57 protein-coding genes and 3 pseudogenes (1 of these 60 cut by a window edge) are annotated in these 54,235 nt (G+C 71.0%); 22 read left to right on the forward strand and 38 right to left on the reverse strand.

Annotated features, from left to right (window positions below; genetic code table 11):
• Positions 1-548 precede the first annotated feature (548 nt).
• The 4 genes from ACIQVT_RS04955 to ACIQVT_RS04970 all read right to left on the reverse strand — a co-directional run bounded on the left by ACIQVT_RS04955 (position 549) and on the right by ACIQVT_RS04970 (position 6,077).
• Positions 549-893 (reverse strand): GNAT family N-acetyltransferase, encoded by a 345-nt coding sequence (locus ACIQVT_RS04955; protein ID WP_403747548.1) that lies wholly within the window; start codon positions 891-893, stop codon positions 549-551.
• 48 nt (positions 894-941) lie between these two features.
• On the reverse strand, positions 942-1,361 hold the full coding sequence (gene panD / locus ACIQVT_RS04960) for an aspartate 1-decarboxylase (protein ID WP_403747553.1): 420 nt from the start codon (positions 1,359-1,361) through the stop codon (positions 942-944).
• 391 nt (positions 1,362-1,752) lie between these two features.
• The gene (locus ACIQVT_RS04965) at positions 1,753-2,760 is read right to left on the reverse strand and encodes a hypothetical protein (protein WP_403747556.1); all 1,008 of its coding nucleotides are present in this window, start codon (positions 2,758-2,760) and stop codon (positions 1,753-1,755) included.
• Positions 2,761-3,101: 341 nt separating this feature from the next.
• Complete coding sequence (locus tag ACIQVT_RS04970) at positions 3,102-6,077, reverse strand: hypothetical protein (RefSeq protein WP_403747559.1); 2,976 nt, start codon at positions 6,075-6,077, stop codon at positions 3,102-3,104.
• 243 nt (positions 6,078-6,320) lie between these two features.
• Here ACIQVT_RS04970 and ACIQVT_RS04975 point away from each other — a divergent pair, with 243 nt between their 5' ends.
• Entirely contained in the window at positions 6,321-7,718 is a 1,398-nt protein-coding gene (locus ACIQVT_RS04975; RefSeq protein WP_403747562.1) for an amino acid permease, read from the forward strand.
• Here ACIQVT_RS04975 and ACIQVT_RS04980 read toward each other — a convergent pair.
• Both ACIQVT_RS04980 and ACIQVT_RS04985 read right to left on the reverse strand, forming a co-directional pair.
• Complete coding sequence (locus ACIQVT_RS04980) at positions 7,698-7,949, reverse strand: hypothetical protein (protein ID WP_403747962.1); 252 nt, start codon at positions 7,947-7,949, stop codon at positions 7,698-7,700. The genes ACIQVT_RS04975 and ACIQVT_RS04980 overlap by 21 nt on opposite strands.
• Before the next feature lie 88 nt (positions 7,950-8,037).
• Positions 8,038-8,424, reverse strand: a pseudogene (locus ACIQVT_RS04985) (DUF1254 domain-containing protein); the annotation flags it as partial.
• 430 nt (positions 8,425-8,854) lie between these two features.
• Between ACIQVT_RS04985 and ACIQVT_RS04990 the strand changes: the two are divergent.
• A complete protein-coding gene (locus ACIQVT_RS04990; RefSeq protein WP_403747566.1) occupies positions 8,855-9,469 on the forward strand; it encodes a DUF1326 domain-containing protein in 615 nt (204 codons plus the stop codon).
• Positions 9,466-10,224: a DUF2182 domain-containing protein gene (locus ACIQVT_RS04995; RefSeq protein ID WP_403747569.1), complete on the forward strand. Its 759-nt coding sequence runs from the start codon at positions 9,466-9,468 to the stop codon at positions 10,222-10,224. The genes ACIQVT_RS04990 and ACIQVT_RS04995 overlap by 4 nt, the downstream gene beginning before the upstream one ends.
• A 476-nt stretch (positions 10,225-10,700) precedes the next feature.
• Here ACIQVT_RS04995 and ACIQVT_RS05000 read toward each other — a convergent pair whose 3' ends face one another.
• From ACIQVT_RS05000 to ACIQVT_RS05015, 4 genes are all read right to left on the reverse strand, one after another.
• Positions 10,701-11,921: an APC family permease gene (locus ACIQVT_RS05000; RefSeq protein WP_403747944.1), complete on the reverse strand. Its 1,221-nt coding sequence runs from the start codon at positions 11,919-11,921 to the stop codon at positions 10,701-10,703.
• 228 nt (positions 11,922-12,149) lie between these two features.
• Positions 12,150-13,328, reverse strand: a complete 1,179-nt coding sequence (locus tag ACIQVT_RS05005) for a GDSL-type esterase/lipase family protein (protein ID WP_403747571.1) — start codon at positions 13,326-13,328, stop codon at positions 12,150-12,152.
• 81 nt (positions 13,329-13,409) lie between these two features.
• A complete protein-coding gene (locus ACIQVT_RS05010) occupies positions 13,410-13,979 on the reverse strand; it encodes a TetR/AcrR family transcriptional regulator (protein WP_403747574.1) in 570 nt (189 codons plus the stop codon).
• Positions 13,980-14,538: 559 nt separating this feature from the next.
• Positions 14,539-14,952: a hypothetical protein gene (locus tag ACIQVT_RS05015; RefSeq protein ID WP_403747576.1), complete on the reverse strand. Its 414-nt coding sequence runs from the start codon at positions 14,950-14,952 to the stop codon at positions 14,539-14,541.
• A gap of 208 nt (positions 14,953-15,160) precedes the next feature.
• Here ACIQVT_RS05015 and ACIQVT_RS05020 point away from each other — a divergent pair, with 208 nt between their 5' ends.
• Entirely contained in the window at positions 15,161-15,535 is a 375-nt protein-coding gene (locus tag ACIQVT_RS05020) for a DUF1330 domain-containing protein (RefSeq protein WP_403747579.1), read from the forward strand.
• A 152-nt stretch (positions 15,536-15,687) separates the two neighbouring features.
• Positions 15,688-16,251 carry an HPP family protein gene (locus tag ACIQVT_RS05025; RefSeq protein ID WP_403747582.1) on the forward strand — a complete coding sequence of 188 codons (564 nt, stop codon included), beginning with the start codon at positions 15,688-15,690 and terminating at the stop codon, positions 16,249-16,251.
• Between the two features lie 129 nt (positions 16,252-16,380).
• On the opposite strand, the gene ACIQVT_RS05030 is transcribed toward ACIQVT_RS05025, so the two are convergent.
• The 5 genes from ACIQVT_RS05030 to ACIQVT_RS05050 all read right to left on the reverse strand — a co-directional run bounded on the left by ACIQVT_RS05030 (position 16,381) and on the right by ACIQVT_RS05050 (position 20,756).
• A complete protein-coding gene (locus ACIQVT_RS05030; protein ID WP_403747584.1) occupies positions 16,381-17,058 on the reverse strand; it encodes an HdeD family acid-resistance protein in 678 nt (225 codons plus the stop codon).
• 337 nt (positions 17,059-17,395) lie between these two features.
• Positions 17,396-18,088 (reverse strand): class I SAM-dependent methyltransferase, encoded by a 693-nt coding sequence (locus ACIQVT_RS05035; RefSeq protein WP_403747587.1) that lies wholly within the window; start codon positions 18,086-18,088, stop codon positions 17,396-17,398.
• A complete protein-coding gene (locus tag ACIQVT_RS05040; RefSeq protein WP_403747593.1) occupies positions 18,085-18,576 on the reverse strand; it encodes a hypothetical protein in 492 nt (163 codons plus the stop codon). The genes ACIQVT_RS05035 and ACIQVT_RS05040 overlap by 4 nt, the downstream gene beginning before the upstream one ends.
• 1 nt (position 18,577) lies before the next feature.
• Entirely contained in the window at positions 18,578-20,014 is a 1,437-nt protein-coding gene (locus tag ACIQVT_RS05045) for a molybdopterin-dependent oxidoreductase (protein ID WP_403747596.1), read from the reverse strand.
• 4 nt (positions 20,015-20,018) lie between these two features.
• The gene (locus ACIQVT_RS05050) at positions 20,019-20,756 is read right to left on the reverse strand and encodes a flavodoxin family protein (protein WP_403747598.1); all 738 of its coding nucleotides are present in this window, start codon (positions 20,754-20,756) and stop codon (positions 20,019-20,021) included.
• A 177-nt stretch (positions 20,757-20,933) separates the two neighbouring features.
• Here ACIQVT_RS05050 and ACIQVT_RS05055 point away from each other — a divergent pair, with 177 nt between their 5' ends.
• Positions 20,934-22,625, forward strand: coding sequence for an acetolactate synthase large subunit (locus ACIQVT_RS05055; protein WP_403747601.1), 1,692 nt, complete (start codon positions 20,934-20,936; stop codon positions 22,623-22,625).
• 299 nt (positions 22,626-22,924) lie between these two features.
• Here the strand turns inward: ACIQVT_RS05055 and ACIQVT_RS05060 are convergent.
• The 3 genes and pseudogenes from ACIQVT_RS05060 to ACIQVT_RS05070 form a co-directional block, all read right to left on the reverse strand.
• Positions 22,925-23,275, reverse strand: a pseudogene (locus ACIQVT_RS05060) (ATP-dependent helicase); the annotation flags it as partial.
• 6 nt (positions 23,276-23,281) lie between these two features.
• Positions 23,282-25,423, reverse strand: a complete 2,142-nt coding sequence (locus ACIQVT_RS05065; protein ID WP_403747605.1) for a tetratricopeptide repeat protein — start codon at positions 25,421-25,423, stop codon at positions 23,282-23,284.
• A gap of 8 nt (positions 25,424-25,431) precedes the next feature.
• Positions 25,432-25,842: a hypothetical protein gene (locus tag ACIQVT_RS05070; RefSeq protein ID WP_403747607.1), complete on the reverse strand. Its 411-nt coding sequence runs from the start codon at positions 25,840-25,842 to the stop codon at positions 25,432-25,434.
• A 228-nt stretch (positions 25,843-26,070) separates the two neighbouring features.
• On the opposite strand from ACIQVT_RS05070, the gene ACIQVT_RS05075 reads away from it, so the two are divergent.
• Both ACIQVT_RS05075 and ACIQVT_RS05080 read left to right on the forward strand, forming a co-directional pair.
• Positions 26,071-26,340 (forward strand): hypothetical protein, encoded by a 270-nt coding sequence (locus ACIQVT_RS05075; protein ID WP_403747609.1) that lies wholly within the window; start codon positions 26,071-26,073, stop codon positions 26,338-26,340.
• Positions 26,333-26,977: a DUF6879 family protein gene (locus tag ACIQVT_RS05080; RefSeq protein WP_403747617.1), complete on the forward strand. Its 645-nt coding sequence runs from the start codon at positions 26,333-26,335 to the stop codon at positions 26,975-26,977. Before ACIQVT_RS05075 ends, ACIQVT_RS05080 begins: the two co-directional genes overlap by 8 nt.
• Positions 26,978-26,999: 22 nt before the next feature.
• Here ACIQVT_RS05080 and ACIQVT_RS05085 read toward each other — a convergent pair whose 3' ends face one another.
• The 3 genes from ACIQVT_RS05085 to ACIQVT_RS05095 form a co-directional block, all read right to left on the reverse strand.
• Positions 27,000-27,767 (reverse strand): hypothetical protein, encoded by a 768-nt coding sequence (locus ACIQVT_RS05085; protein WP_403747620.1) that lies wholly within the window; start codon positions 27,765-27,767, stop codon positions 27,000-27,002.
• Between the two features lie 101 nt (positions 27,768-27,868).
• Positions 27,869-28,330: a hypothetical protein gene (locus ACIQVT_RS05090; RefSeq protein WP_403747622.1), complete on the reverse strand. Its 462-nt coding sequence runs from the start codon at positions 28,328-28,330 to the stop codon at positions 27,869-27,871.
• Between the two features lie 121 nt (positions 28,331-28,451).
• Complete coding sequence (locus ACIQVT_RS05095; RefSeq protein WP_403747626.1) at positions 28,452-29,168, reverse strand: hypothetical protein; 717 nt, start codon at positions 29,166-29,168, stop codon at positions 28,452-28,454.
• Positions 29,169-29,187: 19 nt separating this feature from the next.
• On the opposite strand from ACIQVT_RS05095, the gene ACIQVT_RS05100 reads away from it, so the two are divergent.
• On the forward strand, positions 29,188-29,463 hold the full coding sequence (locus ACIQVT_RS05100; RefSeq protein ID WP_403747630.1) for a hypothetical protein: 276 nt from the start codon (positions 29,188-29,190) through the stop codon (positions 29,461-29,463).
• 77 nt (positions 29,464-29,540) lie between these two features.
• On the opposite strand, the gene ACIQVT_RS05105 is transcribed toward ACIQVT_RS05100, so the two are convergent.
• The 3 genes from ACIQVT_RS05105 to ACIQVT_RS05115 all read right to left on the reverse strand — a co-directional run bounded on the left by ACIQVT_RS05105 (position 29,541) and on the right by ACIQVT_RS05115 (position 31,743).
• Positions 29,541-30,416: a hypothetical protein gene (locus tag ACIQVT_RS05105; protein ID WP_403747633.1), complete on the reverse strand. Its 876-nt coding sequence runs from the start codon at positions 30,414-30,416 to the stop codon at positions 29,541-29,543.
• Positions 30,417-30,721: 305 nt separating this feature from the next.
• Positions 30,722-30,916, reverse strand: coding sequence for a DUF397 domain-containing protein (locus tag ACIQVT_RS05110; RefSeq protein WP_403747640.1), 195 nt, complete (start codon positions 30,914-30,916; stop codon positions 30,722-30,724).
• Positions 30,913-31,743: a helix-turn-helix domain-containing protein gene (locus tag ACIQVT_RS05115; RefSeq protein WP_403747644.1), complete on the reverse strand. Its 831-nt coding sequence runs from the start codon at positions 31,741-31,743 to the stop codon at positions 30,913-30,915. Before ACIQVT_RS05115 ends, ACIQVT_RS05110 begins: the two co-directional genes overlap by 4 nt.
• A gap of 191 nt (positions 31,744-31,934) precedes the next feature.
• Here ACIQVT_RS05115 and ACIQVT_RS05120 point away from each other — a divergent pair, with 191 nt between their 5' ends.
• Positions 31,935-32,495: an ATP-binding protein gene (locus ACIQVT_RS05120; protein ID WP_403747647.1), complete on the forward strand. Its 561-nt coding sequence runs from the start codon at positions 31,935-31,937 to the stop codon at positions 32,493-32,495.
• On the opposite strand, the pseudogene ACIQVT_RS05125 reads toward ACIQVT_RS05120, so the two are convergent.
• Positions 32,422-32,711: pseudogene (locus ACIQVT_RS05125) on the reverse strand (DUF7008 domain-containing protein); the annotation flags it as partial. The gene ACIQVT_RS05120 and the pseudogene ACIQVT_RS05125 overlap by 74 nt on opposite strands.
• Before the next feature lie 245 nt (positions 32,712-32,956).
• Between ACIQVT_RS05125 and ACIQVT_RS05130 the strand changes: the two are divergent.
• From ACIQVT_RS05130 to ACIQVT_RS05145, 4 genes are all read left to right on the forward strand, one after another.
• Entirely contained in the window at positions 32,957-33,142 is a 186-nt protein-coding gene (locus tag ACIQVT_RS05130) for a hypothetical protein (protein ID WP_403747650.1), read from the forward strand.
• A gap of 254 nt (positions 33,143-33,396) precedes the next feature.
• On the forward strand, positions 33,397-34,623 hold the full coding sequence (locus ACIQVT_RS05135) for a sensor histidine kinase (protein WP_403747653.1): 1,227 nt from the start codon (positions 33,397-33,399) through the stop codon (positions 34,621-34,623).
• Positions 34,620-35,315, forward strand: coding sequence for a response regulator (locus tag ACIQVT_RS05140; RefSeq protein ID WP_403747655.1), 696 nt, complete (start codon positions 34,620-34,622; stop codon positions 35,313-35,315). Before ACIQVT_RS05135 ends, ACIQVT_RS05140 begins: the two co-directional genes overlap by 4 nt.
• Positions 35,316-36,103: 788 nt before the next feature.
• Positions 36,104-37,324, forward strand: coding sequence for a metallophosphoesterase (locus ACIQVT_RS05145; protein WP_403747658.1), 1,221 nt, complete (start codon positions 36,104-36,106; stop codon positions 37,322-37,324).
• Between the two features lie 120 nt (positions 37,325-37,444).
• Here ACIQVT_RS05145 and ACIQVT_RS05150 read toward each other — a convergent pair whose 3' ends face one another.
• Together ACIQVT_RS05150 and ACIQVT_RS05155 are read right to left on the reverse strand one after the other, a co-directional pair.
• On the reverse strand, positions 37,445-38,002 hold the full coding sequence (locus ACIQVT_RS05150; protein ID WP_403747661.1) for a DoxX family protein: 558 nt from the start codon (positions 38,000-38,002) through the stop codon (positions 37,445-37,447).
• Between the two features lie 148 nt (positions 38,003-38,150).
• Positions 38,151-38,426, reverse strand: a complete 276-nt coding sequence (locus tag ACIQVT_RS05155; protein ID WP_403747664.1) for a hypothetical protein — start codon at positions 38,424-38,426, stop codon at positions 38,151-38,153.
• Between ACIQVT_RS05155 and ACIQVT_RS05160 the strand changes: the two genes are divergently transcribed.
• Positions 38,419-38,847: a hypothetical protein gene (locus ACIQVT_RS05160; RefSeq protein WP_403747666.1), complete on the forward strand. Its 429-nt coding sequence runs from the start codon at positions 38,419-38,421 to the stop codon at positions 38,845-38,847. The two genes, ACIQVT_RS05155 and ACIQVT_RS05160, sit on opposite strands and share 8 nt — an antisense overlap.
• Before the next feature lie 96 nt (positions 38,848-38,943).
• Here the strand turns inward: ACIQVT_RS05160 and ACIQVT_RS05165 are convergent, their stop codons facing one another.
• Positions 38,944-39,351 carry a (2Fe-2S) ferredoxin domain-containing protein gene (locus tag ACIQVT_RS05165; protein ID WP_403747668.1) on the reverse strand — a complete coding sequence of 136 codons (408 nt, stop codon included), beginning with the start codon at positions 39,349-39,351 and terminating at the stop codon, positions 38,944-38,946.
• Positions 39,348-41,339: a heavy metal translocating P-type ATPase gene (locus ACIQVT_RS05170; protein WP_403747671.1), complete on the reverse strand. Its 1,992-nt coding sequence runs from the start codon at positions 41,337-41,339 to the stop codon at positions 39,348-39,350. The genes ACIQVT_RS05165 and ACIQVT_RS05170 overlap by 4 nt, the downstream gene beginning before the upstream one ends.
• Before the next feature lie 94 nt (positions 41,340-41,433).
• Between ACIQVT_RS05170 and ACIQVT_RS05175 the strand changes: the two genes are divergently transcribed.
• Together ACIQVT_RS05175 and ACIQVT_RS05180 are read left to right on the forward strand one after the other, a co-directional pair.
• On the forward strand, positions 41,434-41,823 hold the full coding sequence (locus tag ACIQVT_RS05175) for an ArsR/SmtB family transcription factor (protein ID WP_403747674.1): 390 nt from the start codon (positions 41,434-41,436) through the stop codon (positions 41,821-41,823).
• 196 nt (positions 41,824-42,019) lie between these two features.
• Complete coding sequence (locus tag ACIQVT_RS05180; RefSeq protein ID WP_403747676.1) at positions 42,020-43,249, forward strand: GNAT family N-acetyltransferase; 1,230 nt, start codon at positions 42,020-42,022, stop codon at positions 43,247-43,249.
• 93 nt (positions 43,250-43,342) lie between these two features.
• Here ACIQVT_RS05180 and ACIQVT_RS05185 read toward each other — a convergent pair whose 3' ends face one another.
• Positions 43,343-44,035: a TetR/AcrR family transcriptional regulator gene (locus tag ACIQVT_RS05185; protein ID WP_403747678.1), complete on the reverse strand. Its 693-nt coding sequence runs from the start codon at positions 44,033-44,035 to the stop codon at positions 43,343-43,345.
• A gap of 53 nt (positions 44,036-44,088) precedes the next feature.
• On the opposite strand from ACIQVT_RS05185, the gene ACIQVT_RS05190 reads away from it, so the two are divergent.
• Together ACIQVT_RS05190 and ACIQVT_RS05195 are read left to right on the forward strand one after the other, a co-directional pair.
• The gene (locus ACIQVT_RS05190; RefSeq protein ID WP_403747681.1) at positions 44,089-45,207 is read left to right on the forward strand and encodes an FAD-dependent oxidoreductase; all 1,119 of its coding nucleotides are present in this window, start codon (positions 44,089-44,091) and stop codon (positions 45,205-45,207) included.
• A 120-nt stretch (positions 45,208-45,327) separates the two neighbouring features.
• Complete coding sequence (locus tag ACIQVT_RS05195) at positions 45,328-45,501, forward strand: CsbD family protein (RefSeq protein WP_403747684.1); 174 nt, start codon at positions 45,328-45,330, stop codon at positions 45,499-45,501.
• Between the two features lie 171 nt (positions 45,502-45,672).
• Here the strand turns inward: ACIQVT_RS05195 and ACIQVT_RS05200 are convergent, their stop codons facing one another.
• The 6 genes from ACIQVT_RS05200 to ACIQVT_RS05225 form a co-directional block, all read right to left on the reverse strand.
• Positions 45,673-46,236, reverse strand: a complete 564-nt coding sequence (locus ACIQVT_RS05200) for a protease inhibitor I42 family protein (RefSeq protein WP_403747687.1) — start codon at positions 46,234-46,236, stop codon at positions 45,673-45,675.
• Between the two features lie 282 nt (positions 46,237-46,518).
• Positions 46,519-46,761 (reverse strand): DUF5302 domain-containing protein, encoded by a 243-nt coding sequence (locus tag ACIQVT_RS05205; protein ID WP_403747689.1) that lies wholly within the window; start codon positions 46,759-46,761, stop codon positions 46,519-46,521.
• 115 nt (positions 46,762-46,876) lie between these two features.
• Entirely contained in the window at positions 46,877-48,292 is a 1,416-nt protein-coding gene (locus ACIQVT_RS05210; RefSeq protein WP_403747691.1) for a DEAD/DEAH box helicase, read from the reverse strand.
• Between the two features lie 212 nt (positions 48,293-48,504).
• Entirely contained in the window at positions 48,505-49,212 is a 708-nt protein-coding gene (locus tag ACIQVT_RS05215; protein ID WP_403747693.1) for a glycoprotein, read from the reverse strand.
• A complete protein-coding gene (locus ACIQVT_RS05220) occupies positions 49,212-49,802 on the reverse strand; it encodes a sigma-70 family RNA polymerase sigma factor (RefSeq protein WP_403747696.1) in 591 nt (196 codons plus the stop codon). Before ACIQVT_RS05220 ends, ACIQVT_RS05215 begins: the two co-directional genes overlap by 1 nt.
• The gene (locus ACIQVT_RS05225; protein WP_403747699.1) at positions 49,802-49,999 is read right to left on the reverse strand and encodes a hypothetical protein; all 198 of its coding nucleotides are present in this window, start codon (positions 49,997-49,999) and stop codon (positions 49,802-49,804) included. Before ACIQVT_RS05225 ends, ACIQVT_RS05220 begins: the two co-directional genes overlap by 1 nt.
• Positions 50,000-50,348: 349 nt before the next feature.
• Between ACIQVT_RS05225 and ACIQVT_RS05230 the strand changes: the two genes are divergently transcribed.
• On the forward strand, positions 50,349-51,182 hold the full coding sequence (locus ACIQVT_RS05230; RefSeq protein ID WP_403747701.1) for an SAM-dependent methyltransferase: 834 nt from the start codon (positions 50,349-50,351) through the stop codon (positions 51,180-51,182).
• A gap of 195 nt (positions 51,183-51,377) precedes the next feature.
• Here the strand turns inward: ACIQVT_RS05230 and ACIQVT_RS05235 are convergent, their stop codons facing one another.
• On the reverse strand, positions 51,378-51,584 hold the full coding sequence (locus ACIQVT_RS05235; protein ID WP_403747704.1) for a cold-shock protein: 207 nt from the start codon (positions 51,582-51,584) through the stop codon (positions 51,378-51,380).
• Between the two features lie 285 nt (positions 51,585-51,869).
• Here ACIQVT_RS05235 and ACIQVT_RS05240 point away from each other — a divergent pair, with 285 nt between their 5' ends.
• A complete protein-coding gene (locus ACIQVT_RS05240; protein WP_403747709.1) occupies positions 51,870-52,757 on the forward strand; it encodes a YihY/virulence factor BrkB family protein in 888 nt (295 codons plus the stop codon).
• Between the two features lie 134 nt (positions 52,758-52,891).
• Here ACIQVT_RS05240 and ACIQVT_RS05245 read toward each other — a convergent pair whose 3' ends face one another.
• On the reverse strand, positions 52,892-53,539 hold the full coding sequence (locus ACIQVT_RS05245; protein WP_403747712.1) for a superoxide dismutase: 648 nt from the start codon (positions 53,537-53,539) through the stop codon (positions 52,892-52,894).
• A gap of 408 nt (positions 53,540-53,947) precedes the next feature.
• On the opposite strand from ACIQVT_RS05245, the gene ACIQVT_RS05250 reads away from it, so the two are divergent.
• Positions 53,948-54,235: the beginning of a precorrin-8X methylmutase gene (locus ACIQVT_RS05250; RefSeq protein WP_403747715.1), read on the forward strand. Its footprint extends 384 nt past the window's final position; the window shows 288 of its 672 coding nt (coding positions 1-288); its start codon is at positions 53,948-53,950; its stop codon lies beyond the right edge, outside the window.

A 54,235-nucleotide genomic window follows, 5' to 3' on the forward strand; every position in this document is an offset into this window, starting at 1 on the left:
GGGGGGGGTTGGGGGGGGGGGGGGGGGGGGGGGGGGGGGGGGGGGGGGGGGCCGGCGCCCCCCCCCCCCCCCCCCCCCCCCCCCCCCCCCGCCCGGTGCGCGGTGCCGTCAGCTGAGCGGTGGGCCCGGTTCGGGGTTCGGCACCGGCTCCGGCCCCGGGGGTACCGGTGCGGGGTCCGGCGGTCCGGGTGGCCCGGGATGGGGCGGTGCCGGAGGCGGGGTCGGGTCGGGACCCGGCGCGGGCGGTGCCGGGGCGGGGCCGGGTGGCGTGGGTCCGGGGCCGGGTTCCGGGGACGGCACCGGGCTGGGGTACGGATCCGGCGGGGTCGGGTCCGGGCCCGGTGTCGGGCCGGGCGGAACCGGGTCGGGATACGGGTTCGTCATGGGTCCTGTCCTCCGGCAGTCACGAAGCGTCGCCTCTGGACTCCTCCCCCGCCTACCCGAGGACCGCCCCGGCACTCACCCGACGGCGGCACCGGACGGGTCCGGGTGGGTGGCGGCGGCCACGACCGGATGGGTAGCGGCCGCCACGGGACCCTCCGGCCCGCTCAGAACCGTCCCGGGTACGCGCGCAGCCAGTCCTTCGCCGCCGACAGCAGTTCCGGGTCGGCGGGCGGGGCGACGTCGGGGTGGCGTTCGGCCCACTTGACGACGTACGGGCACAGCGGCGCCACCGGGACGCCCTCCCGCTCGGCGAGGGCGTACAGCTCGCGGGCGAGTGAGCCGGCGATGCCCTTGCCCTCGTGGGCGGTCTCGACGACGGTGTGGACCGGGACCAGGGCGCGCGCGGGCGACTCCAGCACGAAGTACTCGATGCGGCCGACGACTTCTCCGCCGTCGAGGGCCTCCAGACGGCCCGCCGCCCGGTCGTCGCGAATCTCGGTGTCACCCATGGGCACACGCGCTCCTGGTACTGGTCCTGGTCTGGTACTCGCGCCCGGTCAGGCCCGGACGGCCTGGGGGCTGCGCTGCTGCTCGGAACCGGGCACCGGCGCCGAGGGGTCGGCGCCGAGGGAGACGATCCGGTTGCCGGCGTCGACGTGCACGACCCGGGGCCGCAGCACGCGCGCCTCGGCGTCGGTGACCTGAGCGTAGCTGATGATGATCACCAGGTCGCCGGGGTGGACCAGGTGGGCGGCCGCCCCGTTGATCCCGAGGACCCCGGACCCGCGCTCCCCCTCGATGACGTACGTCTCCAGCCGGGCACCGTTGGTGATGTCGACGATGTGCACGAGTTCGCCGGGCAGCAGGTCGGCGGCGTCGAGGAGATCGGCGTCGATGGTCACCGATCCCACGTAGTGCAGGTCGGCCTGGGTGACGGTGGCGCGGTGGATCTTGGACTTGAACATGGTGCGCAGCATGTCGAACTCCCGAAAGACGGCTCCCTGCCTGCCTTTTTGCAGGTCAAGGGCTGTTTCCACACCCTACAACGAGTCGCACGTCCGGGCAGCTGCCCCCAGGTTTCTCAGGACTCATGCTGACCACTTGCCGACTCGCCTGACGCGTCGCCAGTCGGCTGGACGAGGGGTTCGTGCGCCCTTCCCGTGCCTCACCGCCCTGACGGCACGAGCCTACTCAGCACCAGACCAGGGGCATCCGTGATGACCGTCACTCGGAAGGCCCGGACGGCAGTCAGGCGCCGAAGGCGTACGCACTTGCCCACACTGCCGGCCGGGTAACGCCACGAGTGTGTTTGTACCACCCGGCTGCCGACTGAGCCGGCGCGTTCTCCGGGTGGTACATCGGGCTCGGCTAACGCACGCGCACGTACTGGTCGCCCTTGAAGAAATACAGGTCGCCGGCGTTACCGGGTACGCGGCAGGCGTCGTCGACTCCGCCGGAGAAGACGCCGTCGACCCCCCAGACCGCAGCCAGGCTGTCGGGCTCTGAGATCACTTTCTCGTCAGTGACGCGGTAGCACAGGTAGTGGGCGCCCTTGAACAGGTACAGGTCGGTGGGTTGGCCGGGCACACTACAGGCCGCGCTGACGCCCGAGGTGAAAGCGGTGCCCTTCAGACCGGACCAGCCGTCGGCGAGGCTCTGCGGGCCGGAGGTGATCTCCTCGTTTCCGACGTGGTAGCGCAGGTACTGGTCACCCTTGAACAGGTACAGGTCCGTGGAGTTGTCGGGCACGCCGCACGCGGCGTCGATGCCCGAGGTGAAGGCGGTGCCCTTCAGGCCGGACCAGCCCTCGGCGAGGCTCTTGGGCCCGGATGTGATCTTCTCCTCGGTGACGCGGTAGCGCAGGTACTGATTGCCTTTGAACAGGTACAGGTCGGTGCCGCTGTCGGGCACGCCGCACGCGGCGTCGATGCCCGAGGCGAACGTGGTGCCCTTCAGGGCCGGCCAGCCACTCGCCAGGTTCTTGGTCTGGAGCGCCGTGGGTGATGCGGGTGCGCCGGTGGCCGCCGCCGGGCCGTTGACCTCGCGCAGGAGGCGGGATCCCCATGGGCACCAGTGGGAGCCGGGAAGGAAAGCGCCCCCGGCCTCGTCCAAGTGGTCCTCGGTGTAACGCATGCCGGCGTCGCAGACCTCGATGGCCATCGTGAAGAACTGGATGGTGTCCGGGTCCAGGTGGTAGCTCCAGCCCGGGTTGTACGGGGCAGCCTGCTTGCGGATCCTGCCCATCACGTGGGTCTTGTCGGTCTGCTCACCGCGCAGGATCCTGCGCGCTTCCCCGATCCTGGCGTCGTCCGTCAGCTTGAAGACGAACTCCTCGGGTGCGGGCGGGTACACGAACGCAAAGTAGGCCTCGGCCATCGGACGTCCCTCTCGGTCGGTGACGCACACGCGGCCGCACATCGATACGCGCGGCATATCGTCTAACGACGTCGGCCCGCCACAAGCACGACCGAGAAGCCGGGAGAAACGTGGGTCTCGAAGAACGCTCCGCGGAACGGCACGCGCCTCGCCCGGTTCTGCCGCTCCACCGCCGCCGCGATGCGCGGATCCGCCCGACGCGGCGCGGTGACCTCCTGGAGCGAGGCGGCCGCGCGGCGGTGGCACTCGCACGCCGTCCTCCGGTGTTCGCCGGACGGCTCGATGCGCAAGGCGGCCCCGGGACGCGCCACGCGCCCCGGGAGCCCTGATGTCCGGAGGGGTCAGCGGGTGACCATGACCGCGTCCAGACGAACGGTGGAGCGGCCGGCCGCGCTTCCGGAGATCACCTTCAACTGGGCCTTGTGCGTCGCGATCTTCGTACCGAGGGCGTGGGTGAACACCACCTTGCGGTAACTGGTGCCGGCGGAGTAGGTGTTCACGGTACCCACCGTGGTCCCGTCGACGATGACTTGGAAGCGGCCGCCGTTGGGCGCGGTCGTCGCGACGACGCGCAGGGTGGTGCCGTCGGCCGTGAAGGACACGGTGGCGCCCGGGGTTGCGGACACCCGCTCGGTCTTCGCCCAGGCCGAGGTCACCGACTTCGATGTCCAGGTGCCCTTGTAGGCCAGGACCGAGGAGCGGTCGTCGACCGGGATGCCGCTGGCCGCGGCGGCGCTCCAGGCCCCGGTCTGGCCGGCGTCGTCGTGGGCGCGTACGTAGAAGCGGTACGTCAGGCCCGGCTTCGGGGTGACCGGGCTGCCTGAGGAGCCGAAGACCGCCGACTTCGCGGTGGTGCCGGTCTTCCAGGTCTGGAGCGGTCCCAGCGTCCACCCGCCCGTGCTGCTGCGGGTGGCGACCTTCCAGCCCACGTCGTACGACGTCACGCCCGCCGTCTTCCCCGTCCAGCCGACCGGAACGACCGCGCCGGCCGAGGAGTCGGCGGCCAAGGCGGGACCGGTGACGGAGGCGACCGGAACGGTCCTGCGCAGTGCGACCTTTCCGCTGACATCCGCGGCGGTCGCGCCGGTCACCGTGTCCTTCGCCGTAAGGGTCCAGGTGTAGGAGCCCTCGGCCGCCGTCGCGCCCGAGTCCGTCTTGCCGTTCCACGTCGGGGCGACGCTGCCGCCTGAGGCCGTCCCGGTCTGGGTGCGCACCGTGGTGGTGCCGGACTTGAGGGTGAGCGTCCAGGTCACCGGGCGGTTGTACGTCCATTTCGGCGCCCAGGTGTCGGACTTGCCGTCGCCGTTGGGGCTGAACCCGGCCGGGGCCGAGGCGGCGGTGGTGGCGGGGGCGCCGGCCCAGACGATGTGCGTGACGCCGTCGGCGCCCATCCACGCGGCCCAGGGCGCGTCGCGGTCCACCGTCCACCGCTCGGCGGAGGCACTGTCGGCCTTCTCCGGCAGGACGAAGAGCTGCCGAACGGGGGCGCCCGTCACCCCCAGGGCCTGGGCGTTCAGGGCGATGTCCGCCCCTTCGAGCTTGGGGAAGGTGTAGAGCACGTCCGTGCCGAGGACCGGGGCGAGGAGGGAGGAGTCCACCGTCGTACGGGTGGTGCTCCCCGTCTTCAGCAGCAGGCCCTGGGTCCGGGCGGCCCCACAGGTGTTCAGCAGGATCCACGGGCCGCGCACCTGGAGATCGCCGGGCAGGCAGTCGACCGTCGTCACGGTGGTGACGGCTCCGGTGGCCAGGTCGGTGCGGCGGATCGCCCAGGTGGACAGGTCGGTCTTCACCGTGGAGTAGAGGTTGCCGCCATAGAGGGCCGAGCCCTGGGGCACGCGCTCGGTCGCGCCGGTGGCGACGGTGTAGAGCAGCAGGGTGTCGTTGGCGGAGGTGGTCCGGTCCGACAGCAGGAGCCGGTCGCCGTCGAAGTCCACGATCTTGTCGAGCCCCGGCTCCGTCCGCTGGAGGGGGATGCCGGCCCGGGTGCCGTTCGCGTACACCTCATAGGCGTTGCCCTGCTGTACCAGCACCCGGCTCCCGGCTGCCGCCAGTGTCCGGTGGACGATGCCGCCGGAGTAGGCCAGGACCCGCGACGGCGCGGTTGCCGAGGCACCGGAGGCGCTGACCGTCAGACGGGACGAGAGCAGCACGCCGGTACGGCGGGACGAGTCGTCGGCCGTGTAAAGGGTGCCGCCGGACAGGGCCAGAGCGTCGAGCCGGGCCGGACCGGCGGGGATCGCGACGGCGTCACCGGCCGCGGTGGACACTCGGCCCCCGGTCAGGGTCTGGACCGCGGCGTCGACGTCCGGACGGTACAGCGCGGCACGCATCCGGCCGTCGTCGCCCACCGAGAGGTCACCGAACGTGCCCTTGAGGTCGGCGGCGGGGGCGGAGCCGTCGCGGGACATGGCGTACAGCTCGTTGCCGTCCGCGCTCCACTCGTACCAGGCCAGGGTGTCGTCACTGATCCAGCGGGCCCGGTCGGTCGGCAGGGTGACGGTCACCGGGCCGTCCGAGGGCGCCGTCCTCCGCCACTCCGTCAGCTTCGCCCCGTCGACGACACCGACGCGGGTGGGCGTGAACTCCAGGCCCTGCGGCAGCGCGTCGGTGTCGGGTTCCGCCACGGTGACGGTCGCCTCGTCGGCGAAGTCGACGTAGACGATCCGGTGCTCCCAGGACGGTGCGGTCCGGCGGAGCACCAGCGCCCCGTGCGCGTCCGACGCCAGCACCGTGTACTGGGCGTCACCGGACAGCAGGGTGCGGTCGGCGGCGGAGGTGCGCAACACCAGGCGGACCCGGTACTGCGAGTCGTCGTCGTAGTACGCCTGCTGGACGAGGATTCCGTCTCCCGCCTGGCCGCGGTACCGCTCGTCGCCCGCCGCGCCGGAGCTGTCGTAGGCGACGGCCAGCTCTTCCCGGTCACCGCTGTCGGGGTGGCGCAGGGTGACGTGGTCGGCGAGGCCGCCGTTGGAGTTCGCGGAGGTGGCGACGGCCACGACGGAGCCCTGGACGGAGACGGCGTCGACCGGGACGCCTTCGTCGGTGTCGGCCAGCGCACCGAGGTCCTGCGGAGTGCCACCGGACAGCGACAGCCAGCCGTGGGCGCGGGTGCCCGTGGTCGGCCGCTGGCTCCACACGACCGCCTGCCCGGAGCCGGACACCTGGCCGACGGCCGGCACGCTCGTGGTGCGGGCCGGCAGCGAGGTGGTCACCCCGGCGGTGGCCGCGGCAACGGGCGACAGGGCCACCGTGCCTACGACGGTCAGCGCCGCGGCCAAGGTCAGGCAGGGCAGGAGGGGGCGTCTGTGCGACGGCATGGATCGGTTCCTCTCACAGATGAGGGCCGCAGTATCACATGGTCACCCAGCTCCCGTTCGAACGGGAGCCGGCCACCCCCTCCCCCGCAGAACCGGCACAGCTGGTTGTCGCTGCCCGCTTTGACGATTCCTTGACGGCCTGCTGCTGCGCCGGTGCTGTCTTCCTGACGTAGTGTTGACGCCGGTGTGCCGGGAAGTCTGGTCGGCGAGGTCCCTTCTGTTCCTCCGATGAGAGGTCTTCACGTGCCGGCCATCGCTGGGTCCGCCGTTACATCGGCGACCGATGTCTCACCGCACGGACGCACACCGCGCCGTTCCGTCCTTTTCTTCGCGTTCGCCTTCGCGGTGATCGCCGACCCGGTGTCCTCCGTCGCCTACGCGATCGAGGCGGCGCTGCGGGCGCTGCACGGGGATCTGGCGCTGTTGCTGCCGACGATGAGCCTGGTGATCGGACTGGTCGTCGTGGTCACGGCCAACTACTGGCAGCTCGTGCGCCGCTTCCCCAAGGGCGGCGGTGCGGCCGCGGCGGCAGCCCGGGCGTTCGGGCCGCGCTGGACCTTCCTGCCGATGGGCGCGCTGGTCGTCGACTTCGTCCTCACGATCGGCATCTCGATCGCGGCGGCGTCGAGCGCGGTGATCGCCCTGTTCCCGGACCTGGCGGCCTTCCGCGTCCCGCTGGCCCTCGTCCTGCTGCTCGTGGTGGCCGGCCTGACCTGGTTCGGGCACGGCGGGCGGCTGCTGTTCGCCGTCATGACAGTGGCGTTCGTGGTGGTTTCCGTGGCTGTCCTGGTCCTTGGCTTCGCCGCGCCCCACGCCACGGGCCACGCGGTCGCCCCGCACGATCCCGGTCATCCGGCGATGCTCGCCGTGGTGCTGGCCTTCCCGGTCGCCATGGCCCTGGCCACCGGCGTGGAGGCGCCGTCCACCGCGATCGCCCAGCTCGGCCAGCTCGACGACACCCACCGTCGCCGCTTCGGCCGCGGCACCCTGGCCCTGCTCGTGGTGATCGTCGGTGGCCTCACGCTGGCACTGACCGCGCTCGCCGTCCGACTGGACATCGGCATACCGGGCGGCGGCTCCACCCAGATCGCCGACATCGCCCACGCCGCGGCCGGCCCCGGCTGGCTCTACGGCGCCTTCCAGCTGACCAGCTCGCTGCTGCTGCTCGCCGCCGCCAGCTCCTCCTTCCAAGCCGGCCCCGGTCTGCTGAAGGCCCTGTCCGGCAGCCCCGAACAACCGGGCGTGCTCCCTCCGGTGCTCGGCCGGATCAACCGCCACCACACCCCGTACTGGTCCGTAGTGGTCTACCTGGCGGCCGCCGCGGTCATCATCGTCGCGGCGGCAGGGCAGGAGCAGGAGCTCGTCCTCTTCTACGCGGTCGCCGTCTTCGTCAGCTTCCTGGTGGGCCTGCTCGCCATGACCCGCTTCGCCCGCGGCGAGGGCAAGACAGCGCTGGCCTGGATGAACGGGATCGCTGCGGCGGCCGTGGCGTTCACCCTCGTGGTGAACCTCCTGCGCGGCTGGCCGGTGCTGTCGATGGTGGCCACGCTCCTCATCGCCGTCGGCCTGTACCTCCGCTGGAACCGGGCCGGACGACCCACGGGTATCGAGGACGTCGAGTCACAGGCGGAGGCCGGTTGATGAGGAGACGGTCGGGCACGTCCTACCCCTGCCAGAGGCCTCGGTGCGCAACGGGAACGGGATACTGAGGTCGTAGGTATTGCCCAGCTCGTCCTGAACGATGCCGGCCACGCCGTTCTTCGGCCGCAGGATCAGGTCCTCCTGCACCTCCTCTCGGTGGTGGTCTGATGGCCGCTTGGGTGGGCGCGGCCCATTCAGAAAAGCCCCGAGGACATCGAACTCGTCCGCCATAGCCGCCAGTTCGGGAACGAGTACGTCCCGGTCGTGCGGCAGGTCCTCGGCGTCTCGAAGTGCCGAAGAGACGCATAGGCGTGAGCCGGTAGTGCCGTTGGAGTGCCCGGACGTTCGGTACATCGCCTTCGCCGTCCATCAAGGTCCGGCCGATGACCAGGATCCAGGGACTGGTCGCCCGCGCCGTGGCACGTGCGCCAGGGGGCAGGTCACCGCTCCAACCAAGTGGCACGACAGCGAAGTGCCCGTTCTTCGCCCCGGTCGTGCGCCGGCCGGCATAGTCGGCGTTGTCGGACGTCATGCCGATCCATTCGAACGTGAGGTACCGGTCGCCCATGTCCGGATGCCACAGGACACCCAGCCCACTACGCGTCCGGCACCGTGAGTCTCCCGCCCAACACCTGGTTCGGAAGCCCGAGGACCGCTGGGGTGATGTCGGGACGGCCGGGGACATCGCGATTACACAGACGACCATTGACGAGGGCGGGCGGGCAAATGCGCCGGGCCGAAATGTGAGGGCCAGTCCTCAAGGACGCCACGCAGACCAACCGACTGGGACTCGGCCTGCCGGAATTTCGTGCCCGGCACATCCTCTTCCACTGGAATCGCACGGGCTTCACCACTCGCCAGCAGGCCACCTGGTCCTACGCTGCACGCAAAGCCGTCCCCGGCGAATAAGTCGGCAGCGACGGCTAAGACACCGCTGCTGATGGTCGTATCGCTGTCGCGAGGCGTGCTTATGAGGTCACGGTTGCCCCGGTGCCAGGCCGGTGAGCTGCACTGAGAGCAGATGTGCACGAGAGCGCGCTTCAGGAATAACCTGGAAAAGAGCGGCACCGGGGTGGAGCGGACCTTCTCGATGCATCCCCCTGCCCCCGGGGGCCGCAAAACAGGGAGGAAGAGTCATGCCCTGGAATTTGAACGGCACGTACCTGGAGAGCTGTAACTGTGACGTGGTGTGCCCCTGCACCACCTCGGGCCTCACCGCACCGGCCGACCACGAGCGCTGCCAGGTGACCTTCGCGTTCCACGTGGACAGCGGCGACGTGGACGGCGTCGACGTCGCCGACCGCAGTGTGGCCGTCTTCATCGACGGGCCGCGGGTGATGGCCGAGGGCGGCTGGCAGGTGGCGCTGTACGTCGACGCCTCAGCCGACGACGGCCAGGCGGAGGCGCTGGGCAAGGTCTTCTCGGGCCAGGTGGGCGGCCCCATGGCGGGGCTCACTCCGCTGATCGGCGACATCCTCGGCGTGGAGCGGGTCCCCATCGACTACCGGGACGACGGTCGCCATCACGTCGCGCGGGTGGGCGATGCCATCGACATCGAGATCGAGGATCAGGTCGCCCCGCAGTTCGGCGAGGACGGCCCGGTGATGGGCCTGACGGGCATGTTCCACCCCGTGAACAGCACACTGACGATCGCCCGGTCCACCCGAGCGACGGGCGACGGCGTGTACGGCCGGTCCTGGGACTTCACGGGCGGCAACGGGCATTCGGCACCCTTCACGTGGTCGGGATGACCGGTGGGCCGGTTACCGTCCGCATCCGGGTGGCCCCTGCCGGGCTGTTGTTGGTCGTGGCGGCCGCAGCCTGGGTCTGGATGGTGACGCGCTGGGGCGGCATGCCGGCGATGCCCGGCACGATGGGCTTGGGCCTAGCCGCCTTCCTGGCCGTGTGGACGCTGATGATGACTGCGATGATGCTGCCCGCCACGGCACCCGTCGCCGCCTTGTACGCACGCACCATCACCGTGCACAGGTCATCGCGCATGGTCGTTTTCACGGTCGCCTACCTGCTCGTCTGGGCCGCGGCCGGGCTGCCGGCGTATGCGCTGGCTGTCGGCCTCGGCCGGGTGGCGCGTCTTCCTCCCGCGGCGGGGACGGCAGTGGCCGCTGCCGTGTTCGCGGTCAGCGGCGTCTACCAGCTCACGCCTCTCAAAGATCGTTGTCTGGCGAGGTGCCGTTCGCCGATCGGCCTGATGCTGCGCTACGCCTCGTACCCGGGGGCCTCGCGCGATGTGCGTGCCGGGGCCCACCACGGGACCTTCTGCCTGGGCTGCTGCTGGTCGCTGATGGTGCTGCTGGCGGCGTTCGGTGTCATGAATCTGTGGGCCATGGTGGTTCTGGCCGCCGTGATCACCGCTGAGAAACTCGCTCCGGTCGGTCGCCTGGTGGCCCGTGCCGTAGGGATCGCCTCGATCGTCCTGGCCGTCGCAGTCTTCTGGTTCCCGGCGCTGGCTCCGGGGCTCACCGACGCTGGTACGGCCGGGATGTGAGGACGGGCCGCGCCCCGCCGAGGAGGCCGGGCGGGTACGTGAAGGGGTGTCGCTCGGAGCCGCTGGGACGGGGACGGCCGGTTCCTCGGTGAGGGCCCCGGCACCATCTGCTCTCGAGGGTGAGGTGGGCGCGGGCGGCGCCGTCGGCAACGGATGGCGCGACTGAGATGCCGACGAAGGCGAGGGAGTGCTCGGCCTCGCATGACAACCTCGGGCCGCAGCCGCGTGTTCGCGGTATCCCGCCCATACGCTCACCGGGTACCGCCAGGCACACCCTGACGCGGCCTCGAGGATGATCGCAGCCGGCGCTTCCCGATCACCGGCCCGCCGGCGGGCGCCGCCCTGCGGGCGGATGACCTCGGCCAGTGGTACCGCCCGCCGGATCAGCTCCCACAACTCGTCCGGCACCAGCCGCTCAACCAGATTCGCCATGCACAGTTCGACGAACCATCACGCCACGAGGAACGACGTCCTGGTCAGGGCAGACGACGGACCCTCACCTCGCGGCATGCCCGGTATGCAACCGCTCCGAAGCCCAGCACAGCCACGCCCCACCACACCGACGAGGCGGGCAGAGTGAAGGCCAGGACCAGGCAGCCCGCCAAGCCGACCACGGGGATCGCGCGGTGCGGTCGATTTTCCTCCGCCGTCAGAGTCCAGGCGGCAGCGTTGGCGACGGCGTAGTAGACCAGCACGCCGAACGAGGAGAATCCGATGGCACCGCGCACATCGGTCGAGGCGGCCGACACCGCGACCACCGCTCCTACGGCCAACTCTGCACGGTGCGGCACATTGAAGCGCGGATGGACCGCGGACAGGGCTTGCGGCAGATGCCTGTCCCGGGACATGGCCAGCGTCGTACGCGAGACCCCCAGGATGAGCGCGAGCAGCGAGCCGAGCGCCGCCACCGCGGCCCCCACGCGTACCACAGGCACCAGCCCATCGACGCCTGCCTGCCGGACGGCCTCGGACAGCGGCGCCGCCCGGCCCGCCAGTCCTGCCGGCCCCAGAACCACGAGCACCGCCACCGCGACACTCCCGTACACGACCAGGGTGAGGCCCAGGGCGACGGGGATGGCGCGGGGGATCGTGCGCGCCGGGTCTCGTACCTCCTCGCCGAGGGTGGCGATACGGGCATAACCGGCGAAGGCGAAGAACAGGAACCCGGCTGCCTGGAGCACTCCGGTCACGGACGCGTCGGCCCCGACGTCCAGCCGTCCGGATCGCGCTTCCCCCGAGGCCAGGCAGGCCACGACCACGGCCGCGAGTACCAGCAGCACGACGGTCACGATCATCCGCGTCAGCCACGCAGCCTTCTGTACGCCTACGTAGTTGACTGCCGTCAGCGCGATCACGGCAGCCACCGCGACGAGATGCGCGTGCCCCGGCCACACGTACGACCCCACTGTGAGCGCCATCGCCGCACACGACGCGGTCTTGCCCACCACGAACGCCCACCCGGCCAGGTAGCCCCAGAACTCGCCCAGCCGCTCCCGGCCGTACACATAGGTCCCACCGGACCGCGGATACCGCGCGGCGAGGCGAGCCGAGGACGTGGCATTGCAGTACGCGACCACGGCGGCGATCGCAAGCCCCACCAGCAGGCCTGAGCCCGCGGCCCGGGCTGCTGGCGCCAGAGCCACGAAGATCCCGGCACCGATCATCGACCCCAGGCCGATGACCACGGCATCGAACATACCGAGCCGCCGCTCCAGCACGACTGCATGACCGTTGCGCGAGTGCGGGTCCACGCGAGCCTGCCCATCCGTCGTCCACCGATGTCCGGGCACGATATCTGGTGCCCATGAACTTAGAAGTGGCCTGTTCGGTACACAACGCAAAGGGTGCCATCAGCCGCGCGCTGCCTGTTCTCGGAGAGGGACTCGAGGCTCGCACGCTCTGCCCGCAGGCCGCGGGTATCCGGGTCAGCCGGTCGTGATGGCGAAGGGCCCGTCGTTCGCGAAGACGAGTTCGGCGAAGTTCTCGCCGATGCGACGGTGTCCCTCGGGGCTGGGGTGGATCGCGTCGGGCAGGGGGAACTCGTCGTGGTCGCTCTGGCCGTAGAGGGCGAGTCCGTCGAGGTAGTGGAGGTTGGGGTCCTCGGCGGACCGCTGTTCGACGATGTCGGCCAGGACGTCGCGGACGATCGTGAGCGTCAACCGCCCGGCCGCGGTCTCGGCCGGATCACCGGTGGCCTGGAACTTCAGGGTTCCACCGGAGAAGTCCGGCATGAGAGGTCCGGGGGTGTTCTCGTGGGTCGGACACAGGAGGGGGGATACCAGGAGCACGGGGGTTGTGGGGTGGCCCTCGCGGATGGTGTCGAGGAAGCCGTGGACGGCTGGGACGAAGGCGCGCAGGCGCATGGCGTCGCTGTTGACGACGTTGATGCCGAGCTTGAGACTGATCAGGTCCGCGGGGGTGTCGCGCATCGCGCGGGCGGTGAACGGGTCGACCAGCGCGCTGCCGCCGAATCCCAGGTTGATCAGCTCCACATCGCCTGCGGAGGCGGCCACGGCGGGCCAGATGGTGCTGGGGAAGACCGCGTTGGATCCGTGGCTGATGGAGCTGCCGTGATGCAGCCACACCCGGCGCCCGGTCTTCGGGGCCGGCTCGACGGGGGCGTCGGTGCGCAGGGCGATGACCTCGGTGATCTCCGCGTGCGGGAGCCAGATCTCGATGTCCTTCTCGCCGGCGGGGAGTTCGGTGAAGTGGGCGGTGCCGGCGGGACCCGGGGTGAACTCCGCGTTCTGGGTCTGCATGTCGGTGATGGTGCGCAGGTTCCCGCCGACCACAGTGGCCTGGGCGGTGAGGCGGCCGTCGACCAGGAGGTCGTAGACGCCGTCCGGTGGGGGCGGGAAGCCCCGGTAGACGCGTTTGGTCGGCAGGGTGTCCAAGCGGATGGTGGTGGCGCCGGTACGGAAGGCCAGCCGGACACCGGAGGGCTGGGCCTCGGCCACGGCCAGCAGGTCGTCGGGGATCTGGCGGCGCGCCCAGGCAGGCAGCCGGTGCGGCAGCAGGCCGTGGGCAGTCTCTTCCACGTCGAGGTGTCCGCGCAGGAAGTCGGCGGTGACGGGGGTGGTGATCAGGTTCCGTTCGGTACTCATTGCCTCAGGGCTGCTCATTCTGCGGTGGGGGTGTCGGGCGTCGGGTCGGCACAGGGAAGCCCTCGCGGGTGACGCGGCCGCTCAGGTGGTCGACTGACTGCGCAACGCGGTGTCGAGGCAGTTCAGGGTCCAGGCCCAGGACTGCTGCGAGGCGATGTCGGTGTGGTCGAAGCCGCCGGCTGCCTCCAGGGAGGCGTAGCCGTGGAAGACGCTGCCCAGCATGCGGACCGCGTGCGTCTGGTCCGGCTCAGCCAGGTCGTAGCCGCGCAGGATCGCCCGTGTCATCTGCGCGTGCCGGACTCCGGCGCTGGCCGCGGCGGTCTGCGGGTCGAGCCGGTACCGCGCTGCTTCGTACCGGCCGGGGTGCGCCCGGGCGTAGTCCCGGTAGGCGTTCGCGAAGGCCGTCAGGGCGTCCTTGCCCGCGCGCCCGGCCACGGCGTCGGCGACCCGGTCGGCGAGTTCCTCCAGCGCGAACAGCGCGATCCGGGTCTTGAGATCGTGCGAGTTCGTCACGTGCGCGTACAGGCTCGCCGGCTTCACGTCGAAACGCCGGGCGAGCGCCGACAGGGTCACCTGGTCGAAACCGGCCTCATCCGCGAGTTCCGCACCGGCGAGCGTCAGCCGCTCCGAGCTCAGTCCTGCCCGAACCACAACCATCACCTATTCCCAGTCACCCTACAGCCAGTAGATACTTACCTATAGATTATAGGTAATGAGGTATGAGCAGCCTAAGGCCTGGGGTGAGCGTGACCGGCATGGCCGACGACGCCGCACGGGCGCCTCACCGACCTCGCCGGCGCCGATGGAGCCACCAACGGCCGAATACGCCCTGCGGGCACTGCCCAGGAGATCGACTGTGCGGTGATCCGGCCGACCCCAGCCGTTTTCGCGGCTTCCGCCGGATTCCGGGTGGAGGAGACGGCGGCCGAGTTGGAGACAGCGGTCTTGCTGCGCCACGGCCTGCTGTACGGGCCCGGCACCTGGTACGCACCGGGCGGCGCTTTCGCGACGGCCCTGGCGGGCGACCGGTCGGCGCGCTTTTCTCGGGAGCGCCGTGGTGAACGACGCGGTGAGCCTCTTCTTCCACGTCGCCGACACGGCAAGCGCCGCGCTGGCCGCGCTCGACTGGCCAGACGGACCTGTCAACATCGTGGACGACGAGCCCGCCCCCGCCCACGCGCGGGTCGGCAGGAGTGAGAGCGCGGCGCTCTCAACGCGCTTGTTCGGAGCCGGGATTGCCGGCCCGGGTGGCCGACCCGCCAGCGCCGTCAACATGAGCCTCCTCGACTTCGACCGAATCCCGTACCGGTTCGTGGAGTCCCTGGCCACGCAGACTGGTGAAGTTCGCCATCCGCACAGCGCGGGCCCGAAGCCCGAGCAGCCACAGGTCGAACCCGGCCGAATCGACGCGGGTGGTCAGCTGGTCTGCTGCTGTCCGGTGTCCGCGGTGGTTGGCCAGGGCCGTGTGGACGACGAGGAAGACGGCGACGACGGCGAGCCCACCGAGGTAGTACGACTCCAGGCCGGTTGCGTTCGGCCCGCGGGGACGGCTTCTGTCCGTTCCGGCCCGGCGGTGGACGACCGCAAAGGTGAAGGCCTCGCCGCAGAACCGCCGTTGGCGCATGCGCCACTTCCCGCCGCTGTGCCGGTTCGGCGAGTGGTAGTGCCCCGGAGCGGGCTTCTCGAAGCCGGCCGGTGGTGTTCCGGTCGCAGTCCGTGGTGAGAGGCATGTCCACATGACATACCGATCGGTATGCTGAGCCCGGCCCCTCCGGCCGACCCGTCCGGCCGGCCGGGGCAACGGCATCCGCGCACCCGCGAAGGAGCTTCCCATGGCGATCGATCCCGCAGGCGGCGATCTGAAGACGATGCTGGCCGAGGATCCGGACGGTCCTGTCGTCATGCTGAACCTGCTGCGCTTCGCACCCGGCGGCAGGGCCTTGTACGAGGAGTACGCGCGGCGCCTCCAGGAGACCTTCCTGCCACGCTACGGAGCCGAGGTGCTGTACGCCGGCACGGGCGGCACCGCCTTGGTGGCCGAGGCCGGTCAGAGTTGGGACGCGGTCGTCCTCGTCCGTTATCCCAGTCGTCGGCACTTCAGCCGTATGGTCGCCGACCCCGAGTATCGGACGGTCACCGAGCTGCGTACCCGCGCGCTGGTCGAGGCCGTCCTTCAGCCCACCAGCGAGTGGGGCACGACGGTCTGACGGTTGCGCCGGGCACACGGCCGGCGGCCCCGGGCCCGTCCGAAGGGCGTGCCCACCGGTTGACGGCCGCCGCATGCGGATACCCGGACCTCCCGACCGATCCGGGAGGAGGCCGGCATGGACACTTTCACCGGCGCCCGCGGCAGGTCCGCGTGAACGCCACCGGGGAACGAACGGACCGCCGGTCCGGTCCGGTCAGCGGTGCCACGAACCGCCTGCTCGGCGGAGCGCGGCTGTTCGCGCTGTCGGCGCTGCTGCTCGCGGGGGTCGGCGCCGTCGGGGATGTCATCGGCTGGGTCGCCCTGACCACGACGCTGGGCCCGACGGCGTACCTGATCCTCGCCCATCCCGAGTCGGTGACCGCTCGCCTCCGCACCGCCGTGACCGGCCATGCCGTGGCCATCGCCCTCGGTCTGGCCTGTCTGGCCGCCTTCGGCCTGTGGAACCACCCCTCCGTCGCCGAGCGGCATCACGACACCGCTTCCCAGATCGGCGCACAGGCTCTCGCCGTGGGTCTCACGCTCTTCGTGCTCCACCTGCTGGACGCGCACCACGCCCCGGCCGCCGCCACAGCCCTGCTGATCACCTCTGGCATCACGAGGCCCGGGCCGCCCCTGTACGGCCTGCTGGCCGGTCTCGCCCTGGTGCTGACCCTCGCCCCACTCCTCACACTCGCGACCTCCTCCTCGGCCGCGGACGGCGGTGACGGGAGCTGACGTCACGCGCTCGCTCGCGTTCGCCTCCGCCCGGAGCAGCGCACGCACCCACACAGCGACCGTCAGGGACCCGGACCCAGGAGACACGCATGGGCGGAGCGTCGAAGTTCGCTCGCCGGCCGACGACTCTCAGTGCTGGGGGTGCGGACGTGCGTGGAACAGGGGGCGTCGCTCGGGGGTCGTGCCGGCAGTCAGATGACCGATCTCGACGCGTGTCCTGATGGCGCGGATCACTTCGGTCAGGCCCAGAACGATGGCCATGACGCCCACTACCAGTGTGAGGGTTCCGATGGAGGCGAACGGCATGATGATCATCACGATGCCGGCCATAGTGCCGATGATGCCGAAGGCCACATGCCAACCGCGGGCCGGCATCGTCTGGTCGGAGGCCGCGGCGACCGTCTCCAGAGTGCCCCGAAGGAGCCAGCTGAAGCCGATCCACAGGGCGAGCAGAAAGATCGACTCGAGGGGGCCCCGGAAGCAGATCAGTCCCAGCAGGATGGAGACCGCGCCGGTGATGAAGTGCAGGACACGAAGGTGCCGGGGGACGTGTGTGCCGAAGGTGGCGGCGAGTTGGAAGACACCGGTGGCCAGGAGGTAGACGCCGAAGAGTACGCCGACGACGCGGAGCGTCTCACCCGGCCAGACCAGGGCGACAACGCCCAGGGCGATGGTGGCGAGGCCGAGGGTGAGCAGCATCTGCCATCCCACGTTCGCCAGGGCGGCCACACCTCCGGCCGCAGGGCCCTCCTGTGATGCGGTGCCGCGTGGCGGAACGGGGGCGGGGGAATCGGAAGGAGATGTCATGGCACCTGTCTCCTACTGGGAGCAGCGTGGTCAGGTCCGTACACGTCCATCGTCACCCGATCAGCCTCATGGTGCTCGGTGGAGAAAGCCGGGATTCGTGGCGCATGGGCATCCCAGCAAGCCCCTCCGGCCTGCTCACCGGCGCGCGCTCCCGTTGCACTCTGCGGTCGACGGGAGTCCGGGGTGCGATGCCCGGCCCTCCGATGCCGGCGGCCACGACGCACAGCACAGGAAACCAGGTCGACGCAGATCAGTTCGGTACGCAACGTGTGTCCGGACGAGGTCGGCGACGTCACGCAAGGGAGCGCCTCGGACGGTCGCCGTCCACCGTCGTTCGTCACCCCGAGGCCCGCGTCAGGTGCCTACGGGATGATCCATCATGGGCCAGGGTGGCGAAGCAACGATGCCCTGTCGTCCACTGGTCGATGACGTCGAGGGCAAGGTCCGCGGCGATCCGGTGGAGCGCTGGTCGCCCGAGCCGCGCCCAGGGAAAGAACGGACCGCCCTGGCCGTGGGGGTCCTCGAACCGGGCGGTGCACACCTCTTCGATGTCGTCGGGGTCGACCTCGACGACGAGACACCCGGTGGGAGCGACGAGACCGCCGCAACGGCGCAGCAGGCCACGAGGGTCGCCTCCGATGCCGATGTTGCCGTCGATGAGCAGCACCGTCTGCCAGCCTCTCTCGGCCGGCAGCCGGTCGAAGACCGATCGGCACAGTGCGAGGCCGCCCAGCGCGGTGGTCAGCGCGACCGCACGAGGCGTGATGTCGACACCGAGGGCGAAGACCCCCCGGCCCAGAAGCGCTCTGCACATGCGGCCCGGGCCGCAGCCGACATCGAGGACGGGGCCGATGCTGCGTTCCAGTACGGTCTGGTCGGCCACCGTGGGCTGCTCGTGCCAGCGGTGCACCGGGATCCGGATCCGGCGCCCGTCGGCCAGCCGAAGATACACCGGGTCATGGCCGGGTCGCAGGGCCAGCGCGTAGGGATCCTCCTCGGCGTCGTACAACTCGCTCTCGTCCGTTGTCATGGTGCTGTGGCGGGTCGGCTCTCGCCGCCGCGGCCGGCCCGGCGCATGCGGCGCACTCTCACCGTGAAGGCCACCGCGGAAGCCGCGAAGAGCACGCCGGTGATCGCCAGCCATCGACCGAGGTAGACACTGTCGGACAGTCCGGTGTCGTCGGAGTAGGGGACCGCCAGACGAAGGACGAGGGGAAACCAGACGAGCAGGAGCAGACCTGACAGGAAGGCGGGGACGCGCAGGTAGTTGATCCACGGCACCGTCGGTCTGCCGACGGCTCGGTGCCGCAGTACCGAGACGGCCGACAGGTCCGCCAGCGAGTACAGGGGCAGCAGGATGAGATCGTGGAGGACCGCCGCACCGACGAACCAGACGGCCACTCCCCAGGGCTGGACGGCGAACAGCCGCAGCATGGCGTAGCCGGTGAGGGCGAAGGAGGCGATCAGCACGAGCAGGTGCAGTGGGCCGGAGCCGTACCAGCGGACGAATCGTGCCATGTCACGCCCTGAAGGTCAGCCGGTGGACCCACTTGGTGTTGTTCACGCCGGGGTTGGCCGGGACGATGACGCGGGCCGGGTAGCCGTGGTCGAGTGACAGGTCCGCGCCGTTGACGCGGAGGGCGAGCAGCGCTCGGGGATCGTGGATCTGGTTGCCTCGCAGGACCACCCGGGTGAAGGGCCCGGAGGGTTGGATGGATTCGACGAGAACGCTTCCCGCGTCGGGCAGTCCGGCCAGCGCGGCCAGGCCGGCCAGCCGTAGACCGGTCCAGTGCTGGTCTTCGGTGGACCAGCCCTCCACACAGGCGATCGGCAGCGCGGCAGCGTGCTGGGGCATCACCAGAAGCTGCTCGCGGGTGAAGACCCGTGGCGTGCCGCGCCCGTGGACCTCCAGCCGCCAGTCGGGGCCGACGAGTGCGGGGTGCACGCCGACTTTCGCCGCCGTCTTGTTGATCTGGAAGTCGTCAGGGCCGCTGCCCGGATCGCGGTTGTGCGGTGCGAGGAGCGCGGTGGCGCGCAGCCGGCCGCCGATGCTCTGTCCGGCGGTCACGACGAGGAGGAGCAGCGATCCGGCTCCCACCATGCCCAGCGCGCCGCGCCGGGTCATGGTGGGTGCGGCGGGGGCGGCGGCCACCAGGCCGTCCGGGTCGGGGGGTTCGGGCGCGGTGCCGGAGAGACCGGTGCGCAGTTCGGCCGTCAGGCTGCGTGAGCGCAGGGCCCGGGTCATCCGGCCGAGTCTGAGGGACACGTGGACCACGAAGGCGGCGATGAACACCCAGGCGCCGTAGAAGTGCAGGCGGTAGAACGAGCCCGGGAAGACGTAGTAGAGCTGGATATTGAGGATACCGGTGACGAATTCGAAGATGACGCCGCCGACGAGCAGGAGCAGGGACAGCCGCTCGAGTGCGTGGGCGACGGAGCGCACCGGCAGCCATTCGAACAGCTTCGGGATCACCGACCACAACTTGGCCAGCAGGACCGGCACGAGAACGACGCCGAGCGTCACGTGCATGCCCTGGAGCAGCCGATAGAGCCAGTACGGGTGCGTGGGCCAGCTGAAGAGGTAGAAGCCCAGCACGCCTTTGTCAGGAGTCTCGTCGTTGAGAGGGCTCAGATCGGGGTTGTAGGAAGCGTAGGACAGCAGTCCCGTGACGAACAGCAGCGGAATGCCGACCAACAGCACCAGGCCGAAGACCGAGGTCAGCCAAGGCCCGCGGAGCGGACTGCGCCAGAACCCGGGGCGGAACGGCCCCGGCGGCGGGGGCAGCTGCCCGATGCGCCGCTTCGCCGTACGGACGCGATCGGCGGCCTTCGACACCGCGGCCGCCCCGCCGGCCCGTGCACGCCGCACCCGCACCCGCTCCCCGGCCGGTGCTCTGAGCCGTGCTCCGCCGGGCGGCTTGTTGCCCGGCGACCGGCCGCGACTTGGCTTCGACATCCCGCTACCGGTGCTCTGGGTTCTCGGAGTCGCGGTGGCATCCGGCGTCCCAGGCGGTGCGCTGGTTGCCGTAGGCGGGGATGCCGCCGAGGTCCTTCAGCGCCCGTGCCAGGTGCAGCAGGTTCCATGTCATGAAGGTGGTGTTGCGGTTGGTGAAGTCGTTCTCCGGGCCGCCCGATCCGGGGTCGAGGTACGACGGGCCGGGGCCCGCCTCGCCGATCCATCCGGCGTCAGCCTGCGGCGGGATGGTGTAGCCCAGGTGCTGAAGGCTGTAGAGGACGTTCATGGCGCAGTGTTTGACGCCGTCCTCGTTGCCGGTGATCAGGCAGCCGCCGACCCGGCCGTAATAGGCGTACTGCCCGGCGTCGTTGAGCAGACTGGAGCAGGCGTAGAGGCGCTCGATCACCTGCTTCGTCACGGAGCTGTTGTCGCCCAGCCAGATGGGGCCGGCCAGTACGAGGATGTCGGCCGCCAGAACCTGCTGGTACAGCTCGGGCCAGGCGTCGGTCCGCCAGCCGTGCTCTCTCATGTCGGGCCACACACCCGTCGCGATGTCGTGGTCCACCGCCCGCAGGACGTCGACGTGTACTCCCTGCGCCTTCAGGATGGCGGTGCTCCGGTCGATCAGCCCCTGCGTGTTGCTCGTCTCCGGCGAACGCTTCAGGGTGCAGTTGATCACCAGGGCACGCAGGTCGTCGTACCGCGCCGGTGGCGCGTCGGTGTCGGACGGCGTAGCGCTCACACGGACCTCCCAGAGCTCTGCCGCCGACCGCCTGGCACGGCGACGTGTCCACTTCGCCAGCGTGCGGGGCGACCGCGGCGGCCGCCACCACAACGCCTCCGAACGGTCTCGGCGGGCCGCACGCCCGGACGGCGCGGACGAGTGGCAGCCGCAGTCGTACCTGCCTACTTTCGTCCCATGGGCACCGAAGGCACGGCCGAGGCGCGGAACACGGCAGCAGCGGAGGACGTCGCGCACCTGCTGGTGCGCTGTCTGCGAGCCGAAGGCGTCGAGTACGTCTTCGGGATCCCCGGCGAGGAGAACATCCGCTTCGTCGACGCCCTGAGCGGCTCCGGCATCCGGTACGTCCTGGTGCGCCACGAGCAGGCCGCCTCGTTCATGGCCGAGATCTACGGCCGGCTGACCGGCCGGGCCGGCGTGTGTTCGGCCACCCTGGGCCCCGGCGCGATCAACCTGCTGCTGGGCACCGCGGACGCCATGACCAACAGTTCCCCGATGGTGGCCCTCGCCGCCCAGGGCTCGCTGCGCCGCACCCACAAGGAGTCGCACCAGGTCATCGACCTGGTGTCGATGTTCGCCCCGGTCACGCAGTGGGCGGCCCGGGTGGAGTGTCCGGACGCGGTGCCGGAGATGGTCCGCAAGGCGTTCAAGACCGCTCAGAGCGAACGCCCCGGTGCCGTGTTCCTGGCAGTGCCGGAGGACATCGAGGCGGAGCGGGCCACCGAGCATGCCGCACCGCTGCGGATCGACGCGGTGCACGCCGATGCGCCGTCGCCTTCGCAGATCGCGCGGGCGGTCGAGGTACTCACCGACGCACGGCGTCCCGTCCTGCTGGCCGGCCACGGCTCCGCGAGGGCCGGGGCCTCAGCCGCACTGGTGCGGTTCGCCGAGCGGCTGAACATCCCGGTCGCGACCACGTTCCACGGCAAGGGCGTCTTCCCGGACGACCATCCGAACGCTCTGGGCGCGGTCGGTTTCATGCGTCACGACTACGGCAACTTCGGCTTCGACGCCGCCGACGTGGTGATCTGCGTCGGTTACGAGATCCAGGAGTTCGACCCCGCCAAGATCAACCCCAACGGCGACAAGCGCATCCTGCACCTGCACCGATTCCCCGCCGAGGTGGACGCCCACTACCCGGTCACCGTCGGCATCCAAGGTGATCCGTCGCAGGCGCTGGACGCGCTCGCGTCGGCACTGCCCGACGAACTCGTCCACGACTCGGACAGCAGCGCGAAGATCCGTGCGCTGCTCGACGAGGAGCTCCAGTACGGCCGCGACAACAAGGCGTTCCCACTGGTTCCGCAGCGCGTGGTGGCGGAAGTCCGCACCGCTCTGGACCGCCACGACATCGTCCTCGCCGACACCGGCGCCGGAAAGATGTGGATGTCCCGTCTCTATCCGACCTACGAACCGGACACCTGCCTGGTCTCCAACGGCCTGTCCACCATGGGCTTCGCGCTGCCCGGCGCCATCGCCGCCAAGCTGGCCCGGCCGGACCGGCGGGTGCTGGCCATGATGGGCGACGGCTCCTTCCTGATGAACTCCCAGGAACTGGAGACCGCCGTCCGCGAACGCGTCCCGCTGGTCGTCCTCGTCCTGGTGGACGAGGAGTACGGCCTGATCACCTGGAAGATGGAATTGGAACTCGGCCGCCACAGCCACACCCGGTTCACCAACCCGGACCTGGTCGCCTACGCCGAGAGCTTCGGCGCACACGGCTACCGGGTCGAGTCCGCCGACCAGCTGCTGCCCGCGCTGCGCCGCGCCCTCGACGACGAAGGCGTCTGGGTGATCGCCTGTCCCGTCGACTACTCCGAGAACCTGCGCCTGACCGACCGGCTCGGCAGCCTCAGCGGCCCGTTCTGACCGCGCGGCGCAGGTCCGTACGACCGTGGCGGCGGTTCCCCGGCCCATCGTCGGCCCCGGTCCGCCCCAGAACAGTCACACACGTGCGCGATGATCGCTCGGCCCGCTTCTGATGCGCGCGCACCGAGGACGTAGCCCCCGTCGGCCGTGCAGCCCCGACCGTCACCGACCGTCAACGCAACGGCGCGCGAGACGCAACGATGTGTCCAATCATTCTGCAAGCAAAGGCTACCTGTGCAGCTGATGTGATCGAGCTATGGGGGCGGCCATCCGTACTCCCACCTGAGCGGCCTCGGCAATCAGCCGGAACCGCTTCGGCCGACGAGACGCACAGGCTCCGACCACACCCCGCGAGCGCCCTCGAAGTCGGCCAGCCGGGCTGCGACCGTGGCGACTGCGAGGCGTTCCGGGAGGGCGGCGGAGAATTTCAGGCCGCGTGCGGCCCGGTAGTCGACAACGGGTAGGGCCAGGCTCTCGCCGGCACTCTCGCGGGCCGCGCGCCAGTCGGCCGGGGTGAGATCTTCACGCAGGCGCAGCCAGCAGTCCGTGGGGCGCTGCAAGGGGTCCGTTACCGACTGCAGAGTTGCCCCGAGAGTAGCGTTGGCGCGGTAGCCGGCCCAGGTCCACCGGCGCACATCGTTGCCGACGCGCCGCTGTCATCCGCGGGGCGCTCGCGGCGGGCGCCATCGCCCCGATCGGTACTCGTCCAGCAGCCGACGGCCCGCGACCGTGAAGGGGTGCTCCGGGCCCAGGCCGCGTTCTCGCCGTGCGACGACATCGGTCATCAGCTCGATTCCCTCGTCCACGTGGCCGAGCGCGGACCGGGTGCGGGAGAGGAGCTGCCGGGCGGCGAGCACGTGCGGGTACTCGGGGCCGAAGCGCCGCGCATACGCTTCGGCGACCAGCCGGATCTCCTCGTCGGCCTCGTCGAAGCGGCCCAGGAGGTACAGCGCCCAGGCGTGGTTGTGCCGGGCGCCCAGCGTCACCGTGTGCTCGGGTCCGAGGAGTCGGGCGCATTGCGACGGCAGCGACAGCAGCGCGCCGTCTTCTTCGGTGACCACCTCGGAGGCGGGCAGCATCTCCAGCAGACTGGCGCGGGCGCGCAGGGTCAACGGGTGCTCCGGGCCCAGCGCCGTGTGCCGGCCGGTGACGACGGCCCGGAGGAGTGCGAGCGACTCCTCGTGTCTGCCGAGGTTTCCCAGCACGAGCTGAAGGCCGTAGCCGCTGTCCAAGGTGTCGGGGTCGTCAGCCCCGAACAGTCGCTCCTGGGTGGCACGGACCCTGCGGAGCGACGGCTCGGCCTCGGCGTACCTGCCCAGTCGGAACAGCGCCCGGCCGGCCCTGGAACGGGCGGCCAGCACCAGGCGGTGATCGGCACCGAGCAGCCGCTCTCCGAGGTCCGCCGTGGTCCGGGAGGTCTCCCAGGCCGAGAGGTAGTCGCCGGTGCGGTGCAGGGCGACCGACAGCCGCGTGGCGACGGCCAGGGCATCGGCCAGAGCCGACGGTTCGCCGATGCGCCGCGGCAAGGTGAGCGCATGCGGTACCAGCAGTCGCAGCAGCGGATCGTGGGGTCCCGCGTCGGGTACGCCGGGAACGGCCGCGTCGAGCAGCCGGACGGCCGTCGTGTCGAGAGCGGGCGTCCGTTCCGCGGGTGTTGCCGCCCAGACGCTGTCGAGCAGTACTCCATGACTCTGTACGCAGCGCACACCGATGCCGACCAGTTCGGTCAGCGATTGGTCGAGCAGGGCTCTCAGGGCGGTTTCGGTACGGGCCCGGGGCAGGACGCCGCTGACGTCGGCACGGTTGAGCAGGGACAGGGGCAGCGGCTCCGGAGCGAACCGGGCCAGCAGCCTGAGCAGTGCCACCGCTTCGGGCAGCCCGCGCGCCTCGAACGTGTCGAGTGTCAGTTGCCAGGTCAGGCCGACCAGGTGCCGCGGGTCCGCCTCGGACAGGGCGTCCGCTCCTCGGTCGATGAGCTGGACCCGCTCGTCCTCGTCCAGATGATGCCCGTAGGCGTCCATCGTCCAGGGGTCGATCACCTGGTGGGAGAGGAAGCCGCCTGCCAGGATGAGGGCGAGTGGCAGCCACCCGAGCCGGTCGGCGATCCGTGCCGCCTGCTCCGCCGTACCGCTGAACGGGGCGAGGTCGCACAGCACGGCCGCGGCGTCCTCCCGCGGCAGTACGCCGATGTGCTGCAGTTCGGCCCCCGGCCACCAGCGAGCGGCTGCCCGGCGGGTGGTCACCACGACGGTGCCGCGCGGGCTGGTGCGCAGCCAGTTCCCGTCCCGCAGGATCTCCGGCTCGTCGGCGTTGTCGAGGACCAGCAGCCAGGACTCGTCGGAGTGGTCGAGATACTGCCAGACGAGGTCGGCCGCGGGACGGAGGCCGTTGCGGGCGGCCAGCAGTTCGCCGTCGCCCGCCCCTCGGTCGGCCGCGACGGCCAGCATGCCGGCCCGCAGGCTCGCCCGGTCGGAGGCGTTGACCCACAGTCCCGCCCGGCCGTATTCGCCGGTGGCCACCCGGAAGAAGTCACAGGCGACCGCTGTCTTGCCGCAGCCACCCATGCCGTACAGCACGTAGACATCGCCGCCGCGCCCCGCTTCGACGCCTGCCCGCAGGCGTTCCATCACCTCGGTGCGATCGCGCAGCACGACCGGAGGCCGCCCGACCGCCGGGCGGCGTACCGAGTCGGGGCCGCTCGGCCCGGTCGTATCGCCGCCGTGGTGGTGGTGTTCGTTGATGTGCTGGTCGCCCGACGCCTGGTAGACCCGCCCTCGGTCCTCGGCGTGACCGTCCATCCCGCCCGTCATCGCTCGGCGATGTGCTGGTCTCGTCCCGCCTGGTAGACCCTGGCCTGACCGGACGCGGTGGCGTGCTGCGTGACCGACCGGCCGGCTGAACCGTCGGGGTCGAGTTCGGCCAGCAGCGCGCGCAGTTCCCCGGTGGCGGCAGGCCGGGCGACGATCAGGCGTCGCACCAGCCCTTGCCACTGCGCACGCAGTTCGTTCAGCGTCTCTTGGTCGTTCGCCGCCAAGGCGGCCAGCACGTCCTCGCGGCCGGCCTCCCACTGCGCGGCCACCGTCTCGGCACGCTCGGGCTGCATGCGGTGCCAGAGCTGGGTGAGCCCGTCGCGGGTGCGCTGCCAGGCATCGGTTGCCATCAGCGTGACCAAGGTGGTTCCTGCGCTTTGTGCGAGCACGGTCACCTCCGGGTCCACAGCCGCCCCTCCGTTCACCCGATTATCCGACAGTACAACGGAACGTCGCGGCGATAAGGTGATCACGCGATTCCTCTCGCGATCAATATCGTCGCACTTCTGAGCAGGGGGACAAGAAGGCATCTCCCGGCGTCTTCTCCACCGCGGATCGAAGTCGTCACATGGTCAGGCGAGCCTGCGCGGCGCTACAGTGGCGCCCGACCCGGCCGACCGAAGGGGGCTACGGCAATGACCAGGCCATGGGAAGCAGATCCGGCCACCACTTTCAAGAGGCGTTTAGGCAAATCACCTCAGGAATTAGGGAACACGACCGGCACCCCTGACTGCCCCGACATCTGGGAACTCGCCAACGGAGACATCGCCGTCATCGGCCGGGACCTCACCCAGTCGCTCGGCGCGAATCTGCCCGACGGCGTCTCGATCGGGGCGGACGAGCGACTCGTGGTCATCCCGAGGAACATGCTGCTCGCGGCGAAACCGGATATCCCCAGTGTTTGACTCCTTCCCCAGCGGCGACGCCTCCGGGCGCATGGATCGCCCCACGTACCACGCGGACTTCAGCCGGGTCTACAACAGCGGGATCGACTTCCTGAACAAGCTCGAACGCGGGCAGCATTTCAAGGAGCGGGGCTTCGCGAGCTGGGAGGCTTTCGCCGCCGGCGACTGGTCCCGGGCTCTTTCCCTGGCCGACGAGAAACGCGACGACTACGCACGGGAGATTCAGGAAGCGGCACGGCTCGGCATCCCCCACCGGCGCCTTCGGGTCGTGGAGTTCCCGGTCACACCGTACGTGCAGTGGGAGTTCTTCGTGCTCCGGGTACGCGTGGACCTGGGAGACGACATCAAAGTGCTCGATGCCCGCAAGATCTCGGACATCGAAAACAACCGCCCCGTTCCGGAGGTGGTGATTCTCGGGGACGTGGCCATGTACGAGGTGGTGTACGACGGCGACGGAAACGCGGCTGGCGCCCGCCGATTCAGCGAGCGAGAACTGATCCGCGAAACCTCTCGCGGGTTCGACGCGCTGTATGAGCGCGGCGAGGATTTCCACGCCTTCTTCGAGCGGGAGATCGCTCCCCTTCCGCCGCCCCAGGGGGCCGATGTTCGGGCGGGTGATCGGGGTCTTCGATCGTGAGCGTCGCACGCCCGCTGCGCGCTCAGTGCAGTGCCACTTCCCACGACCCCGGGTTGCCGGCCTCTTCCCCGCCGATCGGGCAACCGTCCATCCAGGTGCCGAATCCCGAGGGGTCCTTGCCTTCCGTGGACCAGCCGGCATGCGTGAACTCCGACAGGTCCGCCACGTAGCCGGACGACGTGGGGACGCGAAGCGGAAGCCGGACGGAGACGGTGTGGCCGTGTGTCTCGGGCCGGGCTTCCACGTCTCCTCCGACCACGTCGTTCGTTCCGGATACGTGCACGAACCAACGCGAGTCGAGGTACTGCATGCTCACGGCAGGTTCGTCCATGTCGTCCAGACCGTCGCCCAGCCACGTCCAGTAGGTGGCGTCCGCGTCCGAATCGGGCTCGGGAACGTCACCGGCGAGCGTGTAGCTCACCGTCACGCCCTTGCTGTCACGCACCACACTGGCTTCCTTGATCCGCAGGTACGCAGGCGGCTGCGAAGACGGCTTCGTGACCGAACCTCCCGCCGCCGTGAAGAACAGGTTCTTGGCCTGTCCCGTACAACGGGCGGACATCATCCGCGGGGCCGGACGGGCTGGTGTCTGGACCGCGATCTTCGTCGGTGCGGGCTCGATGGACGGGCTCGCGGAGGGGGCAGCGCGGCGATGGCCGGCCTGCGGCGCTGCGGCCTCGCCGCCGGACGCCTCACCGATGGCGATGACCCCCGCACTCACACACAGGACGGCCAGCAGGGTTCCCAGGCGGCGAACACGCTGCCCGGACAAGAAGGACGGGGGGATCACAAGGGCTCCAACAAGTACAGACCGACCGGGACGGGTCAGGGCCGCAAACTCAGAAAGCGTTCCGATGAGGCACGCAGCGGGCAACCGGGGGCTGCCGGCTCTCACTCGCTCCGTCGCCGCCGAAGCGTCGGCAGACCGCTGCTTGTCGTCGACGCCCGCAGGGGCGGACCTGCCGGCATGACGGACGCCACGCGGTCATACGGACCGAGCACACCGGCGGACCCGGCGCCAAGCGCGAAGAGTAGCGCCACAACCCCGGTACCCCAGCCCTTCACGAGGACGACAGTCGGTGCCTCCGCCGCCACGGCGGTGACGACCGCCGTCATCCAAGCCTCCCGCCGGCGAGACGGCACGAACGGACGCTCCTCAGCCCACGCGGACACGAGCGCGAACGCGGCAGCCGGAGCCACAACCGCGCATCCGACGAACCACGCCCACCGCCACTCGGCCACAGTCCACAAAACCGCGGTCCACACCAGCCAGCCGACCACCACGACGGCACAGATGGCGACCAGTGCGAGGCATCCCTGCGTCGCGTCATCACGGTTGCCGGAACCAGCCATGTTTCCTCTTGTTTCGAACGATGTCGCCGCTCATGCGTGCCGACTGAGCGGAGGACTTCCTTGGTGCACGCCGGTCGGCCGGGCTACTGCCTCTCAGGCCAGGCGGCTCTCACAGCCCGGCCTACTTGCGGGCTGCGGCCTCGTACCGGTCGACCTGGTCGCGCAGGAGCTTGGTGGCCGTGTCGGCTTCCGCGTTCGTGAGGCCGCCGGTGCCGACGTTGATCAGAGTGGGCCCGTCGAGGGTGAACTGCTGGAGCAACGTGGTGCCGTCGCTGTCGATGCGTACACCCAAAGACCGGTCGCCGAGCTTGTCCACGCTCATCGGCGAGTACTTCAGCACTGACCCCTGATAGGTCTCCTGGTGGCAGGTCTCGAGTGCCTTCTCCATCGCGGTGAACGACTCGGCGGCATCGCTCGCGCTCGCGTACTGCCGAAAGCCCACAGTCGCAATCGTGGCGGTCAGCCCTCCGCCCTTCTGGAAGCTGCGGGAGACCTGAATCCGGGCCTTGTTCGGCTGACGGTAGTCGCAGAACGTCTTGTCGCCCGAGCTGGAGTCCCCATCGGTCGACCAGCCGGCCGGCATCTGCGACAGCGACAGCAGAGCGGACGTGAGCTGAGCCTTGGTGAGGAGCGCCGCGTGGGGAGTCGGGGAGGAGGACGCCGGGACGGCCGCGGCAGAGTTGCTCGAAGTGGCAGGCTTCGCAGCCGTGGGCGTGGCGGCGCCGCCACACGCAGCGAGCGTCATGGAGAGGACGGCAGCGCCCAGCGCGCCGAAGTGTTTCCGGTGAAGCACGGAGATCGTTCCCCCTGAGAGGCACGAAGAAGGAGTGGAGAACATGGATGCTATGTGAACTTACATGTTCATGAAAACTCAACTACTTCGGGGGTGGGACCGGCGGGCAGGGGGACGGGGCTTCGACCTGCCGTGCGCCGCCCCCGGTGCCGGGGCGCTGTTTCGCCCGCTCTCGGTGTCGGCGAGCCAACTCGACCGCCTCAACGGCATGATCGGCATGGACGCGGTCGAGCTGGGGGTCATCCCCTTGACGGCACCCGTCAAACTCGGCCCTGTCAACGGCTCGGTGATGGCGTCGCGTGCGCGCGTCAGAGACACAGCACATCACGAGCAGGCGTAGCGCCGGCGAACCCGGCCCCGCGCCTCGGTCGAAGTCGGAAGGCCGGGACCTTGAACACTCAAAGGGCGCTCGCGGCGTCAGGACCTGGGTTCCTCCAGCTTGACGGCAGTGGTGTCCGCGCCGTGCTGTTCGGCGTGCGCCGGGACGAAGGTCTCGTGGTCTTCCACGACTTCGCCGTCCACGATGTCCTCCTCCCCCACTCGGTACGACGGGTCCGCCAGTGGCAGGTCGGCGAGGTGCTTCTTGAGCCTCTTGGCCATCGGGAGGTAGGTCGCGAAGGTGAGCCCGCCGGAAACGGCAGCCCCTACGAGGGGGATGGCCTTCGAGACGGTCTTCGCGAACGACTCCTTCGTCATCTTGACGCCGACGTAGGTCGCGACCTTCTTCACTATGGGATAGATGACGCCCTTGGTGAGCGCCTTCTGAGGCAGCTTCTTGGCGGCCTGCTCCGACATCATCCCCGCGACCTTTCCCACAGCGGCGTTCGCCGACTGGGTACCGAACATCACGCCGAAGAACAGCGTGAGCACCCCCACGGTCGCGTCATCGACGTCATCGCCCTCGTCGGAGAACAGATCGGGCCAGCTGTAGAGATAGGCGAGCTTCTGCGCGATACGCAGCATGTGGCCGACGTACTGTGCCAAGTCGGCGGGCACGGTGGCGGGAAGGGCGAGGATGCCGGGTATGCCTGCGGCGGCCGAGAGAGCGCTGACCTTGGCGGTTTCGTAGCGGATGGAGTCGTTGGCGGCCTTGTCGAGGACCTCGACAGTGATGCCCGCGGCAGCGGGAGTCTCATCTATCGCCCGCCGGACCTCATCCTCGGAGCAGTGGCGAGCCAGCGCACTTCGGAGGTACGCCTCCCTGTGAATCCGCACACCCGGAAGCTTCGCCGCCGCCAGCAGCACCGCGAAGAAACGCGACTCGGGATTCTCGACCTCTTTACCCTGCTTCATGGCAGGAACTTACAGTAACTCCGCGCTCCACGGGCCGACATGTATCAGCTCCGTTGACACCTCGCTATGTGTGCGACGGTGGCATGAGGGCTGGCTCCACCACGATGCCGATCACCCCCGGGAAGGCGGCCGCCGTCGCGAACCGAGCGCCTGTGGGCGGACTTGGCTGCCGTGGCGCCTACGCCGGCGTGGGCACCCGACGAGCAAGACGCTGGGCTGCTGAAGGTGTGCTGTGGAGACGGGATGTGCAGGGCCCTCGGCGAGCACGCGCCCGCCGGAAGGCCCTGCGATCGGCGCCATCTCCGTCAGCGTGCCGCGTACTCCACGAAGGCGGCCCACGCCGTGGGTTCTACGGCGAGTGCGGCGCGGGCGGTGTCCTTCGAGTCGCGGACGTGGACCTTGGCGGGACGGGTGGCGACCTCGACGCATTCGCCACCTGCTCCGCTGCTGTAACTGCTCTTGAACCAGGTCGACTCAGAAACATGCTGTTCGACGTTCATCTCTCTCCAAGCAACTTCTCGACGAAGGCCAGCGACTCGCGCGGAGTGAGTGCTTGGGCCCGAAGGAGTCCGTACTGCTCCTCGATCTCCCGGACTGGCTTCCGCGCCGTGTAGAGGCGACTGTCCTGCTGAGCCTCCACGTACGCGATCCTCCGCCCTTCCTTCGTTTCGATCAAGGTGAACGGACCAGCCAGTCCGGCGTGCTCGTCCCGCTCAGTCGGCATCACCTGGATCTCCACGTTACGCCGCTGTCCATGGAGCAGAATCTGCTCCAACTGCCCTCGCATGACGCCCCACCCTGCCAGTGGCCTACGCAATACCGACTCCTCGATGACGAAGCTGAGGGTAGGCAACTGCGTGCGGCAGAAAATCTCCTGCCGCACCAAGCGCGCCGTCACCCTCTGCTCGACCACGTCCTCATGCAGTAGAGGACGCCAGTTGATGAACACCGCCCGCGCGTACTCTTCCGTCTGCAACAGTCCAGGCACCGCCTGGTTGGCGTACACGTGAAGCTCGACCGCCTCGGCTTCCAACTTGGCCGCGTCCCGGAAGAACGCCGGATACTGAGCCCGAGCCACCTCCTCCTTGCTCGCACTCAACACCCCACCCGCGTTCAGCACTTCATCGGCCTGGTCGATGAACTTCGGTGGCGAGATACGTCTCCCCTGCTCGAACGATGCGATCGTCGAGGCCGAGTACCCGGTCAGCGACCCGAGCCTCGCGCGGTCCAGGCCCGCTCGCTCCCGGAACAGCTTCAACTGCCGCCCGAACACGCACAGCATGCCCGTCCCGACCTCGTACTCCGGCTGCTGAACCTCGGCGTCCACGCCACAGCTCCTCTCGTACAACCGCCCAGTCGGCCAACTCGGGGCCCGGGGACCGGTCACGCCCAACACCAGGTACAAGCGCACCGCCCGCGTGTACAGCCCCTACCCGTCAGCGCATCGCTCCTGGTCAACGCTACGCAGAGTCCACGACCGTCGACCCTATGAAGTCCGCGACTCCCCCGAATGGGCATATGCCACAGCGTTCCGCACCCGAACCTGAGTTCACCTTGCGCTTCACCTCAACGCCGCGCGGTGCCCGTCTCGCCCGCCGACTCGTCTCGCACCGCTTGGACGACTGGGGCCACCCCTACGCGACTCCGGTCAACGAGACGCTCACCCTCATCACAGCGGAACTCACCGCCAACGCCGTACGCCACGGCCACGTCCCCGGCCGGGACTTCCATCTTCAACTCACCCTGGCCGAGGAGACCTTCCGCATCCAGGTGACCGACACCCGCGCCGAGAAGCGGCCTCCGGCCAGTCCCCCGGCAACCGACTCGCTTTCCGAGTCCGGCCGGGGTCTGGTCCTGGTCGCCGCGCTCGCGGACGACTGGGGCGTCAGCCCTCGCCGGGCTGCCCCGGGCAAGACCGTGTGGGCGGAGCTGCGCATGCGGCAACAGGGCCACCCGCTTGAGCACCGGGTGGCCCCTGAACCGACCGAGATCGATCTACTCCTGGCTACTGCTTCACTGTTGCGCGACGACCTCGGGTCGCGGCCTGAGGACGCCAGTTACGGAGGTCGTCGTCCGTGAGTCCGTGCTCGCCCTGCTTCTGCTGGCGGTAACCGGCGAAGAAGTCCGCCGGGGAGTCGCTGTAGAGCAGGTCGAACTCGTTGTGCCACTGGCACAGCCACGGCTGGAGCTCCAGCAGGCCGGCGAGGAACGGGGGATCTCCTCGGTGGTCAGCGCGGTGTTGGTGGAATACGTGGCGAGGGCCTGCGCCTGCTCCCGGTGGTCCCAGCCGGCCCACGCCTCGTGCCCTCCAGTAGAACGGGCGGAGGGATGGAGGTCGTAGAGGGAGTAGACCTGCCAGTCCAACTCCTCTTGGAGTGCGGTCATGCGGGCACAGGTGGATTCCCAGGCCGCCTTGGCCTCACGGAGGACGGGCCACGCTCGGAAGCAGGGGTGGGCGCGTCTTCAGCTACAAAAGGGTGGGCCGCTACCTCGTCGGCTCAGAGTTCGCGGAGTTGGTGAAGCACGGCCTGGTGGGAACCGTGGGAACCAGCGTCGAGCAATTGCGGGACTTCGGCCTACAGCGTGCCCGCGAGGGTTACAGCGTCGTACTGGGGTTCGAGACGAGCGAGGAGACCCCAGAACGGGCCACACGCGCCCGCACCCGCAGCACGAAGAACAGACCGAAGGTGAACTCTTACACCCCGCCCGCTTCGCACCTGCCGTAGATCGACGGTCCCGGCTCACGGGCGCCTCTCCCAGGACGCGCCGTCGCCTCGCCCTCAGCCACGACCCGAACACCGGCCTTCTCGATATCGAGCGCGGCGCCCAGTGTGATGGAGAGCCGCGCGGCGATCCGCCGCGCAGCGGCCTTCCTCGGGCCCGCGCGGGCTGTCGCGTCCGGGGCCGATCGGACGCTTCCGTGGTGGTGAACGGCGATGGCGAGCCAGCGGGACGCGGGAGTCGACCCTACGGTGGTGGCGTGGCAGTGATCAACGGTTGGCGGCGAGGAGTGGGCGCCCCGGTCGGCACGCTGGACGTGCTGGGGCCGGTCGTGCTGTTCGTGCTGTCGGTCGTGGCCGCCTCCGTCATCCCGCACGAGCACCGGATCTTGTTCCGCCCGTCCGCCGTGGTGCTGGCGGCGGTCGGTTGTTTCGCGTTGCTCTGGCGTCATCGCCACCCGTTCGGCGTACTGGTCACCGCGATCGCCTGCGGGGTGGTCTTCCAGGTGCTCGGGGTTCGGGAGAGTCCCCTGGTGACGAGCCCGGTCATCGTGTCCGTCTACACCGTGGCCGTCCGCACCGACCGGCGGACCACCTGGATGGTGACGTCGGCCTCGGCCGTCCTGCTGGTCGGGGCGGCCATGATGTTCGGCCCCGGCTCATGGCTCGCCCCGGACAACGCGGCGATGCTCGCCTGGACCGCCCTGCCCGCCGCCGTGGGTGACGGGGTGCGCTCACGGCGGGCGTACGTGGCGGCCGTGGAGGAGAGGGCGGAGAACGCGGAGCGGACACGTGAGCAGGAGGCGCGGCAGCGGGTGGCGGCCGAGCGGGTCCGGATCGCGCGCGAGTTGCACGACGTGGTCGCCCACCACATCGCGTTGATCAACGCGCAGGCCGGTGTCGCCGTGCACCTGCTGGATCGGCGGCCGGAGCAGCTGGTCACCGCGCTGGAGGGCATCCGGGACACCAGCCGGTCCGCGCTGGAGGAACTCCGGGTGACCGTGGGGCTCCTGCGGCAGTCCGACGATCCCGAAGCGCCGCGGGATCCGATGCCGGGCCTGGCGCAGGTACCGGAGCTTCTGGCGTCCTTCGAGCGGGTCGGCCTGTCCGTCAGGCACACGCGGCACGGCACGGCCGAACTTCTGGCGCCGGCGGTGGACCTGGCCGCGTACCGCATCGTGCAGGAGGCCCTGACGAACGTGCGCAAGCACGCCGGCGCCGATCACGCCCGCCTGGACCTGCACTACCGGCCCCGATGGCTGACGATCACGGTCGAGGACGACGGGCGCGCCGCACCGCACGAGCCCCACCCCGGGACGGGCCACGGGCTCATCGGGATGCGCGAGCGCGCGGTCAGCGTCGGGGGAAAGCTGGAGGCCGTGGCGCGCCCCGGCGGGGGCTTCACCGTGACCGCCGAACTGCCGCTGAGGCCGGGCGCGGCGATCGTGGCGCCGATCGGGCGGGACGCCGAGGAGAGATGGGCATGACGATCCGCGTACTGCTCGCCGATGACCAGGCCCTGCTGCGGGGCACCTTCCGGATGCTGTTCGACTCCGCCGACGACATGGAGACCGTGGGCGAGGCGTCCAACGGCCGGGAGGCGGTGGAGCTGGCCAGGACGCAGCGACCGGACGTGATCCTGATGGACATCCGCATGCCTGAGTCGGACGGCCTCGTCGCCACGCGGCTGATCGGCGAGGACGAGGACCTCGCGGCGGTAAAGGTCCTGATCCTGACCACCTTCGAGGACGACGAGTACGTCGCGGAGGCGCTGCGGGCGGGCGCGAGCGGATTCCTCGGCAAGGGTGCCCGGCCCGAGGAGCTGCTCGACGCCGTCCGCACGGTCGCCGCGGGGGACGCGCTGCTCTCGCCCTCGGCGACCCAAGGGCTGATCAGGCGGTTCCTGGCGCAGCCGGAACCGTGCACGGCAGCCGTGCACGAACGGCTGGAATGCCTGACGCCGCGGGAACGCGACGTCCTGGGGCTGGTGGCGCTGGGTCTGTCGAACGACGAGATCGCCGAACGTCTGTTCGTCAGCCCGCTGACGGCGAAGACCCACGTCAACCGGGCCATGACCAAGCTCGCCGCCCGCGACCGGGCCCAGCTGGTGGTCATCGCCTACCAATACGGCCTGGTCAGCCCGGCCACCAAGGCGACGCGTCCGTCAGTGACCGGATGAACGCCGGCGCGGCTGCGGACCGCGTTCCGGCCCCGTCGTAGCCCGGCCTGCCGGATACCGCGGCCGTGGTACCCGGGAATCGCTGCACGGGGACGACGCGCGAGGGGCGGTCGCCGGGCGATGGTGAAGGTATGAACGGAGCTGTCGTAGCGGAGCACCCGCCGTACACCGGCCCCCGTCGACAGCGCGATCTCCTCCCGGCACGAAGGGAAGCAACCATGCTCACTTCCGCCCAGGACTGCCGCACCAACGGCGACCTGCTCCCAGGACACGTACTCGGCGTCACGGATCCCGACGAAACGAGCACGGTCCGCGCCCTCCCCGACTCCCGCGACGGAGATCACTGCCTCACGACCGCGCCGGCACACCTGTTCCTGCTCCGCAAGGCCCTGGCGCATGAATCCGGCCGGCAGCAGCCGTCGTGCCTGGCGGGCTCGTCCGGGTGCCGCCATGGCTCACGGCACCGGTGCCGCCGGCACGGTGCGGCCCGAAGCGGCCCGGCCACATCGCTCACGCTGTCCCAGTGGGTGAGCCGGGTCTCCTGCGTCGGATGAGCGACCGGGCGGTCCGGGCGGCAGGCCAGAAGCGCGCGCGAGCGCGCCGGGCTCACCGCGGATCGCGGCGGGCGGCGGACGGGGGAGGCGGGCGGCGAAGGCCGGTCCAAGGTCGTGTACACGACCAGGGACCGGCCTTCGCCCCAAGGGCCGCCGCCATGACCGCCGGTCCGGCCCGTCCGAGGGCGACCGGATACAGTGCGCGGGACGGCCGCCTGGTCAGGGAGGGGAAGCATGACCGCCACCGACAACACCCGACCCGCCGACAGCGAAGCGCGGGCGCCGCGGCCGAGCCGACTGCACCGGCTGATGCGCTACCTCCCCCTGATCGCCCCCGTCCTGCTGTGGGCCGTGCCCTGCTGGGTGCTCCTGTACACCGGCCAGCACTGGCCGGTGCCCGTCACGGCGGCCGGCACCGCCCTGTTCGTCCTCGGCCTCATCGGTATGCCGCTCGCCATGACGCGCGGCCACGGCCGGCGCCAGCGGGACCGGGCGGCGATCATCGGTGACACCCTGCTGGGCACGAGCTGGATCCTGTTCACCTGGTCCGCTCTGCTCGGCGTCCTCCTGCGGCTCGCCCTGACCGTGGCCGGCGTCGGCGGGAGCGAGGACCGGGCCCGGATCGTCACCTGGGTCGTCCTCGGTGTCAGTGCCGTGCTCCTGGCCTGGGGGTACGTCGAGGCCCGCCGTGTGCCACGCGTGCGCCGACTCGACGTGTGGCTCCCCCGACTGGGTGCCGGGCTGGACGGCACCCGTGTCGTCCTCATCACCGACACCCACTACGGCCCGCTTGATCGCGCCCGCTGGTCGGCGCGGGTGTGCGAGACGGTGAACAGCCTGGAAGCCGACCTGGTCTGCCACGCCGGCGACATCGCGGACGGCACGGCCGAACGCCGCCGCGCCCAGGCCCTCCCCCTCGGTACCGTGCGGGCCACGCGTGCCCGTGTGTACGTCACCGGCAACCACGAGTACTACAGCGAGGCCCAGGGCTGGGTCGACCTGATGGGCGAGCTGGGCTGGGAGCCGCTGCGCAACCGCCACCTGCTGCTCGAACGCGATGGCGACACCCTGGTGGTCGCCGGCGTGGACGACGTCACCGCCGAGTCCTCCGGTCTGGCCGGCCACCGCGCCCATCTCGACGGAGCCCTGAACGGCGCCGACCCGGACCTGCCCGTCCTGCTCCTGGCGCACCAGCCCAAGTTCGTCGACCGGGCGGCGGCCGCCGGCATCGACCTCCAGCTCTCCGGCCACACCCACGGCGGCCAGATCTGGCCCTTCCACCACCTGGTCCGCATCGACCAGCCGGCCCTCGCCGGTCTCAGCCGCCACGGCACCCGCACCCTCCTCTACACCAGCCGCGGCACCGGCTTCTGGGGCCCGCCGTTCCGCGTCTTCGCCCCCAGCGAGATCACCCTCCTCGTGCTCCGCTCCCCGCACCCGCCCACCTCGCCGTAGCACCGGGCGGGCCGACACATCCGCTTCAAGCTGTGAAAGCAAGGGGCAGGCGCGTCGAGGGGGGACCGTTGACCGTGGGGAGGCAGACGGAGTGGCCGCCGTGGGGAGGCGGTGTTCGGGTCACACGCTGAGGGCGATCGCCGCGGCGATGCCGCCCAGGCCGAGGGCGAAGGCGGCTTCCGCCCAGCCGCCGTCACCCCAGCGGAAGAGGCGGTCGGCAGCCAGTCGGCCCGGACCGGTGGCTGCGACAGCCAGGGCTACGACGGCGATGCAGACGCTGTACTCCACGCCGCCGCCCGTCTCCCACAGACCGTGGGCACTCGTCACCGTGACCATCGCGTTGATCATGACGCCGATCAGCGCGGCGGCCGCGAGCGGTGTCAGCAGGCCGAGGGCCAGGCCGAGGCCGCCGAGCAGCTCCGACAGGCTCCCGATCACCGCGAAGAGTTTCCCCGGGGTGTAGCCGAGGGCAGCGAACCCTTTGCCGGTCGCCGTCAGGCCCGGGCCGCCGAAGAGGCCGAAGACCTTCTGCGCGCCGTGCGCTGCCATCAGCAGGCCGAAGGTGAGCCGGATGAGCAGCAGCCCGCAGTCGGCGGCGGTCACCATGGGTCCGGTGCCCGGGTGCGTCACGGGTTCCGTGGCGCGGTCACGCGGTTTGAGGATGTGCGTGGTCAACATGGCTTGCTCCGGTTGGAACGCCGGGAACGGGCGTCTTCCCCAGCTCGGGCGAGTGCCGAGCGACCGGTGCGCCCCGCCCGTCCGGTTCGGGGTGGGCGGGGTCGTGCGTCCGGGCGGTGGTCCGCGGGCGCGGGCGGCCGGCGCCGGGTCAGTGGTCCCGGGGCTTCCGGTCATCACGATCGGTGGGATCGGGGCCCAGCCGCACGCAGCATTCCCCGGGCTCGGGGCTCAGCACGGCTTGGATCCCGTTGACCTCCAGACCGGTGAGGAAGCCGCTGAGGAAGGCGTGGTTCATGCCGCACACCAGGTCGGGCGCCTTCGCGGCCAGTGGGTGGAACGGGCAGTTGCGCAGCCGGAGCCGGTCGGGGGCTTCCCGGACGGGCTCGTAACCGCACATCGCCGCACTGATCACCTGGGTGGTCACCGCCCTCGGTGGCTTCTACATGCTCAGCACCTGGATCCGGCGCGGCGGCATCCGCCAGCAGCGGTCCGGCACCAGCCGCCTGCCCGCACCCGTTCTGTTCGGGCACTTCGCCCTGGCCGCGATCGGACTGGTGGTCTGGATCGGCTATGTCGTCGCCGACAGGAGCGCCCTGGCCTGGACCTCGTTCGGTCTCCTCCTGCCGGTCGCCCTGCTGGGCTTCGTGATGCTGGCCCGCTGGATCCCCGTCCACCGCGACCGCGCCGGCGTCGCGGCACCGGCCGCCACGACGGCCCCGGGAGCCGATGAGAGCGTCCCCGCCGAACCTCATTTCCCGGTCGTGGTCGTCCTCGCCCACGGTCTGTTCGCCGTGGTCACCCTCGCCCTGGGCCTGCTCACCGCCCTCGGCATCGGCATCGGTTGAGGTGTCAGCTCCGTGAGCTTCGCGCCGTACGCCTCGGACGGCCGCGGCCGCGGCGCGCGTGGGGCCGGGGTGCGCGGGCGGGCCGGCCGGGGGCGGTCAGTCTTCGAGTTCCTGGCGCACGCGGCGTGAGGGGGTGAAGGCGTAGAGGTCGAGGATGCCGGGTGCCTCGGCGAGGCCGGGGCCGCCGTTCTCGACCCAGGTGGTGATGTCGGCGGCGGCGTCGGAGTCGTTGACCTGTCCGAGCCAGACCGGGCGCCCGCCGGCCTTGCGGCCCTCGGCGGACGGCTGGATGACGATGACGTTGGCGCGCTCGCAGGCGTCCAGGCAGTCGGTCCGCCGGACCATCGCGACTCCCGCCAGCCGGGTGCGCAGGTCGGTGAGCTGGGCCTCGTGGTCCAAGTGCGGCACCTTGGCCGGGGTGCCGCAGCAACAGCCGCGGCAGACGGTGACGGTGGGCCGGGCCGCCGCGGAGGCCGGGGTGCCTTTCTTGGCGCGGCGGCTCATCGCGAGACCTCCGCGGCGTGGTCCCAGGCGGCGTCACGCAGCAGACGCAGCCCGTTGAGGCCGACGATGACGGTCGAGCCTTCGTGGCCGAGGACACCGAGCGGCAGCGGGAGGTGGCCCGCCAGGTCCCAGACGACCAGGCCGGAGATGAACACCGCGGCGATCGCCAGGTTCTGCGCCATCAGGCGGCGCGCTGCCCGTGAGAGGGCGATGACCTTGGGAACAGTGCCGAGTTCGTCGCGGACGACGACCGCGTCGGCGGTCTCCAGGGCGAGGTCGGAACCGGCGCGGCCCATGGCGATGCCGGTATGGGCGGTGGCCAGGGCGGGAGCGTCGTTGACCCCGTCGCCCAGGACGAGGGCCCTGCGGCCGCCGGCCTGAAGGCGCCGTACGGCTTCGACCTTGTCCTGGGGCAGGAGACCGGCGTGGACGTCGTCGCCGGTGATGCCGACCTCGGCGGCGAGACGGGCGGCGGCGCGGGGGTTGTCGCCGGTCACCAGCATCGGGGTGGCGCCGGTCAGCGTGGTCAGGGCGGCGACGGTCACGGCGGCATCGGCACGCAGCCGGTCGGCGACGCCCAGGACCCCGACGGGCACGCTGTCGCGCAGCACCAGGACGGCCGTGCGGCCTCCCTCCTCGAGGTCGGCGGCGACCTTGCCGGCGCGGGTCGAGCCGGTGTCTTCGCGGCCGTCGAGGAGGCGGGTGGGCGCCCCGACCGTCACCGTGCGGCCGTCGACGGTGGCGGTGGCCCCGACACCGGGAGTGGAGGTGAAGTCCCGCGTGTCGGCGATGGCCAGACCGCGGGCGCGGGCGGCGTCGACGACGGCGCGGGCCAGCGGATGCTCGCTGGGGTGTTCCGCGGCGGCCGCCAACGCGAGCAGGGCGTCCTCGGTCAGTCCGGAGCCGGACAGCGGGCGGATGTCGGTGACGCGCGGGGTGCCCTCGGTGAGGGTGCCGGTCTTGTCCAGGACGACGGCGTCGACCTGCCCGAGTCGTTCCATGACCATGGCGGACTTCACCAGGACGCCATGGCGGCCGGCGTTGGCGATCGCCGACAGCAGCGGCGGCATCGTCGCCAGGACCACCGCGCAGGGCGAGGCCACGATCATGAAGGTCATCGCACGCAGCAGCGAGCCGGTCAGGTCCGCGCCGGACGCGAGGGGGACGAGGAAGACCGCCAGGGAGACCAGGACCATGCCCAGGCTGTAGCGCTGCTCGACCTTCTCGATGAACAGCTGGGTGGGCGCCTTGGTCCGGGAGGCCTCGTCGACCATCGCCACGATGCGGGCGATCACCGACTCCGAGGCGTCCCGCTCGACCTTCACCCGCAGAGCCCCGGTGCCGTTGAGCGTACCGGCGAAGACCTCGTCCCCGGTCTGCTTCGCAACCGGCAGCGGCTCCCCGGTGATCGTGGCCTGGTCGACCTCGCCGGCGCCCTCCAGCACGCGGCCGTCCGCTCCGACCCGTTCACCGGGCCGGACCAGGATGGTGTCCCCGACCACCAGGTCCCGCGTCTCCACCGTCGACTCGCTCCCGTCGTCGGCCAGACGGGTGGCCGTGGTGGGGGCGAGGTCGAGCAGACCGCGTACCGCGTCCTGGGTGCGGGCGGTCGCCAGGGCCTCCAGCGCGCCGGAGGTGGCGAAGATGACGATCAGCAGGGCGCCGTCCATCACCTGACCGATCGTGGCCGCGCCGATCGCGGCCACGATCATCAACAGATCCACATCCAGGGTCTTCTCCCGCAGCGCCGTCAGCCCCGCCCGGGCCGGCTCCCACCCGCCGGTGACGTAGGCGGCGGCGTACAGCGGGCCCCACGCCCAGGCGGGCACGCCGGTCAGCTGGAGCGGCAGTGCGAGCAGGAACAGCACCAGCGCCGCGGCGGCCCAGCGCGCCTCGGCCAGGGCGAACACCCGCGTACGGTGCCCCGGTGCCTGACCCGAGGCGGTCGGAGCTGCCCGTCCGGGCCGCTGGAGCAGGTCAGCAGGCATGACAAGACAACCCTTCGGGGCGGAAGGCGGCGACACGTCCACCATACAGGAATACCTGAACACATCTTCATATGTGGTCGGTAGGATGGGCGTCATGGGTCACGGAGCCGACGACAGCAACCGCGTCACCCCACGCGAGCGCCTGGACGCCGCGGGGGCCACCGACGTGGCCGCCACCCTCCAGGCCCTGGCAACCCCTTCGCGGCTGTACATCCTGGCCCGTCTCCAGGAAGGTCCCTGTGCGGTCGGCGACCTCGCCGAGGCCGTGGGCATGGAAGCCTCGGCCTGCTCCCACCAGTTGCGCCTGCTCCGCAATCTCGGCCTCGTCACCGGGGAACGCCGCGGCCGGTCGATCGTCTACGCCCTCTACGACAACCACGTCGCCGAGCTCCTCGAACAAGCCCTCTTCCACGTCGAGCACCTGCGGCTCGGCCTGCGCGACACTCCTGCGGCCGAAACGCCGCCGGCCGTGGCCCCGCGCTAGATACCGGCACCCGTCCCCGTACGCCCTCGGCGCCGGCTGCCGCGACGGCGCCCGGCACCGGAGGCGTACCGGCCCGGCCGCCGCCGACCCGGCCGGGCAGCCCGGCCGTAAATCGCTTGCCCTGCGCGCGGGTCGACGCTGCACTGTGGCCAGACACCAGCAGTCGTGGTGCCGGTATCCCGAGGAGGCAGCAGCGGTGGAGATCCGACCCACGACCGACGAGGACCTCGATGTCTTCGTCGACACGGTGCATGCCGCGTTCGGGCGCTTCCCGGAAACCCCCGTCGAGGGCGGCGGACTCTGGTGGTCGGCGCTCGAGATGGAGCGCGGCATGCTCGCCCTGGCGGCGGACGGGCGGCCCGTCGGCACCGCCGCCGCGCACTCCTTCGAGCTCACCCTGCCCGGCGGGGTCGTCGTCCCGGCCGCCGGGGTGACCGCCGTCGGCGTCCTGCCCTCCCACCGGCGCCGGGGCGTGGTCAGCGCGATGATGCTCCATCAGCTCGCCGAGCTGCGGGCCCGCGGGGAGTTCCTCTCCGTGCTGCTGGCTTCCGAGGCGCCGATCTACGGCAGGTTCGGTTACGGGCCGGCGACCTTCACGACGCGGCTGAAGGTGCCCCGCCACCGGGCCGCCCTCGCCGTTCCCCGGGCGCGCGGAGCGGCCCCCGCACCGGCGGCCGGCCCGGACCACAGCCCGGTCGAGGTACTGCGTCGGTCCGAGTGCGGCGACCTCCTGGAGGAGGTCTACGACCGGTACCGCCGCGTCCAGCCCGGCGCGCTGTCCCGGCCGCACCGCTGGTGGGCCCTGCGCGCGGGGCAGCCCCCGGTCTCACCGGCGCCGCGCTACGTCGCTGTCCACCGGGACGTCCACGGCGTCCCGGACGGGTACGCCAGCTACTCGATCGACTCCGGCACCCTGACCGTCGACGAGACCATCGCGACCGACGACGCCGTCTTCACGGCCCTGGCCCGGTTCGTTCTGGGACACGACCTGGTCTCGCACGTCGTGTTCAAGCACGTCCCGCCCGATCACCCGCTCCCCTGGCAGTTCGCGGACCTGCGCGCCGGTGAGGTGAGCGGCCGCACCGACTGGCTGTGGGTACGGCTGCTGGACGTTCCGCGGGCGCTGACCGCGCGCGGCTGGTTCACGGACGGCGAGCTCGTCCTCGACGTCGACGACCCGTTCCTCGGCCGGCGCGACCGCTACCTGCTGACCGTCCGGGACGGCAGGGCCGACTGCGTCCCGACGGACCGGCAGCCCGACCTGTCCCTGGACATCAGCGACCTGGGCTCCGTCTACCTCGGCGGCACCACCCCGAGCACGCTCGTGCGGGCCGGCCACATCCGGGCCCACCACTCGGGCGCAGCCGCCCTGGCCGACGCGCTCTTCCGCGGCGAGCGCTCCCCGCACTGCCTGCACTGGTTCTGACCGCGCCCGCGGGCCCGGCACGCCCCGCACAGGTCTCGTTCGCCGGCCGCCGGTTCGACGGCGTACTCGCTCACGTGCGGCGGGAGTCGGGCGTCATGCGGGCGGCCGGGCGAGTCTGGCGGCCACGGCGTCGAGGACCCAGTCCAGGCCGGTCGCGAACGACGCCTCCGCGTCCACGTCCGTGCCGTCGTACACCGCCTTGGCCAGCGCCGGGAAGCGGCCCGTGGCCAGCATCCTCGTCACGTGCGGGCCGGAGGCGCGCTGCCAGTCGCGCTTGGACAGGCCGGTGGCGCGCTCCGCCCGCAGGTTCGCGATCTCGCGCCTGATCGCGCCGATCAAGTAGGCGCTGACGGTCTCCACGGCGCGCATCACGGTGTCGACGTCGGCGAGGCCGTCGAGGGCGGCCAGCTTGGCCTCGGTCACGGCGAGACCGTTCGGGCCCAGGGTCGGGCGGCCGCCGAGCAGGTCGGCCAGCCATTCGTGACGGAGAGCGGCCCGCCTGGTGCGGTGGGCGAGGACGCGCAGCGCCTCCCGCCAGTCACCGGACTGCTCCTCGGGGAGGATCTCGACCTGGACCTCGTCCACCATGAGGTCGAACAGTTCCTCCTTGGTGGCGATGTATCCGTACAGCCGCATCGGGCCGGCGTTCAGCCGGGCGGCGACCTTGCGCAACGACACCGCTTCCAGCCCACCTTCGTCCGCCAGCGCGACGGCGGCGGCGACGATCCGCTCCCGGTCGAGCGGCACGGGGCGAGTCGGCGGCTCGGGCCGGTCCCACACAGTCATGGTCGTATCGTACTGTTGCGATGCGTTGTATCAGCGCAATACACTGTATCGACATGAGACATCGCATAGCGGTGGTCGGAGGCGGTCCCGGCGGCCTCGCCTTCGCCCGCGTCTTACATCGCCACGGCCACCACGTCACCGTGCTGGAACGCGATCCCGCACCCGACGCCCGCCCTCCGGGCGGCACGCTGGACCTGCACGAAGGCCTGGGTCAGCTCGCACTCGACAAGGCCGGGCTGCTGGCGGAGTTCCAGGCGCTGTCCCGCCCCGAGGGACAGGCCATGCGCATCCTCGACCCGGACGGGACCGTGCTGCGCGACTGGCGGCCCCGTCCGGACGACCGGGCCAATCCCGAGATCGACCGCGGGCAACTGCGTGACCTGCTGCTCGGCCCGCTCGACGTCCGGTGGGGGCGGGAAGTGACGCAGGTGGTGCCGAGGACCCGCGCCGGCGTACTCGTCCACTTCGCGGACGGACGAGAGGAGACGTTCGACCTCGTGGTCGGCGCGGACGGCGCCTGGTCCCGGACGCGCCGGGCGGTCTCGCCGGTGACGCCGCACTACACCGGCGTCACCACGGTCGAGACCTCCCTGGACGACGTCGACACCCGCCACCCCGACCTCGCCCGGCTGATCGGCGACGGCTCCTTGGCCGTGTACGGCGTGAACCGGAAACTCGTCGCCCAACGCAACAGCGGCGGGCACGTCAAGGTGTACGCCCAGTTCCGCGCGCCGCTGGACTGGCAGGCAGCCCTCGACCCGGCCGACGCCGAGGCCGTGCGAGCGGGCCTGCTGACCCTCTTCGACGGCTGGGCCGCTCCCGTCCTCGACCTCCTCCACCACGGCACCGCCTTCGTACACCGCCCCCTCTACGTCCTGCCCGTCTCCCACACCTGGCCCCACGTCTCCGGGGTGACGCTGCTGGGCGACGCCGCCCACCTGATGCCGCCCTTGGGGGCGGGCGCGAACCTCGCGTTGCTGGAAGGCGCCGAACTCGCCGAGGCCGTCGCCACCGGGCCCGAGGATCTGCACGAGGCCGTCCGCGCCTTCGAGGAACGGATGTGGGCACGGGCCGGCAGATGGGCGGAGATCACGACAGCCGGCCTGGAGCGCCTCGTCGGCCCGAACCCCGCCGAAGCCCTCGCCCACTTCGACCGCGTCCAGCCATCCTGACCGCTACGCGGGGGGCGGGGCCGCTGTCCCCTCACTGTTTACGGGGGACAAGTCCGGGCATACGCGAATTGTCCGGGAAACCCGGGTGCACGAATGATCACGCCAGGAGGCGCGTCTGCCATGTCGGCGGGTGAGAAGGCCAGGGCCAAGGTCGAGCAGGCCAAGGGGAAGTTCAAGAGGGCAACGGGACGAGCCGTTGTCGATGATCCGATGGTCGTCAAGGGCCAGGCGGAGAAGTCCAAGGGCGACGCACGCCAGGCGAAGGAAAAAATCAAGGACATGTTCAAGCGCTGACCTCTGGCGCCGCTGATGAGTGCGGGTTCCTCACCCCCTGACTCAGGGGGTGAGGAACCCGTCCTCTTCTTGCCCGTCGTCGACCTGGCCCGGTCGAGGATCTCGCCGCGGGGGCGCCGGGCCGCACCGTCGACCACGTGATCTCGACGCGCCCCACCCGCTCCCGGATGGTCATGGCCTCCCCCCGACCATGAGGTCCACTCCGACCATGTCCGCCAGCACGACCGGGCGTTGCATCGCCAGCTGGGCCATGATCCCCGCGGCGCCGGCCAGGAGCGCCGGATTGCTCGAAAGCGATCCGGCGCTCCTTCGCCTCCGAAGGGCGGTACCGGGCGTCGGCGAGGAGGGCCACCGTGCGCGGCTCAGGCGACGGTGACGGTGTAGGTGATCCGCTCCGGGGCCCGGGAGGGGGCTGGTCGGGGTGGCGGAGGGCTCCGCGGCCGACGCCGGCGGCACGGTGGAGGTGTTGCCCCGGCAGGTGGTGAACGTGCGGTGCGGCAGCGTGAACCGGGTGGTTCCCCTGCCCTTCGCCTCGAAGGTGAAGGTGAGTCGGCCGCCGGCACCGGCCGCCGGCTCGTCGCCGGTCTCCGACGCGTAGTGCCGGCCTCGGCTGACCAGCACCGCGCTGTCGGGCCGGGGGCCGACCAGGTACCAGTACTCGCGGGTGGAGGCGTTCTGGTCGACGGTGAGCGTGAAGCGTTCGCCCGGCGCGGCCGTGATGCCGGTGTCCCGCACCGGGTGGCTCGTCGGGCGGCTGGCGGTGCCCGGGCCGCGACCCGTGGCGAGAGCGAGGAGCGAGGAGCGAGGCCGCCGCGATCGCCGTACCGCCCCCGCGCCCGGCCGGCAACGCCAGGCGGGACGGGGGGTCGAGCGGGGAGGAGGAGAGCGGCCCCGGCGTGTTCCTCAGCAGCGCGACCGGGCCGAGGTCCGCCCGTCCCGCCCTGTCCTGCCCGTCTCGACCTGGCAGCCGTCCGAGCCCACCGTGTCTCCCCCGTACGTGTTCGTCGTCGCCTCGGCTCAGCCGCCGCTCTTGCGCCTGAACGACCGCTGGCTGGCGGCCGGGCCGTGCGCCGCGCGCACCTTGGAGGCGTCGGGGTTGGCGGCCACGTCGGCGGCGTCCGCCTGGGCGCCGCGCTTGCGCGCCAGGGCCTCGCGGAACTTGCGCTTGAGGTCGTAGTTGCCGTCGCTGTCCGGCGTCAGAGAGGACGTCTCCGGGTCAGCCGGCTCCGAACCTTCCGTGGATACGGGCTCTGCGGTCATGGTGACCTCCTGGGTTCGGGGATGGGCAAGCACAGCTTGTCATGCCGGGCGGGGTGCGGGGCACCGGGCGGCACGGGACCGGGGGTTGCCGCCGCCGCGGCCAGGGCGACGGTGCTCAGCCGTTGCGGCGCATCAGGGCTGCCTTGCGGGCCTCGGCGAGCTTGCGGGCCTCCCCGGCCTTGCGCGACTTGCCACCGGCGCCGCGGGAGGCGTCCTTGCTGGTGCCGAGGCCGCGGAAGGGAGCGTTGGTGTTCTTGGGCCGGGGGACGGCGGGCCCGCCGTCGAGCGGCGTACCGGAGGGGGCTTTGGCGCCGGTGATCCGGCTCAGCTCCGCCTCGCCCGAGCGGACCTTGGTGACGGTCGCCTCGACGCCGGCCTCGGCCATGATCCGGCTCGTCTCCCGGCGCTGGCCCGACAGGACGAGGGTGACCACGCTGCCGGACTCGCCGGCGCGGGCGGTACGGCCCGCCCGGTGCACGTAGTCCTTGGGGTCGGTGGGCGGGTCGACGTTGACCACGAGGTCGAGGTCGTCGATGTGCAGGCCGCGCGCCGCGACGTTGGTCGCCACCAGAACGCTGAGCCGGCCGTCCTTGAACTGTGCCAGGGTCCGGGTGCGCTGCGGCTGGGACTTGCCGCTGTGCAGGGCCCCGGCGTGCACCCCGCTGGCCCGCAGATGCCGGGTGAGCTGGTCGACGGCGTGCTTGGTGTCGAGGAACAGCAGGACGCGGCCGTCGCGGGCGGCGATCTCCGTGGTGACGGCGTAGCGGTCGGGGCCGTGGACGACCAGGACGTGGTGCCGCATCGTCGTGACCGTGCCCGCGGACGGGTCGACCGAGTGGACGACGGGGTCGCGGAGGTAGCGCTGGACCAGCTGGTCGACGTCGCCGTCCAGGGTGGCCGAGAACAGCATGCGCTGACCGTCGGGGCGCACCTGGTCGAGGAGGTCGACGACCTGCGGCAGGAACCCCAGGTCGCACATCTGGTCGGCCTCGTCGAGCACGGTGATCCGTACCCTTCCCAGGTGGCAGGCCTTGCGCTCGATCAGGTCGTGCAGGCGTCCGGGGGTGGCGACGAGCACCTCGGCTCCCTGGCGCAGCTCGGCGATCTGCCGGCCGATCGAGATGCCGCCGACGACCGCGGCCATCCGCAGCCGCAGCGCCTCGGCGTACGGCTCCAGCGCCTGGGTGACCTGCTGGGCCAGCTCCCGGGTGGGTACCAGGATCAGGGCCAGGGGCTGCTTGGGTTCGGCGCGCCGCCCCACGGTACGGGTCAGCAGCGGCAGGCCGAAGGCGAGCGTCTTGCCCGAGCCGGTACGTCCGCGGCCCAGGACGTCGCGTCCCGCCAGGGCGTCGGGCAGGGTGGCGGCCTGGATCGGGAAGGGTTCGCGCACTCCGAGGTCGGTCAGTGTCCGCAGCACCGCCGCCGGCAGGTCCAGATCGGCGAAGGAGACGGCCGGGACCGGGTCCGGGGTGGTGGTCTCGCGCCGGCCGGAGCCGCCGTGAGCGATGCCGGAATCGTGGGGGTTCTTCATGACAAGCCTTCCGCAGGGGAACGTACCGAGGAAGGCCCGGCAGGAGTGAGTGGCCCGTGCGCGGACGGAACCGGACGAGCAGGATCGCCCACCGCGACGACCACGCAAACACGCAAGTATGGCACACGACGTGCCTCCACACCGTGAGGCCGATCACCTCCCCCGCCGCGAGGGTCCGGCGGGACGCGTACGCACCGAACGCGGGGCCGTTTTCAGGTGACCGCCTGTACGGGGAGGCGGGTGAGGGTGTGGTCGGGGCGGGGGATCTCGCCGAAGTCCTCGTCGAGGGGTTCGACGGGGAGGCCGTGGATGACGGCTTCGAGCCGGGGCGGCAGGCAGGGGCGGCGGCCCTGCCAGCACCGGCTGATCAGATCGTGGCGTACACCCTCGGGAAGCAGGGGGGCGTGCGGGGTCGCGGTGCGTGCCGGGCGGGGCGGGACGGGCGAGCAGTCGTTCAGCTGGGCGCGCCAGTAGGCGGCGGTTCGGTGTTCGGAGCGTTGCTGGTGCAGGAGGAAGAGGCAGAAGGCGGCGGTGCGGCTGCCCGCGCCGGCGGCGAACTCGAACCAGAACTGGGCGGGTTCGCGGTATCCGGCGAGGTGGAGGAGGGCGGCGAAGACCAGGGCGCCTTCGGGTTCGATCGGGTCGGAGTCGAGCAGGCGGGTGAGGCTGGGCCGGGCTTGGGGCGCGTCGACTATGAGGCTGACGGCCAGGTCCAGGTCGTGCTGGGCCTGTTCGTGGACGGTCGGGTAGCGGGAGGGCACACGGGTCGTGCCGGTCCGTTCGCTGTCGCGCTCGGCGAGGGCGGAGACGCGGCGCAGGGCGGCCTCGGTGTCGTAGTCGCGGTAGGTCTCGGTGAGCGCTTCGGCGGCTTCGAGGGCGGTCTGGATGTCGGTGGCGGGTCCGTGTTGGGTGCGGGCCACTAGTTCTCCGTATCCTTGTCCTGGTAAGGGATGTGCAGTTGCCTGGCGAGGGAACGCCGGGCGTGTCGGATGTGGGAGCGAACGGTGGCGACGTCGATCCCGAGGTAGTCGGCGACCTCCGGTTCCTCCATACCGAGCAGGAAGCGCAGCATGGTGACGTCGTACTGCCGTTCGGGGAGCGTGGAGATGGCGGCGTAGAGGCCGATCTCCTGGGAGATGACGCGCAGTTCGTCGCGCATCTCGTGCAGCAGCAGCTTCTGGACCGCGGTGAGGTAGGCGGCGTCGCCGACCTGTGGCGGCAGGCCGCGTTCGGTGAGCCAGCGGTGCACCTCCTCCTTCAGGACCGTCCAGGCGTAGCGCGGGACCGACTCCTGTGCGAGGGCGTGGGGCCACGCGTTGCGTAACCGGAGGCAGGCGGCGTCCACGACCGTCTCGGCGGCCGGGCGGCTGCCGACCTGGGTGTGGGCGAAACGCATCCACAGCTTGCGGTGGTAGGCGTGGAAGGCGTCGAAGGTCAACGCCAGCCGTCCGGTGCGGGCGGTCGGGGGTTCGGAATGGTGCCCGCGGGAGCCGTCCAGGGGAGGGTGCATCACGCCTCACCCTCACGGGTGGCGGCGTCGAGAGCGGAGGAGGTCGCGGTCGCGGCAGAGGCGGTCTGCTGACGGAGGTGGTGCGCCCCGGTGCGCACGGCCACGGCGAGCAGGTGCCGGCCGGCCCGTCGGAGGTCGGGGATGAAGATCCGGGCGGCGGCCCCCCAGAGCACCACGGTGACCAGATCGATGTCCACTGGCGTCCTTGTTCACTGGGCACCGCGCCGCTCCACATCGAGGCGGCGTCGGTGTGGGAAATCGGCTCTCCCACTCATCAGCCAACCGGAATGAGCCCCCTCTTGTGCAAGACATCATCCGATTTTCTGCACAGACGGCGACATCGTGGTTACCCACCCGTATTCTCCAGCGGCCTTTCGAACACATATTTCGGACTTCCTCGGGATGAGGGTGCGCACCCCGACGCTGGCCGGTCCCTCGGTTGTCCCGGGAACGGGTCGGGAGGGAAGCTCGGGGTGACGGCGGGGTGGCGCATCGTGGCGATCCACGCCGCCGCGAGTCATCCGGGGTTCGACGATGGGGGCGGGCATGGACAACGGCAGCACGGTGGACGAGAACCACGACGTGATCGACCTGGAACTGGACCGCCCGCATTCGGCGCGCATCTACGACTACTTCCTCGGCGGCGTCACCAACTTCCCCGCCGACCGGGAAGCGGCGGCCCGGGCCATCGGGGCCTTCCCCTCCGCCCTGATCGCCGCGCGCAGCAACCGCGCCTTCATGCGCCGCTCCACCCGCTTCCTCGCCCAGCGGGGCATCGACCAGTTCCTGGACATCGGCACCGGCATCCCGACCTCCCCCAACCTGCACGAGGTGGCGCAGAGCGTCCTCCCCGGGGCCCGCGTCGTCTACACCGACAACGATCCCATCGTGCTGACCCACGCCCGGGCCCTGCTGCACAGCCACCCCGACGGTGCCACCGCCTACATGGCGGCCGACGTCACCGATCCCGCGGCCCTGCTGGCCCACCCCGTCCTGCGCTCCACGCTGGACCTCGGCCGACCGATCGCCCTGAGCCTCAACGCCCTGCTGCACTTCGTCACCGACGACCACCACGACGCGCACGCCATCGTGGAACACCTCAAGGCCGCCCTGCCCTCGGGCAGTGTCCTCGTCGTCAGTCACGCCACACCCGACTTCGACCACGAGGCCATCGCCCGGCTCACCGCGATCTACCAGGCGGCGGGAACCCCGCTACAGACCCGTACGCGCGAGGAGATCACCGGGTTCTTCACCGGCTGGGACCTCCTCGATCCCGGCCTCCAGCCGGTCCTGCGCTGGCGCCCCGACCCGGACGAGACCCACCACACCCTCACCGACGCCGAAGCCGCCTGCTACGCCGGCATCGCCCGCAAGCCCTGACCGCCGCCGGGTCGTCGGCTCCGGTGGCGCGGAGAGGGGCGGCGGCCGCCGGCACCGTGGGGGCCGCCGCCCGGACATGGCGGAAAGCAGCGCCTGTTCCCGGGGGTTCACCGGCGGCCGGTACGCTCCGGCGGGGCCGGCCCGGAAGCGGGGCGCGGTCCCCGGCCGGGCGCTGTCCGTGCCGTCGCGCGGTTGCTACAGCGGTACGACGTCGACGGCCTGCCGGCCCTCGGGTGCCGCCTTCACCTCGAACCGGACCTTCTGGTTCTCGGCGAGGGACTTGAAGCCGTCGGTCACGCGTATCTCGCTGTAGTGGACGGGCAGTTCCGCGCCACCCTCGTCGGGGATGATGAGGCCGAACCCCTTCGCGTCGTCGAACCACTTCACCGTGCCGGTAGCCATGTCCCCTCCAGCAAGCGCCCGTCGGACCGCCGGTACCGGGCGGCCCGACGGCGTGGCGCTCATGCCCGTCACCGTACGACGCCGAAACCTCCTCCCCCGCGCCCGGCGCACGGATCAGGACACCGCGACGCCCTCCGGCGGGGCACCGTGGCGGAGTGCGACCGGGAGCGGCGGGTACGGGGTGGGGGGATACCGGGGGCGGGCGGCCCGGCACGCGCGGCGGAGGGTGCCGCACCGGGGCGCCGGCCGGGGCTGCCCGACGAGCGGAAGTGGGAGTATCGCGTCATGGACGATGCGGACGGCCGCACGGCCCGGTGGTGGGCGGCGCTGCGCCGGACGCCGGTGGCCGTGTGGAACGACGATGTCACGGACTGGGCCGCCGCCCTGACGTACTACGCGGTGCTGGCCCTGTTCCCCCTGCTGCTGGTGGTCCTGTCGATCCTGGGGCTGACCGTGCCCACGGCCAAGCCGGAGGTCATCGACCGCATGGCGCAGGCCGCGCCGCTCGCCTCCCGCGATCTGCTGCGCAGCACCCTGCGGGAGATGGCCGGGCAGTCGTCGGCGGCGTGGACCCTGGTCTTCCTCGGCGGGGCGGGAGCCCTGTGGTCAGGGTCCAGCTATCTGAGCGTCTTCCGCCGGGCGCTGCACTCCATACACCGGACCAGCGCGCACCGGCCGGTCTGGCGCACCGCTCCGCGCATCATCGTCACGGCCCTCGTCCTGATCTTCCTGCTGCTCACGTCGACCCTCGCGCTGCTGCTCACCGGTGGCCTGGCCAGGCGTCTGGGCCGGGCGCTGAATCTGGGGACCGTGCCGCAGGCCGCCTGGGACACCCTGCGGTGGCCGGTCGTGGCCGCGGTCGCCGTCGCCCTGGTGCTCGTCCTGTACCGCTCCGGTCCGGCGGTCTCCCGCCCGGTGCGCAGGATGGCCCCCGGCGGCGCCCTGGCGGTGGCGCTCCTGCTGGCCGTCTCCCTCGGGTTCGCCGTCTACACCGCCCATGTCGGCACCTACCACCGCCTGTACGGGTCGCTCGCGGGCGTCGTGGTCTTCCTGATCTGGCTGTGGCTGTCCAACCTGGCGCTCCTGGTCGGCGCTCAGCTCAACGCGGAGCTGGCGAGACCCGCGCGGGTGACGGCCGCCGGTCCCGCGGTGGCCGCGGCCGACCACCCGTAGGGGCGCCCCGCGCCGGGGCGGTGGCACGGACACGGAAGGGCTCCCGCGGGCGTTCGGCCCGCGGGAGCCCTCTGTGTGCCTGCCGTGAAGGGTGAGAAGACGATCACGAGCAGGACATCCGGGTGGTCAAGGCGTCAGGGCTGGAGCAGGAGGCTGTCGCCGCGCTCCTTGGCGGCGGCGTGGCGCCGGGCCACGTCCTGCCAGTTGACGACCTGCCACATGGCCTCGATGAAGTCGACCTTCTGGTTCTTGTACTGGAGGTAGAAGGCGTGCTCCCAGGCGTCGAAGACCAGGACCGGCACGGAACCCTGGCCGACGTTGCCCTGGTGGTCGTAGACCTGCTCCACGATCAGCCGGCCGCTGAGCGGCTCGTAGGCGAGGACGCCCCAGCCGGAGCCCTGGGTGGTGGCGGCGGCCTTGGTCAGCTGCGCCTTGAAGCCGGCGAAGGAACCGAAGGACTCGGTGATGGCGTCGGCCAGGTCACCCACGCCGTCCTGGGCGAGGGGCTCGCCGCCGCCGTCCTTCGGGCCGGTCATGTTCTGCCAGTAGATGCTGTGCAGGATGTGGCCGGAGAGGTGGAAGGCCAGGCTCTTCTCCAGGCCGTTGATCGAGCCCCACGACTCCTTCTCCCGTGCCTCGGCGAGCTGCTCCAGGGTGTCGTTGGCACCCTTCACGTACGCCGCGTGGTGCTTGTCGTGGTGCAGCTCGATGATCTCCGGGCTGATGACCGGGGCGAGCGCCGAGTAGTCGTACGGGAGTTCCGGGAGCGTGTAAAGCGCCATGTCCAACGTCCTCCGACGTTATTGCGAGTCATGTGCAAGTGCACGTTAGCAGCAGAAGTGTCAGGGCGCGATCATGTGGGGTGCGCGGGGGCCGTCACGGAACGCGCCGAAGACACTGAGCGCGTCAGGGGTTCGCGCCCCAGGCAGGCCGTACACGCCTCTGACGTGCGGGTATGCTCACGGCATGTCCACGGCAGCGTCCCCTCCCCCGCCCCCGGCCGCACGGGAGCCCGGTGTCGCCAGTACGAGGACGCTCGCCGCGGACGACGGGAGCCCCGCGCGGTTCCTGACCGCCGGTCGGGCTCGGACGCCCGGCCGCGTCGGTCACCGCCCGTCGGCAACCGCCACCGGCCGGAGCACACGCACCGTCTCCACCCACCCTCGTGCCACCCCGGCGGTGATCACCTCATGAGTCCCGAGCCGACCGACAGCAGCGAGAAGGACACCGTGACCACCCACGTCTACGAGAAGGACGGTGCGGAGATCTACCGCCGGTCCTTCGCCACCATCCGCGCCGAGGCGGACCTCGCCGGACTGCCCGCCGACGTCAGCCAGGTAGCGGTCCGCATGATCCACGCCTGCGGAATGGTCGACCTCGTGAAGGACCTGGCCCACACGCCCGCCGTGGTGGCCCGCGCCCGCGAGGCCCTGCGCGCCGGCGCCCCGATCCTCTGCGACGTCCAGATGGTGGCCAGC

The sequence above is a fragment of the Streptomyces sp. NPDC100445 genome (assembly GCF_044759735.1).
In the GTDB taxonomy this organism is placed as follows: domain Bacteria; phylum Actinomycetota; class Actinomycetes; order Streptomycetales; family Streptomycetaceae; genus Streptomyces.

Excerpts from the sequence above, each read along its gene's own strand:
- ACIQVT_RS04955 (WP_403747548.1), bottom strand. The coding sequence starts at position 893 with ATGGGTGACACCGAGATTCGCGACGACCGGGCGGCGGGCCGTCTGGAG.
- panD (WP_403747553.1), bottom strand. The coding sequence starts at position 1,361 with ATGCTGCGCACCATGTTCAAGTCCAAGATCCACCGCGCCACCGTCACC.
- ACIQVT_RS04965 (WP_403747556.1), bottom strand. The coding sequence starts at position 2,760 with ATGGCCGAGGCCTACTTTGCGTTCGTGTACCCGCCCGCACCCGAGGAG.
- ACIQVT_RS04970 (WP_403747559.1), bottom strand. The coding sequence starts at position 6,077 with ATGCCGTCGCACAGACGCCCCCTCCTGCCCTGCCTGACCTTGGCCGCG.
- ACIQVT_RS04980 (WP_403747962.1), bottom strand. The coding sequence starts at position 7,949 with ATGGCGGACGAGTTCGATGTCCTCGGGGCTTTTCTGAATGGGCCGCGC.
- ACIQVT_RS04990 (WP_403747566.1), top strand. The coding sequence starts at position 8,855 with ATGCCCTGGAATTTGAACGGCACGTACCTGGAGAGCTGTAACTGTGAC.
- ACIQVT_RS04995 (WP_403747569.1), top strand. The coding sequence starts at position 9,466 with ATGACCGGTGGGCCGGTTACCGTCCGCATCCGGGTGGCCCCTGCCGGG.
- ACIQVT_RS05000 (WP_403747944.1), bottom strand. The coding sequence starts at position 11,921 with ATGTTCGATGCCGTGGTCATCGGCCTGGGGTCGATGATCGGTGCCGGG.
- ACIQVT_RS05005 (WP_403747571.1), bottom strand. The coding sequence starts at position 13,328 with ATGAGTACCGAACGGAACCTGATCACCACCCCCGTCACCGCCGACTTC.
- ACIQVT_RS05015 (WP_403747576.1), bottom strand. The coding sequence starts at position 14,952 with ATGCGCCAACGGCGGTTCTGCGGCGAGGCCTTCACCTTTGCGGTCGTC.
- ACIQVT_RS05020 (WP_403747579.1), top strand. The coding sequence starts at position 15,161 with ATGGCGATCGATCCCGCAGGCGGCGATCTGAAGACGATGCTGGCCGAG.
- ACIQVT_RS05030 (WP_403747584.1), bottom strand. The coding sequence starts at position 17,058 with ATGACATCTCCTTCCGATTCCCCCGCCCCCGTTCCGCCACGCGGCACC.
- ACIQVT_RS05035 (WP_403747587.1), bottom strand. The coding sequence starts at position 18,088 with ATGACAACGGACGAGAGCGAGTTGTACGACGCCGAGGAGGATCCCTAC.
- ACIQVT_RS05040 (WP_403747593.1), bottom strand. The coding sequence starts at position 18,576 with ATGGCACGATTCGTCCGCTGGTACGGCTCCGGCCCACTGCACCTGCTC.
- ACIQVT_RS05045 (WP_403747596.1), bottom strand. The coding sequence starts at position 20,014 with ATGTCGAAGCCAAGTCGCGGCCGGTCGCCGGGCAACAAGCCGCCCGGC.
- ACIQVT_RS05055 (WP_403747601.1), top strand. The coding sequence starts at position 20,934 with ATGGGCACCGAAGGCACGGCCGAGGCGCGGAACACGGCAGCAGCGGAG.
- ACIQVT_RS05065 (WP_403747605.1), bottom strand. The coding sequence starts at position 25,423 with ATGGACGGTCACGCCGAGGACCGAGGGCGGGTCTACCAGGCGTCGGGC.
- ACIQVT_RS05075 (WP_403747609.1), top strand. The coding sequence starts at position 26,071 with ATGACCAGGCCATGGGAAGCAGATCCGGCCACCACTTTCAAGAGGCGT.
- ACIQVT_RS05090 (WP_403747622.1), bottom strand. The coding sequence starts at position 28,330 with ATGGCTGGTTCCGGCAACCGTGATGACGCGACGCAGGGATGCCTCGCA.
- ACIQVT_RS05095 (WP_403747626.1), bottom strand. The coding sequence starts at position 29,168 with ATGTTCTCCACTCCTTCTTCGTGCCTCTCAGGGGGAACGATCTCCGTG.
- ACIQVT_RS05100 (WP_403747630.1), top strand. The coding sequence starts at position 29,188 with ATGTTCATGAAAACTCAACTACTTCGGGGGTGGGACCGGCGGGCAGGG.
- ACIQVT_RS05105 (WP_403747633.1), bottom strand. The coding sequence starts at position 30,416 with ATGAAGCAGGGTAAAGAGGTCGAGAATCCCGAGTCGCGTTTCTTCGCG.
- ACIQVT_RS05110 (WP_403747640.1), bottom strand. The coding sequence starts at position 30,916 with ATGAACGTCGAACAGCATGTTTCTGAGTCGACCTGGTTCAAGAGCAGT.
- ACIQVT_RS05120 (WP_403747647.1), top strand. The coding sequence starts at position 31,935 with ATGCCACAGCGTTCCGCACCCGAACCTGAGTTCACCTTGCGCTTCACC.
- ACIQVT_RS05140 (WP_403747655.1), top strand. The coding sequence starts at position 34,620 with ATGACGATCCGCGTACTGCTCGCCGATGACCAGGCCCTGCTGCGGGGC.
- ACIQVT_RS05145 (WP_403747658.1), top strand. The coding sequence starts at position 36,104 with ATGACCGCCACCGACAACACCCGACCCGCCGACAGCGAAGCGCGGGCG.
- ACIQVT_RS05150 (WP_403747661.1), bottom strand. The coding sequence starts at position 38,002 with ATGTTGACCACGCACATCCTCAAACCGCGTGACCGCGCCACGGAACCC.
- ACIQVT_RS05165 (WP_403747668.1), bottom strand. The coding sequence starts at position 39,351 with ATGAGCCGCCGCGCCAAGAAAGGCACCCCGGCCTCCGCGGCGGCCCGG.
- ACIQVT_RS05170 (WP_403747671.1), bottom strand. The coding sequence starts at position 41,339 with ATGCCTGCTGACCTGCTCCAGCGGCCCGGACGGGCAGCTCCGACCGCC.
- ACIQVT_RS05175 (WP_403747674.1), top strand. The coding sequence starts at position 41,434 with ATGGGTCACGGAGCCGACGACAGCAACCGCGTCACCCCACGCGAGCGC.
- ACIQVT_RS05185 (WP_403747678.1), bottom strand. The coding sequence starts at position 44,035 with ATGACTGTGTGGGACCGGCCCGAGCCGCCGACTCGCCCCGTGCCGCTC.
- ACIQVT_RS05190 (WP_403747681.1), top strand. The coding sequence starts at position 44,089 with ATGAGACATCGCATAGCGGTGGTCGGAGGCGGTCCCGGCGGCCTCGCC.
- ACIQVT_RS05195 (WP_403747684.1), top strand. The coding sequence starts at position 45,328 with ATGTCGGCGGGTGAGAAGGCCAGGGCCAAGGTCGAGCAGGCCAAGGGG.
- ACIQVT_RS05205 (WP_403747689.1), bottom strand. The coding sequence starts at position 46,761 with ATGACCGCAGAGCCCGTATCCACGGAAGGTTCGGAGCCGGCTGACCCG.
- ACIQVT_RS05210 (WP_403747691.1), bottom strand. The coding sequence starts at position 48,292 with ATGAAGAACCCCCACGATTCCGGCATCGCTCACGGCGGCTCCGGCCGG.
- ACIQVT_RS05220 (WP_403747696.1), bottom strand. The coding sequence starts at position 49,802 with ATGCACCCTCCCCTGGACGGCTCCCGCGGGCACCATTCCGAACCCCCG.
- ACIQVT_RS05230 (WP_403747701.1), top strand. The coding sequence starts at position 50,349 with ATGGACAACGGCAGCACGGTGGACGAGAACCACGACGTGATCGACCTG.
- ACIQVT_RS05235 (WP_403747704.1), bottom strand. The coding sequence starts at position 51,584 with ATGGCTACCGGCACGGTGAAGTGGTTCGACGACGCGAAGGGGTTCGGC.
- ACIQVT_RS05240 (WP_403747709.1), top strand. The coding sequence starts at position 51,870 with ATGGACGATGCGGACGGCCGCACGGCCCGGTGGTGGGCGGCGCTGCGC.
- ACIQVT_RS05245 (WP_403747712.1), bottom strand. The coding sequence starts at position 53,539 with ATGGCGCTTTACACGCTCCCGGAACTCCCGTACGACTACTCGGCGCTC.